This window comes from Arminella tubonensis (genome assembly GCF_003240585.1).
In the GTDB taxonomy this organism is placed as follows: domain Bacteria; phylum Pseudomonadota; class Alphaproteobacteria; order Rhizobiales; family Rhizobiaceae; genus Rhizobium; species Rhizobium tubonense.
On the sequence record NZ_PCDP01000040.1, the window covers coordinates 1 to 57,147 of the forward strand.

The window sequence follows — 57,147 nt, forward strand, 5'->3', positions numbered from 1 at the left end:
GGAGCATTTCAACATCAGTCACGTGACATTGCAGCCCGAGTTGGACGAACCCACCGCAGCTCACCTCGCGAACATGCATAGTCACTAAGGCCGCCAACCGGCGACACCATCCATTGTGGCCAGGGCTTGGACGTGCGGTGGTCGCCGCGCCATCCGATCATGACGGCGTGCGCATCCTGGAGAGGACGCGGCCCGCCCGCGTCGTCGGAGCGCATCACCCACGTCATGGACGAGGTTTCTTCAGGCGATCACCGAGGCGTCGTCCAGTCCATGATGCCGCGCCTGTTCTCGCCAGTGTGGTTCACTCGGCGGCCTCGAGCCTTTCGTCGCTCTCGGCAGCGGATGGATCGGACAGGGATGCCGACGGCAGCCGCCAGCCCTTTGCCAAGCCGTAGACCGCTGGGATGACCACGAGCGTCAGCAATGTCGATGACACCATGCCGCCGATCATCGGCACCGCAATGCGTTGCATGATCTCCGATCCCGTCCCCGTTCGCCACAGGATCGGAACAAGACCCGCCATGATGGCCACCACCGTCATCATCTTCGGCCGTACCCGCTCGACCGCCCCGACCATGATCGCCCGGTTGAGATCGGAACGGGTGAACGTCCGCCCCTCGGCCTCGCAGCGCTGCCGCTGCTCCTTCATGGCGTGGTCGAGGTAGATCAGCATGATCACCCCCGTCTCCGCCGCGACACCCGCGAGCGCGATGAAGCCGACCGCCACCGCCACCGAGGCGTTGAAGCCTAGCCACCACATTAGCCAGATGCCGCCAACCAATGCGAAGGGTAGCGACAGCATGACGATCAGGGTTTCGGTCAACGCCTTGAAGTTGAGGTAGAGCAGCAGGAAGATCAGCGCCAAGGTGAGCGGCACGACGATGGCGAGCCGGGCCTTGGCGCGTTCGAGATATTCGAACTGACCGCTCCAGGCGACCGAGTAGCCCGCTGGCATCTTGACGCTCCTGGCGACCGCCTGCTGGGCTTCCGCCACATAGCCGCCAAGATCGCGATTGGCGATGTCGACGAAGATGTAGACGGCAAGCTGCCCGTTTTCGGTGCGTATGGTCGTCGCACCGCGGCTGAGCTTGACGTCCGCGACCTCGCCAAGCGGAACCGTGCCGCCACCTGGCAGCGATATCTGTACATCCTTGGCAATGGATTGCGGATCGCTCCTGAAGGCCCTGGGATAGCGGATTGCCACGCCATACCGTTCGCGGCCTTCGACCGTCTGAGTCACGACCTCGGAGCCGAGCGCCATGCCAACGACATCCTGGACGTGATCAGATCAGCTGCAGCCACTCGTAGCTCCGCAAGTGTCGCACTTCTCGCACGTGCCGTTGCGCACCATTGTGAAGTTCTGGCACTCGCCGCACATGTTGCCGGTGTAGCCCTGCATGATCGAGCGGGCGCGGCGTTCGGATTCCAGCTTCTTCGCTTCGGTTTTGGCAGAGGCGGCATCCGCTGCGGATTTGTCGGAAAACAGCGCGTTGGCTCGTTCTTCGACGGCGATTTCCTCGATCACCTCTTCAGCGATCTCCTCGACCAATTCCTTGGCGCGCTCCTCGTAGTCCCGCTTGAAGGCGAGGACTTCCGAGGTAGAGATGACGGTGGCGGGTTCCAGTTTGCGCGCGGCACTGCCCGCAAAGGAGGTGACGACCGCGCCGCCCAGGGCCTTCGCAGGCGCTGCGGTCGCAGCGCCCTTTGGCTCGCCGCCCGAGACCAGCGTCGGCTTGTAGCCGCGCGTCAGGCCCTTGGAAACGATATCCGCCTTGCCTTCCGAAACGCCGCGGCCGAGCAGGGTATTGTTGAAGTCCGACGTGTCCACATGGGCAAGGTCGTGACGGCCGAGATAGGAGATCGCAAGCTCGCGGAACACATAGTCTAGGATCGACGTGGCGTTCTTGATCGCATCGTTGCCCTGGACGATGCCCGCAGGCTCGAACTTGGTGAAGGTAAAGGCATCGACATATTCCTCGAGCGGCACGCCATATTGCAGGCCGAGCGATACAGAGATGGCGAAGTTGTTGATCAGCGCCCGCAGCGCCGAGCCTTCCTTGTTCATGTCGAGGAAGATTTCGCCGAGGCGGCCATCGTCATATTCGCCTGTACGCAGGAACAGCGTGTGACCGCCGATCTTGGCTTTCTGGGTATAGCCCTTGCGGCGGGTCGGCAGCTTCTCCTGCTCGCGGCTGACACGCTCGATGACGCGTTCGATGATCTTCTCGGTGATCGTGACCGTCTGCGCCGCCATCGGAGCCTGGAGCAGCTCTTCCAGCGCATCCTCGTCGCCGTCATCCTCGATCAAGGAGGAGTTCAGCGGCTGGGAGAGCTTGGAACCGTCGCGATAAAGCGCATTGGCCTTGAGGCCGAGCTTCCAGGAAAGCAGGTAGGCGTTCTTGCAGTCCTCGACGGTCGCCTCGTTCTGCATGTTGATGGTCTTCGAAATCGCACCCGAAATGAAGGGCTGTGCTGCCGCCATCATGCGGATATGGCTTTCGACCGAGAGAAAGCGCTTGCCGATCTTGCCGCAGGCATTGGCGCAATCGAAGACTGCCAGGTGCTCGTCCTTCAGGAACGGCGCGCCTTCCAGCGTCATCGCACCGCAGACATGGATATTCGCAGCCTCGATGTCCTTCTTCGAGAAGCCGAGATGGTCGAGCAGGTTGAAGCTCATGTCGCCGAGCTGTTCGTCGGAGACCTTCAGCACGGTCTTCATGAAGTCTGCGCCGAGCGTCCACTGGTTGAAGACGAACTTGATGTCGAAGGCCTGCTTCAGCGCGCCGTTCAGCGCCTCGATCTTTTCGTCGGTAAAGCCCTTGGAGCGGAGCGAGCCGGGATTGACCGCCGGTGCCTGGTTCAGGTTGCCATGGCCGACGGCATAGGCTTCCATCTCCGCGATCTGGCTTTCGGAGTAGCCGAGCGTGCGGAGCGCCTCTGGAACTGCGCGGTTGATGATCTTGAAGTAGCCGCCGCCAGCGAGCTTCTTGAATTTCACCAGCGCGAAGTCAGGCTCGATGCCGGTCGTATCGCAATCCATGACCAGGCCGATCGTGCCGGTCGGCGCGATGACGGTGGCCTGCGCATTGCGGAAGCCATGCTGTTCGCCGAGCGAAAGCGCCTTGTCCCAGGCGGACTTGGCATGGGCGACCAGATCCTGGTCGGGATTTTCCGAGTGGATGAGGGCGACCGGGTTGATCGACAGCCCTTCATAGCCCTGCGTCTCGCCATGTGCGGCGCGGCGATGGTTGCGGATGACGCGTAGCATGGCGTCGCGGTTCGGGGCGAACATCGGGAACGGTCCGAGTTCCGAGGCGATCTCGGCCGATGTGGCGTAGGAGATGCCGGTCATGATCGCCGTCAGCGAGCCGGCGATGGCGCGGGCATCGTCGCTGTCATAGGGAATGCCCGTGGACATCAGCAGGCCGCCGATATTGGCATAGCCAAGCCCGATCGTGCGGTACTGGTAGGAGCGCTCGGCGATCTGCTTGGAGGGGAACTGCGCCATCATCACGGAGATTTCAAGCACGACCGTCCAGAGGCGCACGGCATGTTCGTAGTCGGCGATGTCGATGCGCTTGGTGGTGGCATCCTTGAACTGGAGAAGGTTCAGCGAGGCAAGGTTGCAGGCCGTGTCGTCGAGGAACATGTATTCCGAGCACGGGTTAGAGGCGCGGATCGGGCCTTCTGCCGGGCTGGTGTGCCAGTCGTTCATCGTCGTGTTGAAGTGAAGGCCTGGATCGGCCGATGCCCATGCGGCATAGGAAATCTGTTCCCAGAGGTCGCGGGCCTTCAGCGTCTTCATGACGCGGCCGTCCTTGCGGGCGGTCAGATTCCAGTCGCTGTCGTTCTCGACGGCGCGCAGGAACTCATCCTTGATCGAGACCGAGTTGTTGGAGTTCTGGCCGGAGACAGTCAGGTATGCTTCCGAATCCCAGTCCGTGTCGTAGGTCTTGAACTGCAGGTCCTTGTAGCCCTGGCGAGCAAACTGAATGACGCGGCCGATATAGTTTTCCGGAACCTGGTCCTTCTTTGCGGCGCGGATTTCGCGCTTCAGGGCAGGGTTCTTGTTCGGGTCGTAGCAATCGTCCCCATCCGTCGAACCGCCTTCGCAGTTGACGCAGGCCTTCATGATCGCCTTGAGGTGGCGCGAGACGACCTTCGAGCCGGTAACGAGGGCAGCGACCTTCTGCTCTTCCTTGACCTTCCAGTTGATGTAGTCCTCGATATCGGGATGGTCGATGTCGACCACGACCATCTTTGCGGCGCGGCGCGTCGTGCCGCCGGACTTGATGGCGCCGGCAGCGCGGTCGCCGATCTTGAGGAAACTCATCAGGCCGGACGAACGCCCGCCGCCCGAGAGCTTTTCGCCTTCGCCGCGCAGATAGGAGAAGTTGGAGCCGGTGCCGGAGCCGTATTTGAACAGGCGTGCTTCACGAACCCAGAGGTCCATGATGCCGCCCTCGTTGACGAGGTCGTCCTCGACCGACTGGATGAAGCAGGCATGCGGCTGCGGGTGTTCGTAGGCGGACTTGGACTTCGTCAGCTTGCCGGTGAAGGGGTCGACGTAATAGTGGCCTTGGCCGGGGCCGTCGATGCCATAGGCCCAGTGCATGCCGGTATTGAACCATTGCGGGCTGTTCGGCGCGACGCGCTGGGTGGCGAGCATGTAGGCAAGCTCGTCGCGGAAGGCGAGGGCGTCTTCTTCCGATGTGAAATAGCCGCCCTTCCAGCCCCAGTAGGTCCAGGTGCCGGCCAGGCGGTCGAAGACCTGGCGTGCGTCGATTTCCGAGCTTGTCTGTTCTTCCTTCGCCATGCCCTTGAGGGCGGCTTCATCGGGAACGGAGCGCCAGAGGAAGGAAGGAACGTCGTTTTCCTCAACCTTCTTCAGCTTGGCGGGAACGCCGGCCTTGCGGAAATACTTCTGCGCCAGGATATCGGCGGCAACCTGCGAAAACTGCGCTGGAACGTCGATGTTCTCAAGCCGGAAGACGATCGATCCATCCGGATTCTTGATCTCGCTGACGGCCTTGCGGAATTCGATCTCCGCATAGGGCGACTGGCCGGCCTTCGTAAAACGACGTTCGATGCGCATGTCCCGATACCTCTATAGTTGGTGCGCCCTGTCCCCGTGACCAAGGCGCAAAAATCCTCGTCCGGCTTCGCGGGTTTGATCGCGCAGCCAGTGTTCGTCCGCTTCGTGACAGGAGATGTCATCCGGAGATGTTCATCCTGTATCTTGTGGTGATGGTGGCTGCAAACACTAAATATAGTATTAACAGCTCATTTATGCGAGTCATATCTGTCGTTTTCGGAGGCATTTTTAAATCGCAACAATCCTCCCAAGGCGAATGCCCTTCATGGGCAAATCCCCGCGATTTCCACTCCGATTTCTGGAAGAACCGGCCTCGTAGTCTTGTCCGGTTCGGTCGCCGCCGCAACGTTGGTCTATTAACTTTGAAACACCCGATTCCGTCAAGGGCTGGTTTTAAAGACTTCGGTAACCACAATATCTTGTGGCAATGCCTGTGGAAACCGGGGAAACGCAGAAAGCCTCAAAGAGTCAATCGCTTGGCGCGAAATGCTTAAGCTCGGTGTACCCAACTGGAGGCACTTTTGCCCGGGCCGGCGCCGAAATGCGACAAGATTGTGACCGTTGCAAAAAGGTCACGCGCCGGTCATCGGAAATCGCTAAATCGCACCTGATTCGCCCTGCAGGCACTGCTGGACAAGGGAAGTCAGCGTTTCGATTTGGTGGCGGAGATCGGAGCATCACGCCAATCCATGTCGTAAGCCTTGCAGGCGGAACCACAAAAACTCTCAGCGACCCGCGTGATTCGTGTCAAACGAGCGCCCGCCATGTTTGCCAAAAGCAACCGGGGCGCAATGTCGCGCCCCGCAGCCTGAATGTCTCTGCTGGCAGATCAGCCGGCATGGCCCTTGGCGATCGGCTCCTGATAAGTGAAACCCATATCCCATGGGAAATAGATCCAGGTATCCTGGCTGACTTCCGTTACGAAGGTGTCGATGACAGGCACGCCCTTCGGCTTGGCGTAGACACAGGCGAAATGCGCCTTCGGCAGCATGGTGCGCACCTCGGCGGCCGTCTTGCCGGTATCCGTCAGGTCGTCGAGCACGAGAATACCCTGGCCTTCGTTCTCGCAAAGCTCCGGCGTGATCCCCTTCAGCAGGTTCATCTCACCCTGGTTGACGTAGTCGTGGTACGACGCGATGCACACGGTCTCGATCAGGCGGATATTGAGCTCGCGCGAGATGATGGCGGCCGGCACCAGCCCGCCACGAGTAATGCAGACGATGGCCCGGAAATCCTGCTTGAGACCCGCCAGGCGCCAGGCAAGCGCGCGGGCATCGCGGTGAAACTGATCCCAGGAAACGGGGAAGGCTTTATCGGGGAGGGACATGGCGTAGGGCTCCGCTAGAGCATGATCCCGAAAGTGCCAAGCGGTTTTCGGATAGATCATGCCAAATCAAATAGCTGGTGCAAGGCGACTATCCGAAGACAGGTCGTCTTGCCCAGGCACGGGATGACGATGCACCGGCGCGCCGGCGACCCTGAACAGACCCCCTTGCCGGCAGCGGAGCTGCCTCTAAACGCAGTTCGCGCAGCTTGAGACTGCGCGATTGGTTTCCCGTGGCGGGATGTCTGTCATTGGTCGCTGCTATTAGCTGGATTTGGGCCAAAAAGGCAAGAGCCGCTGACAGCGACCCTCGCTGTCAGCGCGACAGCAGCGTCAGGGCCGTCATCGAACGCAGCAGCGTCTTCGTCGTCCCGCCGAAAATCATCTGCCAGAGCCTGGAATGCGTATAGGCGCCCATGACGAGGAGATCGATGCTGCTGTCGGAAAGCCGGTTCTCGATGACCTGCGATGGCGATTTGTCCGCACTCTCGGCGGTGGACAGTGTTACCTTGACACCATGCCGGGCAAGTGTCGCGGCGATCTCCGCTCCTGTCGTCGACGGCGATTGCCAAGCGCTTTCAACTGGATCGACGGAGAATATCTCGACCGCGTCGGCCGCCTTCAGAAAGGCCATCGAATCGAAGGTGGCGCGCGTCGCCTCCTTGGAGCCGTTCCAGGCGATCAATACGCGCCTGATCGGTTTCGGTTGCTTGAAGATATATGGCACCATCAAGACCGGGCGCCCACTCTCGAACAGGAAGCTTTCAACGTCGACATGCGCGTCGGAGGGTCGCGCCGGGTCTGGCTGGACCGCCACGAGCAGGTCGGAGCTGCGAGCGCTGTCGAGAAGCGGTTGCGATGCGTAACCGACGGAGCTCGCAAAGCTGCGCCATTCGTAGGAAACGCCGTTACTCTCGCCCTTCGTACGGAATAATTGCTCAATGTCCGCAGCCTCGGCCCGCGCCATATCCTGCAAGGCCTGGACCGCGACCGGGTCGGGAATTTCCATCGGCGCAACTAGAGGCACAGCCGAGATGATTTCGGCATGCAGGCCGATCACATGCGCGCCGTGTTCTGCTGCCAGCGCAAAGGCAAAATCGATCGCGACACCCGCGTTTTCAGAGGTGTCGAGGATGGCGAGTATGGTCTTGTAGGACATAATTCGATCTCCCATGCGGATGAAAATTCAGCCTCTTCCCCGTGATAACAATGTTTCGAATGACTGCTATGACGTCGGATAAACTATCTGTTCAATATCACGTCTCAGCCGAATGATTCTCCTTGGTTTTCGCAATTCGGATCGCCTCGATCATGGCGCGCACCTCTTCCGCCGCGGCCTCCATTGGCGCTTGTGCCCGGGCTCGAACGACGATCTCGGTCGAAAAGGATTGGCCGACATAGCGCGGATAGGAGCCGATGCTGGTTTCCGGGTGTGATTTTTGGATCGCAGCAAGCGGCGTGCCGATGTCGCCTTCGCCGAACGGGCACGCGATGGCGGTCGACAACATGCGCGTGCCGACGCGCAGCGTCGGGATCACATTGTCGAGCATCGCCTGGAATACCTGCGGCACCCCGGCCATCACATAGACGTTGCCGATGACGAAGCCAGGTGCAGTCGAAACCGGGTTGGCGATATGCGCGGCGCCGACCGGCATGCGCGCCATGCGCTGCCGGGCCTCGGTGAATTCCATGCCGCGGCGTTGATACATTTCGCCCATCAGCTGCATCGCAAGCGCGTCGTGTTCACAAGGAACGCCGAAGGCCTTGGCAATGGCATCGGCGGTAATGTCGTCATGCGTCGGCCCAATGCCGCCGGAGGTGAAGACGTAATCATATGCGGGGCGAAGGGCATTCAACGCAGCAACGATCGCGTCTTCGTCGTCGGCGACAATCCGAACTTCCTTGAGATCGATGCCGGACATCAGCAGCAGGTCAGCGAGATGGCCGATATTCTTATCCTTCGTACGGCCTGACAATAGCTCGTCGCCGATGGCCAGCATGGCAGCGGTAACGATCGTTTCATTGGTCATGGAAATATCCGTGAATTAACTAATATTGATAGATAGGTAGCGCCATTTCGAGCGTTTGCAAACAGCGCCTCGCGGATTGTCGTTGGAGCGAATTTCGATACGCAAGTGAATTTTCGTCTACATCGGGTGAACAGTGCGTCCCGGCTGGAGGGGCTGCGCCGTCATCGTACCGCTGATACAAATCAACGCGAAATTGAACACGTCCAACAACAGGGAGACGTCAATGGCTAAGGTTCTGGTTCTCTACTACTCCGCCTACGGTCACATCGAGACAATGGCTTATGCCGTTGCAGAAGGCGCCAAGTCGGCTGGCGCTGAGGTCGTCGTCAAGCGCGTCCCGGAATTGGTTTCAGATGAAGTCGCCAAGGCTTCCTATTACAAGACGGACCAGGCCGCCCCGATCGCCACGCCGGACGAGCTGGCCGACTACGACGCGATCATCGTTGGCTCTGGCACCCGTTTCGGCACGGTCACCTCCCAGATGCGCAATTTCTGGGACCAGACCGGTGGCCTCTGGTTCGGCGGCAAGCTCGTTGGCAAGCTGGGCTCGGCCTTCACTTCGTCGGCGACCCAGCACGGCGGCCAGGAAACGACGATCCTCGGCTTCCTGCCGACCTTCCTGCACCATGGCATGGCAGTCGTCGGCCTTCCCTACGCCTTCCAGGGCCAGATGGGCACCGAAGAAGTCAAGGGCGGCTCGCCCTACGGCGCCTCGACGATCACCAACGGCGACGGCTCCCGCCAGCCATCCGAGATTGAACTCGAAGCTGCAAGATACCAGGGCGCGCACGTCGCCAAGTTGGCAGCCAAGCTCGCCTGACCCAGATATCCGGATTTAACGCATAAGAAGAGCGCAGTCTGAAAAGGCTGCGCTTTTTTGTCGATGGATCGACATAGGTGCGACGACAAGATGAGCAAAGGGCAAGGCGAAACTGTCATGCACTGAGAGATTTGGTGCGGACGACGGGGGTCGAACCCGTACAGCCAAGGCCGAGGGATTTTAAGTCCCTTGCGTCTACCAGTTTCGCCACGTCCGCATCGAGCGATTTCAGTACCTTGAGCCGTTCGATTTTGGAAGCCGTGGATCGCGCAATTTTTGTGATGGAAGCCATTCGATCAGGCGTTGGCAATCAGGCGCGCGCGGGTCCTGTAATAGAGACGGCCGATAGCTACGCCGACCAGCGCCCCAAGGGCCTTGACGATGGCGTCGTCGACGCGGGCGTGTCGGGTGGGAGAGAATTCCTGCAGGAATTCGAAACCCGCCGCGCCGATGGCGAGCAGGATAGCCACGATCTTCCAGTGTCGGGGGTAGGCCGATGCAAACAGCAGGCCGAGCACGGCATAGGCGCCGGCTCGATCGATATTGACGGAAATGATCGTATTCGGCCTGAGGTCGATCGGGGAAATCGTCACGAAAACAATATAGGCGAGAACGCACCAGGCAACGGTTCTTAGAAAAACGGATGTCATCATATCGTCATGTTAGCTGGCGGCGCCGTTGAATAAAAGTGAACTCGTCAGGCAATAGGCTACGCGAAGCGAAATTTCGCTGCCACGGTTAACGGCACCCGGAAAAGGCGAAGCCCGCCGAGCCGGAATCTTTCGGCGATAGCGAGCTTCTAACCATCATCATGATGGCTGAGCATATAGGGAATAGTACGACAGTTCCTGTCAATTCGCTTATTGCGGGATGTCCTTCATGCGACGCGCTGCCGATCGGGCAAGTGAGGCCAGACTGCAGCCAACGACAAGCAAAATCGCCCGGAAGGGTTCAAAAAACAGCGGCTGCAGCCTTTCTTTGGGCGTTGGGATTGTGCCATAGCGAAGGCCGAGGAAAAAACGGGGTCTTGAGGCCATGACGAAACAAGATGTGGATAGCGCGACCGAGGCCATGCGGGGCCTGTTCACGGTAACCCCGTTGCAGCTGAACGAGCATCTTTCCGCACGCTATGATGCCAACATCTGGCTGAAGCGCGAGGATCTGTCGCCGGTGCGCTCCTACAAGATTCGCGGCGCGTTCAATTTCTTTCGCAAGGTCATTGCCGCGGGCGGCACATCAAAGACATTCGTCTGCGCTTCGGCCGGCAATCATGCGCAGGGCTTCGCTTTCGTCTGCCGCCACTTCGGCGTGCCGGGCGTCGTCTTCATGCCGGTGACGACACCGCAGCAGAAGATCGACAAGACCCGCACCTTCGGCGGCGAATTTATCACCATCAGGCTTTTCGGCGATTTCTTCGACCAATGCTATCAGGCGGCGCGCGACTATGTGGAGGAGATCGATGGTGTCATGGTGCCTCCCTTCGATCACCCCGACATCATCGAGGGCCAGGCGACGGTCGCTGCCGAAATTCATCAGCAGTTGCCTGAGGATGTGCAACCGGATCTCGTCGTCTTGCCCGTCGGCGGCGGCGGCCTGGCGGCAGGCGTTACCGGCTATCTGGAGGGCGAGCTTCCAGATGCCGCCTTTGTCTTTGCCGAGCCGGCCGGCGCGCCGAGCCTTCGCCGAAGCATGGAGGCGGGCAGGGTGGTGACGCTGTCGAAGGTAGATAATTTCGTCGATGGAGCGGCGGTCGCGCGGATCGGCGATCTGAATTTTGCGGCGCTGAAGCGTTTTTCCGCCGAGCAGGTCATGCTGATGCCGGAAAATGCCATCTGCGTGACGATGGCAGACATGTTGAATGTCGAGGGCGTAGTGTTGGAGCCTGCGGGCGCCTTGTCGATCACCGCAATCGAGGCCATGGACCGCGAAACTGTCAGGGGCAAGACGATCGTCGCCATCGTGTCAGGCGGCAATTTCGATTTCGAGCGGCTGCCCGACGTCAAGGAGCGGGCCATGCGCTATGCCGGGCTGAAGAAATACTTCATCCTTCGGCTGGCCCAGCGCCCGGGCGCCTTGCGCGATTTCCTCAATCTTCTTGGCCCGGACGACGACATCGCCCGCTTCGAATACCTGAAGAAGAGCGCCCGCAACTTCGGTTCGATCCTGATCGGTATCGAAACCAAGAATCCCGACAGTTTCCGCCAGTTGACGGAGAACTTCGAGCGCGTCGGCCTCGGTTACGAGGACATTACCGAAAACGAGATTCTGGCAAACCTCATCATTTGATCTTTGCGAGCTATCCTGCGCATGCTAAAGGCGAAACATGGCTTCGATCATCTCAAAAATTCTTGGCGTCTTCAGCGGTAGCGGCTCCAGCGCCGGCTCTGCAAAAGCTCCCGTGGTCGCTGCCACCGAGCCGCAGCTTTATGCGGACTGCAAGATCTTCGCGACGCCTCAGCGCGAGGGCAACCAGTTTCGCCTGGCTGGCCGCATCGAAAAGCAGGTGAACGGTGAAACCTTGGTGCGCAATTTCATCCGCGCCGACGTCTTCACATCGGTCGACGACGCGGTAGAGACCACCTTCCGCAAGGCCCAGCAGATCATCGACCAGCATGGGGCATCCCTTTTCGGCGACGGCGAAAAAAGCCGCCAGGTGTAGCCAAGCCAACCTTGAAATTCCGGCGTCACCGCATTCGGCTGGTCGCGCAAGTTTGTCCGCTGGCGATCCTTGCCCAGGACAGCGATCGCTAATTTATTTTAAAGTTATACTTAATTTTAAGCGGTTGCCGCGATGATCAGGTCCGTATCGGTCCTGGGAGCCATCACGTCTCTCCGGTTAAGTAGAGCATTTTCAGAAGAGTCGACCGCTTGACGACTGGCACGTCAGACGTCGAGCATGAGAGCGGTCTGCATATTCGAGTGAATTTTCAAAGAGCCGACGCGATATGAATGAGCGTTGGAACAGGATCGGGCAATGTGATGGAAAGGGTCAATCTGGCTTTATTCGTCGTCGAAGCGGTCGCCTATTTCGCGATCATGGTGACGCTTCTGCATTTCAGCCAGCGCATCGGCCTTGGGGTTTTTCTGACCGCACTCGGCGTCATGCATTTCATGGAGACCTATCTCGCGGCAGTGTTCTATGTCGCGCTGCCCTTCGGCATCGTTTCGCCGGGTTCCTCCGTCTTCTTCGCTGGCAAGCTGATGATGATCCTGATGTTGTATCTCAAGGAGGATGCTGCGACCGTTCGTCAACCGATCTATGGCCTGTTTCTCGGCAACATACTGACGGTCAGCATTGCATGGTTCCTGCAATTCCACGTTACCGTCGAGGTGTCGCCCGGGCGCGGTGCCGATGTCGGCTTTCTCAAGGAGATGGGCTGGCTGATGGTCTGGGGCACCGCGTTGCTCTATCTCGATTCGCTCGGCATCATACTGCTCTACGAAAAGCTCGGCCGCTTCATTCAGCGCTGGGTCGTGCTGCGGTTCATGTTTTCAGGCTTTGTGCTCCTGACGTTCGACCAGGTCGGTTTCTTTGCAGCCTTGCACTATTTCCTGGGCGTACCGCTCCCTGTCTTCTGGGGCGGCTGGCTGGCGAAGATGCTGTCGGTCTGCATTTATTCGGCGCTGTTTGCCTTCTATCAGTTCGCCATTCGCCGTCACGGCGCCACTCTGGCGCAGCGATCCGTCGGCGACGTCTTCAACGACCTGACCTTCCGCGAACGTTATCACGACCTGCTGTCGCGTAGCGGTCGCGATATCCTGACCGGGGTCCTGGATCGCAGTCGCATGGAGATCGAAGGCCCTCAGCTGGTTCGCGGCGGCATGGCGAGCGGCGAGGTGGCGACTATTCTTCTCTTCGATGCCGATAATTTCAAGGACGTCAACGACCGGTTCGGCCATCTCCACGGCGACGAGGTATTGAAAGCGGTTGCCGGGCAACTGACTGCGATGCTCCGTCCGACCGACAGGCTTTTTCGCTTCGGCGGCGAGGAATTCGTTGTTCTTTCCGCCCGCACCAATCACGCGGAGGGTCTTCTGCTGGCCGAGCATCTGCGCTGGCAGGTCGCCAACACTGTCCGCAATCTCGAGGGCCATCCGATCACGGTAAGCGTTGGTGTCGCGACGACCGGCAGCGATGCCCTAAGTTTCAATGCCCTGCTGGCGGTGGCCGACGACCGGCTCTATGAGGCGAAGAGGAGTGGTCGCAATTGCGTCGTGGGCCAGAATGGTAGGGTCCAGGCTGCCTGAATGCAAAAGAGGCCGCCAATGGCGGCCTCCGAAAGCACAGCAACTACGATCAGACGGCGCGGAATATCTTCGCGCCCGATGGAGCGTTGGTTGCACCGCCGTCGACGGTGATCTCGATAGCCGTCACATTCAGCGAGTCATCCGATGCCAGATAGAGGGCAGCCTTGGCGATCTCGTCGGCTTCGCTCATACGTCCAAGCGGGCTCATGCCGCCGATCTGTGCTTCGAGCGCGCTCGCCGCATCTGGCGTCAGCGCCCTGGTGTTCCAGATCGGCGTGCGCGTGCCGCCGGGGGTCACCTGGTTGACACGGATACCGCGAGGAGCAAGCTCGGAGGCAAGGTTGCGGGTCATGGAGCGTACGGCACCCTTGGTCCCGGCATAGGCCGAATAACCAGGTATGCCGAGGACCGCATGCACGGACCCGTTCAGGATGACCGAGGCGTTGTCATTCAGGTGCGGCAAGGCAGCCTGGACGGTGAAAAACACCGAAGTGAAATTGGTGCGAACCACGGCCTCGAACTGTTCGAGCGTAGTCTTTCCGAGCGCCGTTTCGCCCGGGATGCCGGCATTGGCAAAGACGATATCGAACTTGCCGAACTCCGCGGCGGCCTTGGCAAAGGCCTCTTCCATGGCGGCAACGTCATTGACGTCGACCTGCAGCGTCAGGACGCCCTTGCCGAGCTGCTCGGCGGCGGCTGCGAGCGTCTTGGCATTGCGGCCGGTGATCACCACCTTGGCACCCTCGTTGAGGAAGAGCTGAGCGGTGGCAAGGCCAATGCCGCTGTTTCCACCTGTTATGACGGCGACTTTATTTTGCAAACGCATGTTCGTGCTCCTATTGGAAAAACGCGCGATCTGGATTATGATCGTTCGCCAAGAGGATTATGATAATAATCTACATGAGTCAAGCGTTGTCGACAGGAGAATTTCGATGGGTCACTCGCAGATGGACAAACAGCGCACGCATGAGCGTATCGTCGAGATCGCTGCCAAGCGCCTGCGCGAAGAAGGATTGGAAGGTGTCGGCGTTGCAGACCTGATGAAGGAGGCGGGGCTGACCGTCGGCGGCTTCTACAAGCACTTCGCCTCTCGCGACGAACTGGTCGCCGAAGCAATGCAGGTCGCTTTCACCTCGTGGGCAAAGAAGATGGAGGCGAGGGGGATAGAGGCCGCGGACGTCTCGCTCGAGGAATTTATGGATTCCTACCTCAGCATCGGGCACCGCGACTATCCGGGCGACGGCTGCGCATTTACCGGACTGATAGGCGATCTCGCTAGAAGCGACCCAAAGACGCGCAATATTGCCAGTCGCCAGATCGGCGAAAATATCAGGATCATGACCGGCCGCATGACTGACGCTGACGCCGATGCGGCGCGAAAAAAAGCGATCCTTGCTGTCTGCGCGATGGCGGGAGCGGTAGGCTTTGCCCGCATCGTCGACGACCAAGCGCTGTCAGAGGAGATTCTGGGCTCGGTAAAGGAAATCCTCGCGGAAATGTCCAAGGGCAAGGTTTCCTGATGGCGCAAAAAAAAGCGGCCGGTGGGGACCGGCCGCTCCATAGACCTGCACTGAACGTTTACTAGGCGGCGCGAGCCAGTTCTATCGTGCGGGCCTTGGCTGCGCCGATTGCCTTCTCGGCTGCTTCCGGACCGAAGGCGAGACCTTCGACATACACCGTCTCGACGTCGCTGATGCCGATGAAGCCGAGGACAGACTTCAGATACGGAATGGCATGGTTCAACGGAGCTGCTGGGCCGTCGGAATAGACGCCACCGGAGGCGAGAACGATATAGGCCTTCTTGCCGGTCGCAAGCCCAACTGGGCCGGTCTCGGTATATGTAAACGTACGGCCGGCGCGGGCGATGTTGTCGATCCACGTCTTCAGCGATGAATAGATGTTGAAGTTGATCAGCCCGGTGCCGATGACGAGCGTGTCTGCGGCCAGCAACTCGTCGACCAGCTGGTCGGAAACTTTTGCGGATTCGGCCTCTTCAGCCGTGCGTGCATCGGCTGGCTTGCGGATGGCGGCTGTGAAGAGATCGTCGATATGCGGCAGCGGCGAAGTGGCCAGGTTGCGATGGACGATCGTCTTGCCCGGGTTCTGCGTCTTCAGAGCGTCGGCAAGCTCCGTGGCGATCTGGGTGGAGAGCGAATCAGCGCGCGGGCTGGAGGTCAAGAGCAGGATGGATGACATAGTTTGTTCCTTATCAATGCGTTGCGACTGAAGACGAAGGGAGAATCTCCAGCTGTTCGCAACAGAGATAAGCGTGCATGACTATCGAAAAAACTGTGATAATATGGATCGGAATTATCGATGGAATGGATGGATCATGCTTCCGAACCCCACGCTGGACCAATTGCAGGTGTTCCTGGCCGTCGCCGAATCCGGCAGCTTTTCAGCGGCCTCCCGCACGCTGAACCGCGCGCAGTCGGTCATCAGCTATACAATCGCCAATCTCGAGTCACAGCTCGAGGTACCGCTTTTCGAACGCTCCGGTTCGCGCCAGCCTAAGCTGACGGAGGCGGGGACGGCGATGCTGGAGGATGCCAGACGCATCGTCTCCGACCTGGAAATCATGCGCGCGCGCGTGAAGGGATTGAAGGACGGCCTCGAAGGCGAGGTCTCGGTGGCAATCAGCGTCATGGTTCCAACCAACGCCGTCGTCCAGGTTCTCAGCGAATTCCGCGAGTGCTTTCCGTCGGTCTCCATGCGGTTGAATGTCGGCGAGCTCGGCATGGTCATGGATCTGGTCGCCAATGGCACCTCGACGATCGGCATCGGCGGCGCGATCATACAGAACTCCGATTCGTTGGTGACGGATCGGATCGGCCATTCTTTCATGATGCCGGTGGCCTCACCGAATCATCCGCTCGTTAAGCTGAAGAGACCATTGACGCTCGCCGACGTTCGCGAAGAAGTGCAGCTTGTCGTGACCGATGCGTCCGAGCGCACGAAGGGGCGGGATTTCAATGTTCTGTCTTACAAGACCTGGCGCGTCAGCGACATCGCCACCAAGCACAATCTCATCCGGGGTGGCCTTGGCTGGGGTGGGTTGCCCGCGGCGCTGATCTTTGACGACCTGCAAAGAGGCCAACTCGTTCACCTCGATCTCGAAGCGTACGAGCAGGGCCTGTATCCAATCTATGCGATCAGGAAGATCTCCAATCCGCCAGGCCCTGCCGCGACTTGGATGATCGAAGCATTTCGTTCCAGCCTGAGCCGCTGCCCAAGCCACGAGGACTTCAAGGCGCTATTGCCGCTGAACCAGTTAGATGACGCGATCGCGGCCGAATGATTGACCTCCTCCCCAGCGGGGAGAAGGTCTTCTCGTGTGCCTAAAGCACCAGGCGGAACTTGTGGAAGCCCTCGGTGCCTTCGCCGGCATCCTCGATCTTCACGGTCTTGACCTCGCTAAGGAAGTCCTTGGCCTTGGGTGCGCTTTCGAAGAGAACGGTCGTGCCGGGCATCGGCTTGAACGTCCAGTTGCCGTCCGCCGTCGGGTTGATCGTGCCTTGATCGTGGACATACCGCACGATGACGTCGCGGTTGGTATCCGGCGCCACGTAGACGACCTTGTCCGCTGCGATCTCGGGGAAATTGCCGCCGCCGCCGGCGCGATAGTTATTGCTGACGACAACGAACTTCTGAGTGTCGTCAATGGGTTTTCCGTCGAACTGCAAGTTCTGGATGCGGTGGGCATCGGCATTGGCGATCTTGCCGGTGTCGTCGAAGCGACGCGGCTGCGACAGGTCGATCTGATAGGTCACACCATCGATGACGTCGAAATTGAAGGACGGGAACGAGGCGTTCAGCAAATCCGCATCCTTGGCGCCGGGCTGTACCTGGTTGAACATCGCAGCCGACATTTCCAGCCAGTTCTTCACCTGCGCGCCGTTGATAACGACCGCCTGCACCGTGTTCGGATAGAGGTAGAGGTCGGCGACGTTCTTGATGGCGATATCGCCGGCCGGTACATCGGTATAATAATCGGCGCCGTTGCGACCGCCGCATTTGAAGGGAGCTGCAGCCGAGAGAACGGGCAGGTCCTTGTACTTCGTCTCCTTCAGCATCTCCTTGATGTACCAACTCTGCGCCTGACTGACGATCTGCACCGACGGATCGTCGGCAACGAGCGCGAAGTAGGAATAGAGCGGTGCGGAAGTCTTGCCGACCGGGGTGCGAACATAGGCAAGGGTCGCCTCGTGCTCCGTCGTGGCTGCTGCGACGATCTCCTTCTTGTCGCGGACATCGGCGATCACTTTCTTCTTGTCGTCGCGATGATAGATCGGACGCGCCTCGGAGGTGAAGTCGACGATCTTCCAGCTGTTTCCGTCCTTTTCGAGCAAGAGATCGATGAGGCCGAGATGCGACCCCCAGAAGCCCGCCATGACAGCCGGCTTGCCTTGCAGCGTACCCTTGACCGGATCCGCATTTTTGATTCCGTCCCAGCTCTTCGGACCGGGGAAAACCAGATGCTGATGGCCGGTGAAGATCGCGTCTATGCCGTCGACCCCAGCCACGTAGAGCGAGGCATTCTCCATCTTGTCCGATGGGCCGCTGCCGTCGATGCCGGAGTGCGACAGTGCGATGATGATGTCGGCGCCTTCTTCCTTCATGACAGGCACCCAGGCCTTCGCGGCCTCGACGATGTCGCGGGTTTGGGCCTTGCCCTCGAGGTTCTTGATATCCCAGAGCATGATCTGCGGCGGCACAAAGCCGATGAAGCCGATCTTGATCGGCGTGCTCTTGCCTGAACCATCCTTGATAGTCTTTTCGAGGATCAGGTAGGGTTTGAAGAACAGTTCGTCATCCTTCGGATCGGCGGCAAGCTGGCCTTTGGTCAGGTTGGCGCAGACGAAGGGGAAGTTGGCTCCGGCGAGCACCTTGAACATGAAGTCGAGGCCATAGTTGAATTCATGATTGCCGAGCGTGCCGACCTCATAGCCGAGCGTATTCATCGCCTTGATGACGGGATGGACGTCGCCGTCCTTCATGCCGTGCTGATAGGCCATGTAGTCGCCCATCGGATTTCCCTGCAGCACGTCGCCATTGTCGATCAAAAGCGAATTGGTGGCCTCGGCGCGGATGCTATCGATGATCGTGCCGGTGCGCGACAGGCCCATCGTGTCATTCGGCTTGTCGGCGTAGTAGTCATAGGGGAAGACGTTGACATGTATATCGGTCGTTTCCATCAGCCGGAGATGGGCCTGATTGCCCGCTGCCCGCGCTGAAAACGGATGCAGCAGGACCAAGGCTGCGGTCGCACCAAGCCCGCTGAGAAGCGAGCGGCGGGATATTGGAGGCAATTCCAGAAAGGACGACATGAAATACTCCTTGAACGATCATCTACCCCGGCGAAGGCGGAGACTAGGATGATTTGCCAAGGAGTGCACCACTTAAGTGACAAGGATATTGCGGCGGCAACGCCGATATCGAACAGTCGTCGCTCAACGCTTCAGAACAGGCTTCACCTCTTTGTGGAAGAAGCGGAAATAGGAGTTCACCTGCGCCGAGGCATTGGAGTTGCGGTTGAATTCGACCCCGATACGACCGTCGCGGAGCCATTTTACGGTTCCTTCCAACGACCCGAGATCCTCGCAATCAATCCGCACCTTGCTGCCGGCGGCGCCGTAAAAAGGGCCCGCAAGATCGAGTGCGATTCCGGTCGCCGAAAGATCGACAACGCGGCTGTTGGTCTCGTGGTTGAGGTATCTCACTTTTCCGAAGATACGGCAGCGCCGCCGCACCGCAGTACGGACTTTCATGCCGAGATTGTTTTGCATCGACGCCCCCCACATATCCGAATATCACTGTAACCATACAACGTAGATGTTGATTTCCTTTTATAGTCTCCGATCAATTGCTGTAGTTTCCGTTAAAGTTGCTTTTACTGGCGGCGCTACCAACAACGGGCGGCGTATCTCGACTTTCACGGCCGTGATCTTGCCACGGCGATATTTAGATCAACCGAGAATCTGATAGATATCCTTTCGATCACCGCTTGGGGCAGTTGGGAATGACGTTGGGCATCGTTTCGCTGAATGCGTGGGGCGGCAGGCTTCATGCCCCGCTGATGCGATATATCGCCGATGCAGATCCTGACATCCTATGCCTGCAAGAGGTTTCGCGCACTGCCTCGGCGCCGTCCGAATGGTTGGTGTATCGCGAACCCGGCCTCGAACTGCCCCAACGAGCCAATCTCCTTCAGGAGGTCAGCGCGGCTCTGCCCGACCACAACGCCTTTTTCTTTCCGGCGGCAAGGGGCGATCTGTTCGATGGTGACAGGCTGATTGCCTCCGAGTTCGGCTTGGCGACGTTTGTGCGCAAATCGCATCCGGTCATCGGCCAGTCGATGGACTTCGTGCATGGCGCATTTGCAGCAGACGGCTGGGGCGAGCACCCGCGGTCACGAAACGCGCACGGCGTTCGCATCTTCGACTACGAACTTGGATTTCCCGTCACCATTGTCCAGTTACACGGCCTCAGGGACCTTGCAGGCAAGGGAGATACTCCAGCGCGTATCGAGCAGGCGAACAAACTGGTTGAGCTGATCGGGCGGGTCTGGCGGAAGGGCGAGAGGCTGATCGTTTGCGGCGATTTCAATGTCCTGCCGGATAGCGTGACGTTCGAGGCATTGGGCAGGCTCGGATTGACGGACCTCGTGACGTCGCTGGGCTATACCGACACCAGAACGTCGTTCTATCGGAAGGAAGGCCGTTTCGCCGACTACATGCTGGTGACGCCGGACGTGGAGATCGCCAAATTCGAGGTCGTCGAGGAACCGGAAGTTTCCGACCATCGCGCCCTGCACCTGGAGATGCGATAGGAAATCGATGCGAACCGTCAGAGCCCGACATTTGGCCGGTCGATGATCTCGCGTAGTGCAAAGCTCGAATTGATCTTCACCACATGTGGCAGTGCTGACAGCCAGTCGCGATGGATGCGCTCATAGTCCTCCAGGTCGCGGGCGGCTACGCGCAGGATGTAGTCGTATTCGCCTGACATCAGGTAGCACACGAGCACGTTCGGACACCGCTTCACCGCGATCTCGAATTCCGACAGCGTTTTTGCGAACTGGCCGGAAAGCGAGATGTGCACGATGGCAATCATCTTGTAGTCCAGCGCCTTGTGCGACAGCCGTGCATGGTAGCCGCCGATGGTGCCGTCCTTTTCCAGGATGTCCAGCCGCCGCGAGCAGGCGGAGGGCGACAATCCGACCTTGACGGCAAGGTCCGCATTGGTAATCCGCGCATTCTGCTGAAGCGCCCGCAGAATCGCACGATCTATGGCATCCAGGTCCGACATTCGAATATCCTTCGAAGATTTGTTGCTGGACGCAATTATCTTCGAATAAATGGCAGTCCGCAATTCTTCTTTGCAAGGACATTGCAGAGAGGGAATGGTTCAATCCTCAACTATGATCCGCGAAGCGGACGGTCTGAGAGAGGAATTGAGTATGCGCGTCGGTTGCCCCAAGGAAATCAAGAACCACGAATACCGCGTCGGCCTCACGCCCGCAGCGGTTCGCGAATATGTCGCCCATGGCCACGAGGTCTGGGTGGAGACGAAGGCGGGTGCCGGCATCGGCGCAGATGACCATGCCTATGCCGCCGCTGGAGCAAAGATCGCCGCTTCGGCCAAGGACATCTTTGAGAAGTGCGACATGATCGTGAAGGTCAAGGAGCCACAGCCCTCCGAATGGGCGCAACTGCGCGAGGGTCAGATCCTCTATACATACCTGCATCTCGCGCCCGATCCGGAGCAGACAAAAGGCCTGCTTGCATCAGGCGTCACGGCTATAGCCTACGAAACGGTCACCGACGAGCGCGGCGGTCTGCCGCTGCTGGCGCCCATGTCCGAAGTTGCCGGCCGTCTGTCGATCCAGGCTGGTGCGACGGCGCTGCAGAAGGCAAACGGCGGCCTCGGGATACTCCTCGGGGGCGTACCGGGCGTACTGCCAGCCAAAGTCGCGATTATTGGCGGCGGTGTCGTCGGCTTGCATGCTGCTAAGATGGCCGCTGGTCTCGGTGCCGACGTCAGCATTCTCGACCGGTCGCTGCCGCGTCTGCGCCAGCTGGACGATATCTTCAACGGTCGGGTCCACACGCGCTATTCCAGCATCCAGGCTTTGGAAGACGAGGTCTTTGCAGCCGATCTGGTTATCGGCGCGGTCCTCATCCCCGGTGCGGCCGCGCCGAAACTCGTTACCCGCGAGATGCTGACCGGCATGAAGAAGGGCGCCGTCATCGTCGACGTTGCAATCGATCAGGGCGGCTGCTTCGAGACTTCGCATGCGACCACCCATTCCGACCCGACCTACGAGGTCGATGGTGTCGTGCACTATTGCGTTGCCAACATGCCGGGTGCCGTACCTGTCACGTCGGCGCACGCCCTCAACAATGCGACACTCCAGCATGGGCTGGCGCTCGCAGATCGCGGCTTGCGGGCAATCGCCGAGGACAAGCATCTTCGAAACGGCCTCAACGTCCACAAGGGCCGCGTCACCAACAAGGCCGTAGCTGAAGCCCTCGGCTACGAAGTCGTCGCCGCCGAAAAGATACTCAACGTAGCGTAATTCCCATCGCGCTACCTGACGAAGGCCGGCCGCATTTCCTGCGGTCGGCCTTTTCGTTGATCAGGCCTTGTCGATTCTGCATTGGTAGCAATTGTTGCGCGCTGAGCGAACGTGGACATAGGCGATGCCCTCCCGGTTCAAAAGCTCCTCCGCATAGGCAGGAATATCGGCAGTGGGCGTCACGGCGCCTGTCCCATAGACGATGCGGTTGTTGTCGCTATATCCCCGGACGATGAAATCTTTGCCGCCGGCAATCACAGGCGGCATGATCTCCTCGGCGGCGTAGCGTTGGCACGGCGTCTTGTGCAGGAAGATCGGCCCGGTCTCGGCATAGGGCTGGAGATCGGGAAACGGGCGATAGGCAAAGACCAGCAGCGGTTCGCCCGCATCAATATTCGCGAGGCAATGGCGGCAGGGATGGCCTGGCCCGTCGGAGATCATTGTCTCCGGAAGGTGGCCGTAGGAATCGGCATCGCCGTTCCAGAGAGCCTCGGCATCTGCAGTGGGCATGGCTGTGAAACTGATGTTCGACATGACAAGTCTCCTTTGAGCATGTCATGAAATGCCGCGTTTCCGAGCTTCGATCCACCCGATTCCTGCGCGCTGGCTCAGCTCCGCTTCGCTATTTCCAGCAATTCCTTGTCGCTCAGCGGTCGAACGATGCCGTGGCCCGTGGACACGGGCGAAAACCCGAACATCTGATAGAGCTGCAGGGCCCTTGGATGATCCAGCGTGTTGGTCGTCGTGACGACGCGCGTCGGATTGAGCACCCAGAGTGCGTAAAGCGCCTGCAACAGGAACCATTTGCCGATGCCTAGCCCGAGCGCATGCTCGATCAGGCCGAAATGAGTGAGCTCGATCGTATCCTCGTCCTCGCGGAAATATTCGAAGAAACCGGCCGGCGCGCCGTTGACGTAGAGAACGCTGATGTCGGTACGCTCGTCGTGGAGAATGGCGGCGAGCTTCTCGTCGCTCATGCGCAGGCGCTCGACCCATTGCCAGCGCGCGCCGACCTGGCGGTAGAGATAGCGATAAAATGGCAAGGGAATTTTCGGCGCCCGCATGATTGCCGCCTGGATGTTGACGGGAATGTTGAGGCTCGTCTTCGGCGGCGCGGTCATTTCCAGTCGGGTGATCTGCACCTTGAGCGATGTGGATGGTTTCAGGGCCATGGGCTCAATCTTTACCCGTTGCGACAGGCGTATCGGCGCGACTGCCCCATTCGGACCACGAGCCGTCGTAAAGCCTGTTGTCGGTATGCCCGAGTGATTCGAGCGCCAGCGTGATGATGGCGGCTGTAATCCCTGAGCCGCATGTGGTGACGACAGGCTTGTCGAGATCGATACCGGCGGTCTCGATCGTCTGCTTGAGCTCGGACAGCGACTTGAACTTGCCATTCGTTGAAAACACGCCCGACGGCAGGCTTCTTGCGCCGGGCATGTGGCCCGACCGCATGCCCTCGCGTGGCTCCGGTTCTGCGGCGGCAAAACGGCCGGCACTTCGGGCATCGGCAATCTGCATCGCACCGCTCGAGACGATGTCACGCATGTTTTCGAAAGCGACGACGCGTTTCGCATCGAAGTGCGGCTTGAAGACAGCAGGTGAAGGGTCGGCTGCGCCGGTCTCAACCGGGCGTCCCTCTGCCTTCCAGCCGTCTATGCCGCCGTCGAGCACCTTGACATTCTCCGCACCCATCACCCTGAACAGCCACCAGATACGCGGCGCGGAAAAGATTCCGGGGCCATCGTAAACGACGATCCGGTCGCTTTCGCTAATTCCGAGCCTGCCGACTTCCTCGGCAAAGAATTCGGGCGAGGGGACCATATGCGGCAGATTGCTCGAGTGGTCGGAAATCCTGTCGTGATTGAAGCGGACGGCGCCGGGGATATGGCCAGCGGCATATTCGGCATCGGCATCGCGCTTTTGCGCCGGTAGATAGAAGGAGGCGTCGACAACCCTAAGGTCCGCCGCGCCCAACTCCTGTTGCAGCCAATCGGCCGATACGATGAAACGGCTCTTGTCCGCGGTCATGATGTTCTCTCCGTCCTCAATCAGGCTTCGTCACCGGGCGTTCCAAAGCGGATACGAAACCGGCGGTTCTCCTTGCCCTTCTTTTCGATCTTGGCAATGTAGATAGAACCGACTTCCTGGGTCTCGGACACATGTGTGCCGCCGCAGGGCTGGCTGTCAACGGCGGAGTTTTCGCCGATGCAGACGAGGCTGACGCGGCCGAGCCCGACCGGCGGGCGCACATTCTTCGATTTGACCAGCCCCGGATTCGCGGCAAGCTCCTCGTCGGTGATCCATTGCAGGTAGACTGGATGGTTTTCGTTGACCAGCGCCATCAGCTTTGCCGTCACCTCGTCCTTGTCGATCGTCTCGGTCATGTCGAAATCGACACGACTGTCATCCTCGCTGACAGCGGCGCCGGTGATCGGATAGGGGCAGACCACCGAGAGCAGATGGCAGGCGGTATGCATCCGCATCAGTTTGTAACGTCGCACCCAGTCGATGTGCAGCACGAGCTTTTCGCCGACCGAGGGCTGCTGCTCGCCTTCAAGCGGCAGGTGAACGACAATGTCCTTCGTAGCCCCGTGCTTCGTCTGCCCGAGTGCAATCTTCGAACCATCGGAATGCTCCAGGAAGCCGGTATCGCCCGGCTGTCCGCCTGACGTGGCATAGAAGCACGTCTGGTCCAGTTCGATGCCCCCATCATCGTGGACGGCGGTGACCGTGGCTTCCGCCGTCGAGAGATAGAAATCGTCACGATAAAGGGCATTCACCGGCATGGGCGGTCACGCAATGCTTTCATAGGGAACGGAAATGTCGGAGTTCCCGACAAGCCATGCCGGAACCGGCAGGCCCTTGGACTTCAGGAAGTCCGGATTGAAGAGCTTGGATTGATACCGGTTGCCGTAGTCGCAAAGGATGGTCACGATCGTGTGGCCGGGGCCAAGGTCGTTGGCAAGGCGAACGGCACCGGCAATATTGATGCCGGTCGAGCCGCCAAGGCAAAGACCCTCGTGCTCGACGAGGTCGAAGACGTAGGGAAGCGCTTCGGCATCGCTGATCTGGTAGGAATAATCGGGCGTGAATCCTTCGAGGTTCGCGGTAATCCGCCCTTGGCCGATGCCTTCGGTGATCGACGAGCCGGACGATTTCAGCTCGCCGTTCTTGTAGAATTCATAAAGAGCCGCGCCTTCGGGATCGGCGATGCCGATATTTATGTCCTTGTTGAAGGCATGGAGACCCATTGCGGTGCCGGCCAACGTGCCGCCGGAACCAACGGAACATATGAAGCCATCGACCTTGCCGTCGGTATCGCGCCAGATCTCCTTCGCGGTCGTCTCGATATGAGCCTGGCGGTTGGCGACGTTGTCGAACTGATTCGCCCAGATCGCTCCGTTCGGGTCCGTCTTGGCAAGCTGCGCGGCGAGGCGCCCGGAGACTTTCACGTAGTTGTTCGGGTTCTTGTAGGGCGCGGCGGGAACTTCGACGAGTTCGGCGCCGAGAAGCTTCAACGCGTCCTTCTTTTCCTGGCTCTGCGTCTCGGGAATGACGATGACGGTGCGATAGCCGAGGGCCTTCGCAACCAACGTCAGGCCGATTCCGGTATTGCCGGCCGTACCCTCGACGATCACGCCGCCGGGACGCAGCAGTCCCTTCCTTTCGGCATCGCGGATAATGTAGAGCGCGGCACGATCCTTGACTGACTGTCCCGGATTGAGGAACTCAGCCTTGCCGAGAATGGTCGAGCCCGTTGCCTCGGAGGCACCCTTGAGCTTGATCAACGGCGTGTTGCCGATCGCTTCGAGGACAGTTGGGTGAACGCTCATGGAATCTGCCTTCTGTTGAACCCTAGTGTAAGAACCGCTTTTTCCCTTCACAAGCCAGGAATGACAAGAAATTCTGTTCTCCGGCGCGAACCGGGACGGTAAAATTCATTTTGTGATGGAAATATCTCGGCCGGGGCTACCGACGCCTGAGTGATCCGGCGATTGACTTTCCCCGTATGGAGGACAAAGACAGGGACGGAGCGTGTGAGCAGGCTTGACCGGCATAGATATGGTACGCGAGCAAATCGACACTGTTGACGCATTGATGGCGCATTACGTTGCAGGCTCGCTTCCAGAGCCCGCGCGAGTACTCGTCGCTGCCCATCTGGAGATGAAACCTGACAACCGCCTGATGGTGCACGATCTGGACCGGCTGGCCGGCGCGGCGCTCGAACTGGTTTCCCCCTCGGCGATATCCGACCGGGCGGGAAGGTTGTCTGCCATCTTCGGCTCTCCATCGCCTTTGCCGGATCTACCGCAGCTAAGCGAGGAAGCGAAAGGTGCTGTTCTGCCGAAGGCGGTCCGGGATTTTCTCGGTTTCGACGTAGCCGACGTTCCCTGGCGGACGAAGTTGCCCGGATTGAAGGAATATTCGCTCGGCGACATCGACGGCTGTGAAGTCAGCCTGATGTGGATTCGCGCCGGTCGCGCTCTTCCCGCCCACACGCATCGTGGCGTCGAACTGACGCTTGTGATCGACGGTGCCTATACCGACATTCGCGGTCGTTTCGGCCCCGGCGATATATCCATTGCTGACGACAGCCTCGACCATCGTCCGATCGTCGAAAAGGACGGGCCGTGTATCGCGTTTGCTGTAACCGACGCGCCCATCAAGCTGACCGGCTCGCTCACGCAGCTCATTGGCGACCTTATCGGCTGAAAGCAGCCACATTCACGTGATATTTCGCTGGGAAATAAAGCCGGAAAGAACTTCCTGGCATCTCTTGCTATTTTGTCGAACAAACCGAGGAGCAAGCTATGCGCGACTTCGTTGCCCGCCCAGAACATGGAATAGTCTGGATATCCGGTGCCAGCTCCGGCATCGGTCGAGCGTTGGCACTGAAGCTTGCGGGCGAGGGCTACAAGGTTGCCGTTACCGCCCGCAACCACGAAAAACTGCTCGAACTTCAGACGGAAGCCCACGGTTTGAGCGGGAGCATTATCGTGCTCGACGGCGATGTGACCAATGCAGAGGACATGGAACACACGGTCGCCGCCATCGAATACCAGCACGGTAATCTTGCGATGGCTGTTCTTAACGCCGGCGTCTATCTTCCGGTGGACGGCGCGCATCTGAAACATGAGGATTTTAACCAAAGTTTCGCGGTCAACCTTTCCGGCGTGGTCAACTGTCTGATACCAGCCGTTCGCCACATGAAGCTGAAAGGGCAGGGACAAATCGCCATTGTTTCCTCTGTCACCGGTTATGGAGGCTTGCCGACAAGCGCTGCCTACGGCGCAACCAAGGCGGCTTTGATCAATATGGCCGAGAGCCTGAAGTTCGATTTCGACAAGCTCGGTATCCGCATCCAGATCGTCAATCCCGGCTTCGTCGACACGGAGGCCACGCGGCAAAATCAGTTCCCGATGCCTAATCTGATTTCCCCTGAGGTAGCCGCAGACGAGATCGCCGCAGGCTTGAAATCACTGGCCTTCGAGATCAACTTCCCCAAGAGCTTCACCTACAAGCTCAAGCTCCTGCAATTGTTGCCATATGGGCTCTATTTCAAGGCGATCAACCGCTTCACCGGCTGGGGCGAGAAGCCGAAGGTATCCCATCAGCCGGCTCCGCATCCGGCTGAATAGGCGCTGGCAACCATCGATACCAAAACGTGGTTCCCTGCGGATCCCTCAGCTCAGGATTTGGCGAAGACTACCTGGCGGACGTCGATGTTGCGAGCGCGAAACCCAGCCTCGCAGTAGAACAGGTAGAATTCCCAAAGCCGCTTGAAACGATCGTCGAAACCCATCGGCCTGATGCGCTCCCACACCGACCAGAACCGCCCGCGCCAATCCGCAAGCGTCCGCGCATAGTCGAGCCCGAAGCCGAAGTCCTTGACCAGTGACAAATCGACCCTGCGGCTGAGTTCTGCCAGATGATTGCGCGTCGGCAGCATGCCGCCCGGAAATACGTATTTCTGGATGAAGTCCGGATTGGCCTTATACTGGTCGAAGGCTTCAGGTTTAATGGTGATGATCTGCAGGCCGGCCTTGCCGCCGGGTTTCAGGCATTGCTTCAGCTTCGAGAAATAGGCAGGCCAGTATTTTTCACCGACAGCCTCGAACATCTCGATCGAGATGATCCGATCGTAAAGCCCAGTCTCGTCGCGATAGTCCTGGAAGCGAAAGTCAACGCGATCGCTCAAACCGGCCTTCCTGATGCGCTCCTGCGCGAAGGCGAGCTGTTCGCGGCTGATCGTCAGACCGGTGACCCTGCAACCGATCTCGCTTGCCGCAAATTCCGCAAAACCTCCCCAGCCGCAGCCGATCTCCAGAACATGGTCGCCCGGCTTGATGCCGGTCGCTTCCGCGAGCGCCCGGTATTTGGCGTTCTGTGCAGATGCGAGGTCGTTCGCTCCGTTCGAATAAAGCGCAGATGAATAGGTCATGCTCGGATCGAGCCATTCCTTGTAGAAGTCATTGCCGAGATCGTAATGCGCCGAGATATTGCGCTTCGATCCTGATTTCGTATTGGCGCGCATCCAGTGGCGGATGCGCTCGACGAAGCGGACGATGCCGCCCGTGCCGTTGGCGTATTGGTCGGCTGCCTCCCCGTTGAGGAGGAACAATTGCAGGAACGAGACGATATCGGGGCTGTCCCAATCGCCGTCCATATATGTTTCTGCCACCCCGATCGTGCCGCTCATCAACGCGCGGTGGGCGAGGTTCCAGTTGCGCAGCGACACGGCAGCGTTCGGTCCCTGTGCCTTGCCCTTGACGAGAAGCTTGCGACCGTCGGGAAGCTTTATGGCGAGCGATCCATGCTGCATTTGGAGTAGGCCCCTTAAGGCCATTCGCGCCTTGAAGGGAAGACCTTTGACGGCGCGCGAGATGTTTTCCGCAGAGAGCGTCTCTGCGCCTTGGGCAAAAATATTCCAATCTTGCGCGTTGGTCATGGATACTCCTCCAGCAACAGGGATAGTGCCAGTAACAGGTCGGTCAAAAGTTCAAATATGCAGGCCCCGGCGTCGTCTACCCGAGCCTAGCGTTATTCAGCGGCTTCGACAATAACGGGCTCCGCCTTGTCGCTGACGGGAGCCGCAGCTGCAGGCCGGCGAATATATCTTGCTCCCTTGACCCACAGTCTCAGCGCTTCCCAATGTATGCCAGCGACGATCTTGAAGGTCAGTAGCGGAATGCGCAGTGTCAACCCGGCAAGGTTCCGGGACGACATAGCTTGCCGCCGCCCGGTGAACGTCGCCGCGAGCAATGGCCCCTCCGCGTCGGTTTCCAGTATGCGCCAGCGAATTTCATGCCCTGGTGGAAGCATCCGAAACTGATAGCGCATGCCCATTGGAATAAACGGCGAAACGTGGAAAAGCTTGCTGCAGGTCTGCCGCAAACCACTTGGCGTCATCTCGCCGTCGGTGACGGGGCAGACATAGCTGTGCCTCTCGCCGAACGTATTTCGAACCTCGTAGATCATCGCGATCAACCTGCTATCGCTGTCATAGGCGTGATAGATCGAGATCGGATTGAACACGTATCCGAGAATACGGGGATAGCAGACCAGCAGGACGCGCGCCGCGGGCACCGCAATGCCCACATTCGCAAGCAGCTTATCGACATAGGACCTGAGGGACGCGCCTTCGGCACCCGCATGGTCCTTCTCGTAAAACGCCACGAGATTAGCGCGATTGACCGAAAACAGGCGGGAAAGCCGGCCGGCCTCGCTCAATCGGTCCAGATCGATCAGCAGCGAGAAAACCTTGTACTGGAAACGGTGGCCGAACGGCTTGATGCGCTGGTGCATGACCTCGCCGACGTAAAGGCAAGCTGCGGCTTCCGGCGCTGGACCGTTCTTCTTCATGTCGGCACCGAACCGTTTTGCGAAGGCGGTCATGCGAATGCCTCCAGTTCCCGCGCGCGATGAATGACCGGCGTGGCCCACCGGCGCCAAGGGATGATGCCGCCAAGCGCTTCGGCGGCAGCCAGACCAGAGACCAAACCGTCCTCGTGAAAACCATACCTTGTCCATGCGCCTGCAAAGTAGCAGCGATCGCGTCCCTGGATCGCAGCCAGTCGTCCTTGCGCCGCCATTCCTTCCGTGTCGAACTGCGGATGGTCGTAGGAGAATTCGCCGAAGACCTTGGCGGGATCCGGCTCGCGATCCGGATTGAGCGTCACGAACAGCGGAAACTCGTTGCTGATACCCTGCAGGCGGTTCATCCAGTAGCTGACCGCGCAACCGCTCCTGCCGTCGTCGCCGCTTGAGCGAAGATAATTCCAGGATGCCCAAACCTTCTGCCGCTTCGGCATCAGGTTGAGGTCCCGGTGCAGCACGACCCGATTGGGGTTGAAGGGTACCGCGCCGAGCAGTCGTCTCTCCTCGTTCGTTGCATCCTTCAGCATCCGAGCGGTTTGATCGCTGTGCGCAGCGAAGATCACCTTGTCAAACGCCGCTTCGCAGCCATGCTCGTCCGTGACCAGCACATGACCCTCGCACCGCCGAACGGCACGAACATCGCACGAAGGCTTCAGCCTGTCCCGGAGTGGTGACAACAGCTTTTCGAGATAGTTGCGGCTGCCACCGGTGACGGTTCGCCACTGATGCTGTTTTGTGTAGATCAGTCGGTGATTGTCGAAGAAGTTGACGAAATGCTCCGCCGGAAATTCCAGCATCTTGCCCGCCGGCGTCGACCAGATGGCGGCGGCCATCGGCACGAGATAGTTGTTCGTGAATCCGGGCGAGAAACTGCGCCAATCGAGATAGTCGCCGATCGAGCGCGAAGTAAGGTGACCCGCAGCACGGTCGGTGAGGCAGGTCTTGTTGAAACGCAGGATCTCGCGGACCATCCAGAGGAAGGAAGGGCGCAACAGGTTTCGCTTCTGCGCAAACAATGTCGACAGATTGTCGCCGCTCCACTCGAGCCTGCCTCGATCGAGCGACAATGCAAAGCTCATGTCGCTTGGGTGCGTGTCGACGCCGAGTTCGGCGAACAGCGCTGTGAGGTTCGGATAATTCTGTTCGTTGTAGACGATGAAGCCCGTGTCGACCGCGATCGGCGTCCCATCATAATCGATGTCGACAGTGGCGGTATGCCCGCCGGGGACGGCATTCTTTTCGTAGAGTGTCACGTCGTGCACGGGATTGAGCGCCCAGGCCGCCGATGCGCCTGATATGCCCGAACCGATGATCGCGATCTTCATGCGAGGCTGCCTGCCGATCGCTGGATTGGGAACGAAGGCGTTCATGCGGCGTCCTTTGTGGCACTGTAGGCCTGCAGCGCGCGACTGCGCGCCTTGGCGTGGTCGACAATCGGCTGGGGATAGGTATCGCCAAGAATGACACCGGCTTCTCTCAGGACCTTCTCCGGCGCGTCGAAAGGCCGGTGGATATATCTGTCGCCGAGGTCAGCAAGCTCCGGCACGAATTCCCTGACATAGCGGCCTTCAGGATCAAATTTCTCGCCCTGCAGCACCGGATTGAAGATGCGGAAAAACGGCGAGGCGTCTGCGCCGGAACCTGCCACCCATTGCCAGCTTGCGGCATTGCTGGCGGGATCGGCATCGACGAGCGTATCGCGGAACCAGGCTTCGCCGCGTCGCCAGTCGATCAGCAAATCCTTGATCAGGAACGAGGCAACGATCATGCGGACGCGATTGTGCATCCAGCCGTGCTTCCACAATTGGCGCATGCCTGCGTCAACGATCGGATATCCAGTCTGCCCACGCGTCCAACTGGCAAAGAGTGTGCAATCAGTGCGCCACGGGAAGCCATTGAAGCGGCTGTTCCAGTTGGCGTAGGGCAAGCCGGGGAAGTGAAAGAGCAGGTGGTATGAGAACTCCCGCCAGACGAGCTCCTTGCGAAAGTGAATGACATCGTCTCTCGGTATCGTGTGCGAGAGGCCGCGTGTCGCATGCCAGATGCGGGCAGGGGAGATTTCGCCGAGCGCCAGATGCGGAGACAGCATCGAGGTCGCGGGCTTTGATGGAAAATCCCGGCCTTCCTTGTAGCCGTCCAGCGCTCGGTCGATAAAGTCCTCCAGCCGCAGCAGAGCAGCGGTCTCGCCGGGCGTCCAGATTTCATTGAACGATTTCGCCCAGTCCGGCTTCGTGGGCAGAAGCTTCCATTGGGAAAGCTCTTCCGATTTCGGCCAGGACACCGGTGAGGTAATCTTGAGCGGTGCTTTCAATGGTTCCGGGGGCTCGCCCGAATTTTCCAATGCCCGCCAGAAAGGCGTGTAGACCCGAAACGGTGTCCGGGCGCCGGTAAGAAGTCTGGTCGGCTCGTGAAGCAGCTGGCCAGCAAAGCTGCTGATGTTCAACCCCAGCTTCGACAGTTCGTCCTTGATGCGATGGTCGATCGGGATACCGACCGGATCGTAGCGTCGGTTCCAAAGGACCGTGTCGACTCCTGTCTCGCCGACGAGCCCCTTGAGCACCGAAAATGCATCGCCCGTTCTGAAGACAAGGTCGCTGCCGAGGCTCCTGAGTGAGCTCTGCAACGCGGTCAGCGAATGGTGCAGCCACCAGCTCTGCGCGGCGCCGAGTGGACCGGTGCCATGTCCATCGGGCTCCGAGATATAAAGGGGGATGATGGGCCGACCTGATCGGCAGGCCTCATGCAGGGCATGATTGTCGTCGAGCCGCAAATCCTTGCGGAACCACAAGACAACAGCGTTCTGCGTGTTCTCTGCCAATAGTAGATTCCCTTGAAACGGAATGTTCTGACCCTGTTACGGATGTACGGCGGGTTCGGATCAAAGTTTCAGGGCAAATGAAAATTCATCGTTGGGAGGCCCATAAATGCCCCTCGCAATTCGATCTCCGGCCTGAGGTTCGGGGCCTGTTGTCACCGTTCTGTAACGCAAATTCGGTAGCGCTCATTTAAATTGACAGACAGGGAAAAACGCCATGGCAGAAATCCGCATCGAGCAGGTCCGCAAGTCCTATGGGCACAACAAGGTCGTCCATGGTGTCGACCTGAATTTCCGCTCGGGCGAGTTTGTTGTGATCCTGGGGCCATCCGGTTGCGGCAAGTCGACGTTGCTGCGGATGATCGCCGGACTCGAGGACATTACCAGCGGCGAGATCGTCATCGACAGCAAGGTCGTCAATCAGCTCGAGCCGCGGGAACGCGGCTGCGCCATGGTCTTCCAGAACTACGCGCTTTATCCGCACATGGATGTTGCGGCCAACATGGGCTATGCCCTGAAGGTCGCCGGCGTGCCGCGCGAGGAGCGTGATCGCCGCATCAAGGAGACCGCCCGCATCGTCGGCCTCGAGGACTTCCTGGACCGCAAGCCGGGCCAGCTTTCGGGTGGCCAGCGCCAGCGCGTCGCCATGGGCCGCGCCATCATTCGCGAGCCGAAGGTCTTCCTGTTCGACGAGCCGCTGTCCAATCTCGATGCCAAGCTGCGCGTGCAGATGCGCGTCGAGATTCGTCGCCTGCACAAGCGCCTCTCCGCGACCTCGGTATTCGTCACCCACGACCAGGTCGAAGCCATGACCCTCGCTGACAAGCTCGTCGTTATGTACAAGGGCAATGTCGAGCAGGTCGGCACGCCGCTCGAGGTGTACAACACGCCGCGCACCCGCTTTGTCGGTTCGTTCATCGGCTCGCCGGCGATGAACTTCCTTGAAGGCACCTTTGCAGCCGACGGCACGCATTTTATCTTCGATGGCATCGCCATTGCGATCGACCCGGCGATTGGCAAGGCCAATGCAGGAAAACCGGCAGCCCTTGGCATCAGGCCCGAGCACGCCCGCATGGTTCCGAACGGCACGCCCGGCAGCATCCCCGCGACGGTCGATTTCGTCGAGGAACTCGGCGCCGGCCGGGTCATTCATTCCGATATCAACGGCTCGACCTTCGCGCTCAGCATAACGGACCATACGACAGGCGAAACCGGCCAGACGATCGCACTGCAGCTGCCGTTGGAGCACATTCACCTATTCTCCAACGAGACCGGCATCCGTCTGGATGCGACATCCGTTGCGGCGCCGGTGAGGGATCTTGTTTCGTATAGCTAGGCAGATCCTTCTGCGCCACCTGTCGCAGCCGCTGAAGTTCGCTTTGGCGGCTTTTTGCTGTTCCGGGCAATCAGCTGAGTTGCCATCATCTTGCCGACACCTCGAATGAGAAATGGCGGACCTCGCGGCCCGCCATTCGTATACACCGGACGATAGGACCGTCTCATTTCTCCGTAGCGATCAGCCCGCGCACGAACCAACGTTGCATCAGAACGACGACAATGAGCGGCGGCAGCATGACGATCAGCGTGCCGGCCATGGCAATGTTCCACTCGGGAACGCCGCCTACGTTCGGGATCAGCTGCTTGAGTTCGGTCACGGCCGTCGAGTGCGTCGGATCGGTGGTCACCAGCAGGGGCCAGAGATACTGGTTCCAGGCCCAAAGGAACATGATGGTGCCCAGAGCCGCCATATTGGTGCGCGATAGCGGCAGCAGGATATCGATGAAGAAGCGCATCGCGCCTGCGCCGTCCATACGGGCAGCCTCGGTCAGTTCGTCTGGAATGGTGAGGAAGAATTGGCGATAGAGGAAGGTCCCTGTCGCCGTTGCGACCAGTGGCAGGATGAGGCCGGGAAAGGAGTTCAGCAGCCCCAAGTTCATGGACAGCTGAATGCCGGAGACTTTCTCTATCAGCCAGGTAATCCCGGTCACGTCGAGGATTGCCTGATATGGCGTCAGCACGTTTGCCGCGACCGCATAGGTAGGAACGATACGAACTTCGAGCGGCAACATCAGCGTAATGAAGATCAACCAGAAGATGGCCTTGCGCCCGGGATAGCGGAAATAAACGATCGAGAAGGCGGTCAGCGCCGAAACGATCACCTTGCCCGCCGCAACGCCAGTGGCAAAGACCAGGCTGTTCAAGAGCTTTGGACCGAGATCGGCCAGAGTCCATGCGGTCTTGATGTTGTTCCAGAAGTCACTGCCTGGAATAAGCGGCATCGGCACCTGGTTGACGTCATGCAGATTATGCGACGAGGCGATCACCACGATCACCAGCGGTCCGACGGCAAGGAGAAAGCCGATGAACAGGATCACATGGGTCGCGAAATTCAGGATGGGAGTGCGTTCGACCATGGTCGCCTCAGTTGTAGTGGATGCGCCGCTCGATGAAGCGGAACTGGAAGATGGTCAGGATGACGATCAGGATCATCAGGATGATGCTCTGGGCAGCAGCGCCGGAATAGTCGAGACCCCGGAACCCATCAAAATAGATCTTGTAGACCATCAGATTGGTTGAATTCGCCGGGCCGCCGCTAGTCATGATGTCGACGATGCCGAAGGAATCCTGGAAGCTTTCGGTGATGTTGATGACGAGCAGGAAGAAGATCGTCGGCGTGATCAGCGGGAATTGAATATCCTTGAAGCGCCGGAGCACGCCCGAGCCGTCCATTGCCCCCGCTTCGATCAGCGAGCGCGGAATGGCCTGAAACGCAGCGAGGAAGAAAATGAAGTTGTAGCCGACATACTTCCATGAAAAGGCGATGATAATGGAAGCCATGGCGTCGGCTCCGTCGAGGCCCGGGTCCCAGATACCGGGCCACCAATGGTTGACGATGGAGATGAAGCCGGCTTCGGGCGCCAGGATGAAACGGAAAGCGAGAGCCAGCGCCGGAGCGGCAATGCCGTAGGGCCAGACCAGCACCACGCGGTAGAATTTAGATCCGGTGAGCTGGCGGTCCGTTAATGCCGCGAGCACAAGCCCGATCGTCATCGCCAGACCGGTGCTGATTGCGGCAAAGACCATGCTGCGAACGATCGAGTTCCAGTAGTCTGGGCTGGAAAGTAGCGACCGGAAATTGTCGAGCCCGACCCAGGTGTTGCCGCCACCCCAAGGCTGCTGCAGGGTCAGGGACCACCACACCGCCTGGCCGGCTGGCCAGTAGAAGAAGGTGAAGATGAGGAGGAGCTGCGGCACCGCGAACAGGATACCGATCGTTCCCTTGCTGAATGTCGTACGTTTTTCCATCGCTTCTTCCGGCGGCTGTCAGGCATCGTGCGTCTGACGAAATAACAAAGACGCCGTCCATCCGAGAGAACCCGGATGAACGGCGCGGCTTGTTTGATCGATCAGGGAAGGGTCTTGCCCTTGTAGGTCGCTTCAAAGCGATCGAGAACCTGGTTGCCATTGGCGACCAGATTGTCGATGCCCTGCTGCACAGTCACCTTGTTGGAAAAGATTGCCTGCATCTGGTTGCCGAATTCGGCGCGGATCTGCGTGAAGTTGCCGAGGCGAATGCCGCGGGTGATCGGCGTCGGCTCGGAAGCCGTCAGGCTGGCGATAGCGACTTCACGGCCCTTGTACGGTGCCTTGTCGTAGAAGCCCGTAGATTTCATGTAGTCGAAGCCCGACTTGGTGACCGGGATGTAGCCGGTGTTGGTCGACCAGAACAGGGCGGTCTTCGGATCATGCACGAAGTTCAGGAACGCGGCAGCGCCCTTGTATTCGTCGGAGGACTTGCCGGAGAGAACCCAGAGCGAGGCGCCGCCGACGAGCGAGTTCTTGCGCTCGGTGCCGGCATATGCCGGAAGTTCGGCAACATCCCAGTTCATGCCTGCCTTCTGCGTCTTGGTGACGGAGCCGTGGTCGCCGACGGAGGTCAGGATCATCTGGCAATCGCCGGAAGCAAAGGCCTGGACCATGTCCTGCCCGAGATCCTTCGACTTGATCTTGATGAGACCCTGATCGTACCAGCTCTTGAGATCAGTGACGTACTTGACGAACGACGTCTTGTTGACCGTCAGGCGGGCGTCAAGACCGTCATAGCCGTTGTTCTCGGTAGCGATGGGCTGGTTGTGGATCGCAGAAAACTGTTCCATCAGCTGCCAGCTCTCGTTGCCGCTGATGTTGATTGCCATCGGGCATTCGTAGCCGGCATCCTTGAGCGCCTTGAGGTCGGCGCCGGCGTCTTCCCAGGTCTTGGGAGCTTCGGTCTTGCCGATCTTGGCGAAGGCATCCTTGTTCCAGTAGAGCAGGGCGGTCGAGGAATTGAACGGGAAGGAGAGAAGCTCACCCTTTGACGTCGCGTAGTAGCGGCCGATGCCGGGGAAATAGTCGTTCCAGTCGATCTTGTAGCCGTTTTCGGACATCAGCTTGCCGGCCGGATAATAGGCGCCGGAGAGCATCATCGTTGCGGTGCCTGCGTCATAGACCTGGACGACCGTTGGCTGCTTGCCGGCGCGGAAGGCGGCAATCGTGTTCTGCAGCGCTGCGTCGTAGTTGCCCTGGCTGGTGCAGGTGACCTGATAGTCGGTCTGCGAGTTGTTGAAATTCGTGCAGAGCGTCTGCACAACTCGCTCGAGGTCGCCTGAAAGGCCGAACCAGAAATCGAATTTCACCGGAGCAGCGGCGGCCGGCATTGCCAGCGCAAGGCTCATCGCGGCCGCGGCAATTGCCGGCAGGCTGTGCCTGATTTTTGGCAAGCTTTTGAATACGTTAAGTTTTAGCATTTTCTGAATTCCCTCTTCAACGCACATGGCCGCAGCCTGCGCAAGCCCGTGGCAGCGGCGTTATAGACACGCTGTGTGACAGTTTTTTTGTCAGGCTCCGGCTCGGTCTCCGAAGTTGTCGGACGGCCCTGGCATGGGGGAAAGGCCCTGCCGTCACGACCGTAAACGGCTGGCTGGGTGTGATTTATTTATTTATTTGAGATATCGAGGATTTGGATGGGTTGGGGTGGAAGAGGATGCACGATTTTTTCCGCAGCAGGGCAGGTAAGCAACTCCTGGTATTGCTCGGAGTAGGCGTTTCGCTATGGACGCTGGGATTCGAGTTGCGCTTTCACGAGAACCTGCTGCATTTCATAATGGCCTTCCGCAGTGCCGACGCAATTTTTCTTGCGGTGAGGGTCGCCGGTGCAATGAGCATCGTTTATTCCGCGTTGCGGATCTACGATCTGCGCAAGGAAATGGATATTAGAAGCACCGCCGAAGCCCGCGCTGACTGGATTGCGACACATGATCAGCTGACAAAGCTTCCCAACCGCTACGCCTTTGAACGCACGAAGATTTCGGTCGGGCAAGCAGGCGAGCAGGATATCGCAACCATCACCCTTTTTTCCGTCGATCTGGATGATTTCAAGAAGGTCAACGACCTGGTCGGCCACAAGGGCGGCGACGCCTTGCTGGTCGAGGTATCGCGGCGGCTGGGCGCCTTTGCCGACCCCTCATGCGTCTATCGCTTCGGCGGCGATGAATTCATCATCATCGCAAGGGGGCTGACACTGGCAAAGGAGGATGCGTTTTCGAGGATGATCGTCCAGGCGATTACGCGACCGATCATGATCGGCAATTTTGTCGCCGAAGTCGGAGCCAGTGTGGGCTATGCGCGTCTGCCTGACCACGGGCAAACCCTTGATGATGTTGCGCATTGCTCCGATGTAGCCATGTACGAAGCAAAAAGCACGGGGCCGAACCATTCTTTCGCGTTCAATCCGGCCATGCAGCACAAGGTGACGGAGAGCGCCCGTTTCGAGGCCAAGCTCCGCTCCGCCATAGAGGCCGGTACGATCAGGCCGCACTATCAGCCGCTAATCGATCTGCGCACGGGCCATATCTGCGGTTTCGAGGCGCTCGCACGGTGGGTCGATGAGGACGGTGTAAGTGTTCCACCGCTGAATTTCATCGGTGTCGCCGAGGAAACAGGATTGATCACCGACCTCTTCAAGCAACTGCTTGCTCAGGCCTGCCGCGACGCCCGGTCATGGCCGGAGGAGCTCATTCTGTCGTTCAACGTCTCGCCGGTGCAAATGGAAGACCGGCTGCTCGCATCACGAATATTGAAGATTTTGGAGGACGCAGATCTGCCACCCCAGCGCCTTGAGATAGAGATCACCGAGAACGCCCTAATTGGCGATCCGGATATGGCAGCGCTCATTATCGAGGATCTGCATCAGGCGGGCGTCCAGATCGCACTTGACGACTTCGGTACCGGCTATTCCAGCCTCGCGCAGCTGGCACGCTACAAGTTCGACAAGATCAAGATCGACAAAAGTTTCGTGGCTACCTATGGCAGTGACGAGCGTCAGGAGAAGATCGTCCGGGCCATGCTCGGACTTGGCCGCAGCCTCAATATCAAGACAACCGCAGAGGGTATCGAGGAGCACAGCCAGCTGTCCTATCTGCTGAGCCACGGCTGCGACATCGGCCAAGGCTACCTCTTCGGCAAGGCGATGCCGGCAGAAGAGGCTTTAGGGTTCATCTACGATCGGGACGCGATCCTGTCGGCTTAATCGTCAAAGCGATCACGAAAACGTCACCGACCGCGCAGGAACCACGGCGCCCTAGCGGCGTTTTGGTGTTGTTAATTCCCATTGAGGTAGAAAAATGCGAAATTTATTGCTTGCTTCGGCCGTTGCAGTGTCAGCGGTACTTTCCTTCGGCGTATCGGCCCAGGCTGACGACATGAATGGCCACTCGATGCACCACGATCACATGCACAAGCATTGCATGATGAAGTCGGTCAAGCATCACGACCACCATGGCCATTCGGTCTGGACGAAGGAAAAAGTCTGCTACTAACGTTTGGTTGCCGACGAAACAGCCCGGTTGACGGAAGTCAGCCGGGTTTTTTGTGCTGGCTGCGTCAACGATAGCGTCTGGCCTTGCTGCGCGCCTCGCTCCCGCGTCGGCGCGGTCTTAGCTCCACTTCCAAGAAGTTAGCGCATCGCCACTTTTACCGCGCCAATCATGTTCAACGGAAGAACAGCCATAAGTAAGAGAATTGCAATGGATAATTGTGCAACTCTTGCGCTTGAAGAACCTGATCCCAGAAGCCCGATAGCGATGGCGAGATAGGTGGCATTCGGCAAACCGTAGGAGTTGATACGGATAAGGAGAAGGGCAATCACGAAATATGAGATGCCCCTTACTATGCGACCTATCCACTCAAGCCCCTTCATAAAGAGGTCGCGTACTTGTTCGTCGGTAAAGAAGTCTTCGCTCTGCATATGTTTCTCTCGGCGCTTGGCATCAGCAATAAAGCCTATAAAAATTTCAATCGCAACGGAAAATTTAATGCAAAAGAAACATTCTATGCGAGCATTTTCTTATGTTATAATTTAGATTATTGGCGTCTAAGTCAGTTGAGCGCTTCTTCGCGATGAAGATTTCAAGGCGGATGCTTGTGAAGCGCGCTGTGCCAGCGCTTGATTTTAGATAGTGCTAAGATTCGGGAGCGGAAAGCCGAAGTAGGTTTGCTCGGCTTGCATCCAGAGGACACGCTCGATTTCGTCGGTGTCGTCAAGGCGCTGCAAAGCGGTGGGGAAGGGTTGGAGGCCTCGCCCGGAATTGAACCGGGGTACGAGGATTTGCAGTCCTCTGCGTCACCACTCCGCCACGAGGCCATCCGTAGTTATAAAGGCGAGTGATAGCGGGCGTTTAGAACGGATCGAAAAGGAGTGCAAGAGGCGATGTTTCAAAAACGCTCTCGACGCGTTGAAAATGGGTCATCGTTTTAGACTCGAGGGCGGGGCGGAGGCGAAGTGTAGCCGTCCCAGTCGAGCCTGATCATTCCGATTTGCGTCGCCGCCTGGCCCACCAGACCCCGAAACGACGACGCCAGCGGCGCACGATGGGTACGTCTTGCGACAGGACCAATAGCCCGAGCGGAAACATCCAGAAGCCGAGGATGGGCAGGAAGCCCAGGAAGCCACCGAAGAGAAGCACGATCCCCGTCGACACGCGGGCGACACGCGACTTCGGAAGAGGTATCCGGACGGATCCGAAAACGAGCCTGCCATTGCGATGATCCAGGCCGAATGTCTTCGTCTTTCCGGGACTTTTCGCTTTGTCGTTGGGGAGAATTCCGGTACGGTCGGTCATCCACAGGAGATGGTGACGCGGGCGAATATTGCAAGGCGAAGACAGTTTTTTGAAAAAACCGCTTGGCAAATCGAGAAAGCATTTGTATTAGCCCACTCACGCCGCGACCAAGCGGTGTTCCCTGGTAGCTCAGCGGTAGAGCATTCGACTGTTAATCGACAGGTCGCCGGTTCGAATCCGGCCCGGGGAGCCAGTTTCTTCAGTATTGAACTGATTATATCAAAGAGGCGGATCTGCAACGATCCGCCTCTTTTTCTTTGCGCTTCTCTCAACGCTCCATGGGGCAGCGAGGCGACGTCGCCAATGAATCTGTCCGGGCACAGTTGCGATGCCTTGAAAGCTTTGGCGCAGGCGACTAAGACACGAAGCACAACAGACAACCCGCTTTCCCATGGGGCACATGACATGATGGATTTCGAAGCAGCGCGCGTGAAGATGGTGGAAAACCAGATCCGGACGACGGATGTCACCTCGCATTCGGTGCTGAACGCGTTTTTCGCCGTGCCGCGTGAGGCGTTTGTTCCTGAAAAGCTGAAGGCGCTGGCCTACGTCGACAATGATATCGAGATTTGTCCTGCGGAAGCCGGTAAGGCCGCCCGTTTCCTGATGGAGGCATCGCCGCTGGCAAAGTTGCTGCAGCTCGCAGCGATCGGCAAGCAAGACGCCGTCCTCGAAGTTGGCGCCGGTACCGGCTACACCTCGGCGCTGCTGTCTCTGCTCGCCGGCTCGGTCGTGGCGCTCGAATGCGATGAGGGCCTCGCTGCAAACGCCAAGACGACGCTCGCGGAACTTGGCTACGGCAATATCACGGTCACATCAGGCGATCTTGCCAAGGGACACGCGACCGGCGCACCCTACGACCTGATCTTCATCAACGGCTCGGTCGAGGAAGTACCTGCATCGCTTCTGGAACAGCTTCGCGACAACGGTCGTTTGGTCGCCGTCAAGGGCTATGGCAATTCAGCCCGCGCCACGGTCTTCGTTCGGGAGCACGGTGCCTTTTCGGAAAATGTCTTCTTCAATGCCTCCGTCAAGCCGCTGCCGGGCTTTTCAAAAGCGAAGGAATTCGTTTTCTGATCAGCGACTGTTGATTTGTGAAACATCATCGAAATCGGGCGCTTCTGGCGCCCGTTTCTCGTTTTGCATGAATGCTCTTTGTAGACGGCTAGACATCGGCAACAAAACTGTGCATCGCGGCATTTAGTTGATTCGCGATGATTTTTTTCCCCATGAGAGTATCCTAAGGTGGCGGTGATTCGGGTGCCGCAACATGAATTCCGGCCTCGGTTTCAGGGATAACGGGGATGAATATGGCTCAGCCAAATGTAGCGCGTGAACCGTCCATGGAAGAGATTCTTGCGTCGATCCGCAAGATCATCGAAAGTAACGAGCCCGGCGCGGGCAACGCCATATCGCCCTCGCTGCCACCCGTCTATGCAGTATCCGACGAGGATGCCGACGACATCCATCTGACTGTCGACGATGAATTGGTTGCCACTGATTTCGACGACGCCCCGCCGCGCTTTGTCGCCGCCAACTCGCAAAGTGCTGCCCGCGAGCAGGAGGCTCCGGCTCGTGCAATGTCGCTGGCCGATGTGGCAGCCCGGGTCCGCGCGGCTTCGGATCGCGGCCCGGCCCAGCCGAATATTTCACGCGATGCTCCACAGCCGCGCGAACTGCCTCCCGCCATGGCCGCCCGTCTTGCGGAGGCGCGTGAAGAGACCGTCACTCCACCGCTTCGTTCTGTCGTCACGGATTCCATGTCGGCCGATCTCGCTCCGACACCAGCCCGGCAGCCCGAGGTAGTGGTTCCCATCCGACCGGTCGAGCAGCCGCAGCAGGAAAGCCGCGACGCCGCCGAGAATGTCCATCTCGTCTCGGAGGCGGCAACCGTTGTCGAGCCGCTGACGGTCGACCCAATACCAGCGGAGCAGCAGTCCGCACCGCAGGTGCACGCCGTCCGGGAATCCGAAAACCGCTTCCTGCCGCAGCTTCAGGAAGAGATGCCGCAGGTTCTATTGTCTGAAGCAGCGGGTGAGCAGATCGCACGATCCTTCAGTGAGCTTGCTGCTGCGATTGACGGCGGCGAACGTCGCTCGCTTGATGAGATCGCCCAGGATATGTTGCGCCCGATGCTGCAGGATTGGCTGGACGATAATTTGCCGACGCTGGTCGAGCGCCTCGTCCGCGAGGAGATCGAGCGCGTCGCCCGCGGGCCGCGCCGCTGACGGGTTGGTTGCTTGTCGCCTGTCGCTTGTGCAACATGCCGCTCCGGGCGCCGGGGCGGCTTTTTTATTGACTTGCCGGCAGCCATCCTATTTACAAACTCGCATCAACGAACCCTCCAGATCCGGTCCAAAAATGCTCGAAAAGACCTACGATTCCGCCGCTGTCGAACCGAAGATCGCCCGGAAATGGGAAGAGGCGGATGCTTTTCGCGCCGGTGCGAACGCCAGGCCCGGTGCCGAGACATTCACTATCGTCATCCCACCGCCGAACGTCACCGGCTCCCTGCACATGGGCCATGCGCTCAACAACACTCTGCAGGACATCCTGGTGCGCTTTGAACGCATGCGGGGCAAGGATGTTCTCTGGCAGCCGGGGATGGACCATGCGGGGATAGCGACGCAGATGGTCGTCGAGCGTCAGCTCGCTCAAAAGAAGCTGCCTGGCCGGTGGGAAATGGGCCGCGAGGCTTTCATCGACAAGATCTGGGAGTGGAAGGAAGAATCCGGCGGCCTGATCTTCAATCAGCTGAAGCGGCTTGGGGCGTCCTGCGACTGGTCGCGCGAGCGCTTCACCATGGACGAGGGTCTGTCGGCCGCCGTTCTTGAGGTTTTCGTTTCGCTCTACAAGGAAGGCCTGATTTACAAGGATAAGCGCCTCGTCAATTGGGATCCGAAGCTGCTGACAGCGATTTCCGATATCGAGGTCGAGCAGATCGAGGTCAACGGTAATCTCTGGTATCTGCGCTACCCACTGGAGGAGGGCGTCACCTACCAGCATCCGATCGCCCTCGACGATGAAGGCAAGCCGACCGAATGGGAAACGCGCGACTATCTCGTCGTCGCGACGACGCGCCCGGAAACCATGCTGGGCGACACCGGCATCGCCGTTCATCCGAGCGACGAGCGCTACAAGTCGATCGTCGGCAAGCATGTCATCCTGCCGATCGTCGGCCGCCGTATTCCCGTTGTCGCCGACGAATATCCCGATCCGACGGCGGGCTCCGGAGCCGTCAAGATGACCCCGGCCCACGACTTCAACGACTTTGACGTCGGCAAGCGGACGGGGCTCAGGATCGTCAACGTGCTGACCACCGACGGTCGCATCACCATCAAGGACAACGAGGATTTCCTTGAGGGCCTCGACAATCCAGCGGCCCTCCACGGAGCCTGGGACGAGCTCGAGGGCAAGGACCGCTTCGAGGCGCGCAAGATCATCGTCCGCATCATGGAAGAGGCTGACCTGGTCGAGCGCATAGAGCCGCATAAGCACACTGTCCCGCACGGAGACCGCGGCGGCGTGCCGATCGAGCCGCGCCTGACCGAGCAGTGGTATGTCGACGCCAAGACGCTGGCCGAGCCGGCGATCGCCTCGGTCAGGGAAGGGCGCACCCGGCTCGTTCCGAAGAGCTGGGACAAGACCTATTACGAATGGATGGAAAACATCCAGCCCTGGTGCATTTCGCGCCAGCTGTGGTGGGGCCATCAAATCCCGGCCTGGTATGGTCCGGACGGACAGGTCTTCGTTGAGAAGACCGAGGAAGAAGCACTGCAAGCGGCCATCCAGCACTATCTGTCGCACGAAGGCCCGATGAAGGCCTATGTCGAAGACCTGCTGGAAAACTTCAGGCCGGGCGAAATCCTCACGCGCGACGAGGATGTGCTCGACACCTGGTTTTCCTCGGCGCTCTGGCCGTTCTCGACGCTCGGCTGGCCGGAGGAGACCCCGGAACTCGCTCGCTACTATCCAACCAACGTCCTGGTGACCGGCTTCGATATCATCTTCTTCTGGGTCGCCAGGATGATGATGATGGGTCTGCATTTCATGAAGGACGAAGACGGCGAGCCAGTCGAGCCGTTCAGCACGGTCTATGTCCACGCGTTGGTGCGCGACAAGAACGGGCAGAAGATGTCGAAGTCCAAGGGCAACGTCATCGATCCGCTCGAACTCATCGACCAATACGGCGCCGACTCGCTTCGCTTTACCCTGGCGATCATGGCCGCTCAGGGACGCGACGTGAAGCTCGACCCGGCGCGCATTGCCGGCTACCGCAATTTCGGCACCAAGCTCTGGAACGCCACGCGCTTTGCCGAGATGAACGGCGTCAAGAGCGATCCGCATTTCGTTCCTGAGGCGGCCGAGCTGACGATCAACCGCTGGATCCTTACGGAGCTTGCCCGCACCGAGCGCGATGTCACCGAGGCGCTCGAAGCCTACCGCTTTAACGACGCCGCCAGCGCTCTCTATCGCTTCGTCTGGAATCAGTTCTGCGATTGGTACCTGGAACTGCTGAAGCCTGTCTTTATCGGCAACGACGAGGGCGCGAAAGCCGAAGCGCAGGCCTGCAGCGCTTATGTCCTGGAGGAAATCTACAAGCTCCTGCATCCCTTCATGCCGTTCATGACCGAAGAGCTGTGGGAACATACGGCCGGCGAGGGCGCCGTGCGCGACGGGCTGATCTGCCACGCGCAATGGCCTGTCCCATCCTACGCCGATGATGTCGCCGCAGACGAAATCAACTGGCTGATCGATCTCGTTTCGGGCATCCGCTCGGTGCGCTCCGAGATGAACGTGCCGCCGTCCGCCACGGCACCTCTGGTCCTTATCGGCGCGAACAGCGTGACGCGGGAGCGACTTTATCGCCATGATGCGGCGATCAAGCGTCTGGCCCGCGTAGAGGGTATCTCACTCGCCGAGACGGCACCCAAGGGCGCGGCACAGATCGTCGTGGCGGAGGCTACGGTTTGCTTGCCACTCGGCAGCCTGATCGATCTCGATGCCGAAAAGAGCCGGCTGGAAAAAGCTACCGCCAAGACAGAATCCGAGATCGCGCGCATCGTCGGCAAGCTGTCGAACGAGAAATTCGTGGCAAACGCAAACCCCGATGTCGTTTCCGCAGAGCGCGATCGTCTCGAGGAATTGGAGAACCAGCTTTCGAGCCTGCAGGTTGCGTTGGCAAGGGTCAGCGAAGTCGGCTGATTCTGTACTATCCGCATTTGAAAAGGGCATGCCGGCGAAACCGGCATGCCCTTTTTGCTTTTCTGTGCCGATTGAACGGGAAAAGAGTCCACGAAAATCCCCGGAAGCAGTCCTCCAGCTCCGCGCATGGCCTGTAGATTACCCCTAAATAGCTAGGGGTTCTGAAAATCAAAACTGTTGTCAGATTGTAACAACAGCTGGCTAATGAAGAATGAGAATCTATTTGCGAGCCTATATCGGCATTGGAAAAGCAAAAAATGTTTAAATATCGCTACTTCTCGGCGTGCAAATCATTTTTTTACGTAAGTCGGTCACTATGTCGCACAACGACAGGGGTAGGCCTCACATTGCCAAATTGGGTGAGCGCTTTAAGACGGACCCCAAAGAATACGAAAACGGGGGAAAAGACATGGGATATCGTATCGTTTGGAGCGGCGCTTTGGCGCTTGTCACCTATTCGGTGATCACAAACGTTGCCTTCGCAGGAGGGATAGAACGCGGTGGCTACGATATTGATCGGCTGTTCGACACGTCACGCTATGTGATTGATGGCGGCGTCACCTATGTCATGCCGGACCGCAAGCTCAAGAACGTCAAGGACGTCAATCCGAAAAATGGCAACCTCAACCTGACGCGCCCAAACACCGCTGACGAAACCTCGGGCTATGCCGTTCCCTATTTCAGCGCCAAGATCGGCATCACCGACGACGTCGATTGCATGTTTGATTATTCCGAGCCGTTCGGCGCCCACTCCGATCCCGGCTTGAACTGGGCTGGCGCCAACTACGACGTCGAACAGAAGATTCGCACCCATAACTACGGCGCAACCTGCTCTTACAAGTTCGATGCCGGTCCGGGTCAGATTCGTCTCATTGGTGGCGGCTTTTTCCAGGAAGTGACCGGCTACAAGGAACAGCTCGTGACGACGCTTCCGGCGTCGCTGTCCAGCCGCTACGACGGAACGGGCACGCTCAACGTGAGCGACCAAGGCTGGGGATGGCGTGCCGGTGCTGCCTACGAGATTCCGGAATATGCATTTCGGACCAGCCTCGTCTACAACAGCCAGGTTAAATACGACAATCTTTCCGGAACGGTGGATCTGACCCAGGTTCCGCACATCGCCGGCATTCCGGCATTGTCAAACCCGGCCCTGGGTGTGGTTACGCCGGTCTATGGTTCCGCCACGGCGCCAGATTCGATCGAGTTGAAGCTGCAGACAGGCATCGCGCCGGACTGGCTTGCATTCGGGTCGGTGAAGTGGACCAACTGGAGCGTTCTGCAGAGCGTCTCCTTCTGCCCGAAATCGACCCGCGGCAAAGTAGCCTGCAAGCCGGGAAGCGCTGTCGAACTGACCTCACTCGATCTTCTCTACCGTGACGGTTGGACCATCAACGGCGGCATTGGACATAAGTTCAACGACCAATGGAGCGGTGCCGTCAGCTTGACGTGGGACGAAGGCACCAGCCAGGGTTATGGCATGCAGACGGATGTCTGGACGCTCGGCGTCGGCGTCTCCTACGCTCCAACGCAACATGTCGAGTTTACGCTCGCAGGCGCGCTGGGCATCCTCACCAGCGGCAAATCCGGGACCGTCGTGTCGAACGGCGTCACCTATGGCGACGAGGCCACCTACAGTTTCGGCAACGATCTTGTGGCCGCCGTGTCGACTTCGATGAAGGTCAAGTTCTAAGCAAACGCCGCCCTGGCAGCATTGCCCGGCGGCAACATCGTGTGCCGGTTGAAATCGTGAGCCGCGCATCCAGCGCGCTCATCGGTATACGATGCGACAGTGCCAGTTTAACTCCAGTAACGTCAGTTCGCGGGCCGCCAAATATACTGGGTTGGCCAACGCATTTTTGTGCGCGTGGCATGCTTTCTTTGTGCTGATTCAGCAACACTCTTTTGCAACCGTTTGCGCCTGATTGAGGTGCTCCTAATTTGTCCATTTCCCGCCACAAATAGAGCGCAGCGATACATCCGGGCTTGGGGCGAGCCACAGAAGAAAGTGCTTAAGACGTAAATGGGTCAGTTTTCACTTGTGCAGAATGAGCATTCCGGCGTCGGGGCGATAGTTGCCTCGCCAGTGCCGAAATATGCCTATTTGCAGGGGAAACCCAGCGGCAGGAAGACCACCTCGCCATTTTATCAGATGATCGAGATGAGCTGCGTTGGGGCGTTGGAACGCCATGACGGCTCTGCCAATGCTGGTTTGGACACAATTTCCGGCTACGCTGAAAAATGTGGCGATCGGCATTTTGCCGGCGTCGCTCGATGGACGGAAAGTGCGCGATCGATCGCCGATTTGCCCGTGGCGAGCGGTGGTGCAGGACAACAGGAACCTCTCCTCGGAGGGGTATGGGCCGGAGGCAAGGCACGAGCTCCTTCTGGTGGGGTTTGTGCCGGTTTGCCGGGCTTGGGGGAATACATCCGGAAGTGGGACGGTGCAGGGGGCATCGTGGCAAATTCGGGTGAAGCGAAAGAAATCGACTGCTATGCGTAAGTCCGAGTTCATATCAGTGAGAGTTATGCTTATGGGCCTGTCGCTTGCCGTTCTGGCAGCGGTTGCAAGCCCTGCGCGCGCATTCGACATCAATGCTGGGGTCACCAAGGAATCGGGGCCTTTCGACCTCTTCAAGTTCGGTTTCAAGGCCTACAAGAACGGCCAGAAGGAAGAGGCCGTCGAGGCCTACAAGTATGCTGCCGAAAAAGGCCATACCGGCTCGCGCTGGGCGCTTGCCAATATGTATGCCGATGGCGACGGCGTCGCCCAGAATGATTTCGAGGCGTTCAAGATTTACAGCGAGATCGCGCAACAGGGCGTGGAGCCCGGTTCCGAGGATACCGGCTTCTTCATCAACGCGCTGCTGGCTCTTGCCAGCTATTACAAGAGCGGCATTCCCAATACACCCGTCAAGACCGACCTCAGCCAGGCGCGGCAGCTCTATTTCCAGGTTGCGTCGACCTTCGGTATTCCCGAGGCGCAATTCCAGCTTGCTCAGATGATGCTGGACGGCGAGGGCGGTACGCCAAACGTGCAGCAGGCGAAGAAATGGCTGAACCAGGCCCGCAAGAGCGGCCATCCCGGTGCGATGTCCGTCTTCGGCAACATCCTCTTCCAGGAAGGGCAGTCCGTGCGTGGGCTGGCCTTCATGACGGCCGCCCTCGACAAGTGCAAGCCGAAGGACTGTCAGTGGATGCAGGACCTGCAGGAGCAGGCATTCTCGATTGCTAACGAGAGTGACCGGCGGGTAGCCGTATCCATGGCGCACCAACTCGACGTTGCCGGCGCCGAATAGTTTTTCATATGCCGCGACGCCAAATCAGTTGGCGCCTTGGGACCTATCCCGCGAAATCGAAATGCGCCACGACCGGCACGTGATCCGACGGCTTTTCCCAGGCACGGACGTGCTTCTCGACCGCCGCAGCCGTCATGCAATCGGCAGCCTCTGGCGAGAGCATCAGGTGATCGATGCGGATGCCGTTGTTTTTTGGCCAGGCTCCGGCTTGATAGTCCCAGAATGTATAGAGCTTTACGGCGTCCGATGTCGCGCGGATCGCGTCGGTCAGCCCCAGATTTTCGAGGCGTCGGAACGCCTGGCGTGTCTGCGGCAGGAACAGCGCGTCGTTCTCCCAGACTTTCGGATCGAAGCAATCGTGCGGCTCAGGAATGACATTGTAGTCGCCGGCAAGGATCAGCGGCTCTTCAAGCGCAAGCCGTCCGGCGGCAAATGTCGCCAGCCGCTCCATCCAGGCGAGTTTGTAGGTGTATTTTTCAGTGTCGATCGGATTGCCGTTCGGCAGATAAAGGCAGCAGACGCGAACCGCACGGTTGCCGGGGAGGGAGAACACCGCTTCGATGAAGCGCGATTGCTCGTCGGCCTCGTCGCCCGGCAGTCCGCGATTGACTTCGTCCGGCCGAATCTTGGACAGAATGGCAACGCCGTTGAAGCCCTTCTGGCCGTGCGTTTCGACGTGATAGCCCAGCGCCTCGATCTCAAGCCTCGGAAATCCCTCGTCGACAGTCTTGATCTCCTGCAAGCAGACAACGTCAGGATCGGAATCTTTCAGCCACTGGCAGAGGTTGTCGATACGGGCTTTGATGCCGTTGATATTCCAGGTGGCGATTTTCATGGACGAGCCGTTTCCTCTGCTTTCTCACTCTTTTATCCGCAGCCATCGACCTTGGCCACCCGCTACGCGCCAAAAGAAAACCGGCCTGACGCAACGGCGGCAGACCGGTTTGATGGGAGCAGATAAGTTCAGTCAGACGGAGAAACTCGTTCCGCATCCGCAGCTTGCGACCGCGTTCGGATTCTTGATCTGAAAGGATTGCCCCAGCAGGTTGTCGACGAAGTCGATTTCAGAGCCTGCCATGTAGATCAACGATAATTTGTCGATCAAAACCGTGGCATTTCCCTTGGCGACGATGGTGTCGTCATCCTGCGGTCCATCGGCCAGATCGAATTTGTAGGAGAACCCCGAGCAGCCACCGCCTTCAACGGCGACGCGCAGCGCACTTTTTCCCGCTTCAGCGCCGACGATCGCAGCGATTCGCTTGGCGGCGGAATCCGAAAGGGTTACGTTTGCTTCAGTCATGCTTTCCTCTTGGCCGGGGTCAAGATCCGGAGAGAACCAGTTGTGATCCGCTTTCAAACGGCTGATAAGAATAGCCTTTATCATAAATGCGAGACCGGTGACAGCAAACAGTTTCCACCTATTGGAAGGCCCTGTCTTTGCCGTTTGTTGTGAGTATAGGTATGAATGCAGAGAAGCGGCGTCAATGGGCAGGCGCCGGATGGATGGATAATGACGATCGACAGACATGCACTCGGTTTCGGATACGGTGAAAGAGCGGTCTATGCGGCAGATCCCTGGACCACCCGCGGGCGGCTCTATGCGGAATCCGACAGTCCGACGCGATCCGATTTCCAGCGCGACCGCGACCGCATTGTCCACACCACGGCATTTCGGCGGCTGAAGCACAAGACGCAGGTCTTCATCGCGCAGGACGGCGATCACTATCGGACAAGGCTTACGCACACCATCGAGGTGGCGCAGGTCGCCCGTGCGCTGGCTCGTGCCCTCAAGCTCGACGAGGATCTGGCCGAAGGCGTGGCCCTGGTCCACGACTTCGGCCATACGCCCTTCGGACATACCGGCGAGGATGCCCTGCACGAAGCGCTGCAGCCCTATGGCGGCTTCGACCACAATGCGCAGTCGCTGCGCATCGTCACCAAGCTCGAGCGCCGCTATGCCGAGTTCGATGGTCTGAACCTGACATGGGAAACCCTTGAAGGGCTGGTCAAGCACAATGGCCCGCTGCTTACGCCTGATGGTAAGGGCACGCATGGGCCGGTCGCGCAGCCGATCCTGGATTACTGCGAGATCCACGATCTCGAGATAGCAAGCTATGCCAGCCTCGAGGCTCAGGTCGCGGCGATCGCCGACGATATCGCCTACAACACCCATGACATCGACGACGGTCTGCGCTCGGGCTATCTGACGTTCGAGGTGCTCGAGGACATTCCGTTTCTGGCCGGCCTCATGGCAGAGGTGAGGGACCGGTATCCGGGGTTGGAGGCGAGCCGCTTTACTCATGAAATCATGAGGCGTCAGATCACGCGAATGGTCGAGGATGTGATTTCCGTGTCGCAGGCCGCGCTCGCGGAAGTCCGACCGGAGAGTGCGCAGGACGTTCGCAACGCCGGCCGCGTGATCGCCACTTTTTCGAAAGACATGGCCGAAACCGACAAGCAGATCAAGGCGATGCTCTTCAAGCGCATTTATCGCCATCCGGATATCATGCGCATACGGGCCGGTGCGGCGCAGATAGTGGCCGATCTCTTTCAGGCTTATATGAACGATCCGCGCCAGATGCAGAGCCACTACTGGGTGGACCATATAGCCGGCCTCGGTGATGCCGCCAAGGCGCGCCACGTCGGCGATTACCTAGCTGGAATGACCGATACATATGCCATCAGCGCCCACAAGCGGCTGTTTGACCAGACTCCTGATTTGCGATAGGCAGCGGGCGCCAGACGGACGTCCGGACGGCCAGGCCTATGCGTGGAAGATACGATGAACCTTTTCACAGACTTCGAAGATAGAATTAAGAACGCTCTTGAACAGATTGATATCATCAAGGAAAAGCGATCTGAACTCGACTTCGGGCGTGTCGGTGTAGAGCCGCCACGCGATGCTAGCCATGGCGACGTCGCCACCAATGCGGCCATGGTGCTCGCCAAGGCGGTCGGCACCAGTCCGCGCGCGCTGGCCGACATAATCAGCGTCAAGTTGAGGGAAGATCCAGACGTCGCCGAGGTTTCCGTCGCCGGTCCGGGCTTTATCAATATCCGTCTTTCCGTCGGCTATTGGCAGCGGCTACTTGCCGCGATCATAACGGGCGGCGAGGTCTTTGGTCGCTCGGAGGTTGGCGCAGGCCGCAAGGTCAATGTCGAATATGTCTCCGCCAATCCAACAGGCCCGATGCATGTCGGCCATTGCCGTGGCGCTGTGATCGGCGACACGCTGGCAAACCTGCTGCAGTTCGCCGGCTATGCGGTCACCAAGGAATACTACATCAACGATGCCGGGTCGCAGATCGACGTCCTGGCCCGTTCAGTGTTTCTTCGCTACCGCGAGGCACTCGGCGAGCAGATCGGTGAGATACCGGCCGGCCTATATCCTGGCGACTACCTGGTGCCGCTTGGCAAGGCGCTGGCCGAGGAGTTCGGCACCAAGCTCAGGGGCATGCCGGAAGCTCAATGGCTGCCTATCGTCAAGGACAAGGCGATCGACGCGATGATGGTGATGATCCGGGAGGATCTGGCTGCGCTCAACGTCCGGCATGACGTCTTTTTCTCCGAACGCACCCTGCATGACAATGGCGCGGCGCCGATCCGCACTGCGATCAACGACCTGACCTTCAAGGGATTTGTCTACAAGGGAACGCTGCCGCCACCGAAGGGGCAGTTGCCGGAGGACTGGGAAGATCGCGAGCAGACACTGTTCCGCTCGACGGAGGTTGGTGACGACATCGATCGGCCACTGATCAAGTCGGATGGATCCTATACCTATTTTGCCGCCGACGTTGCCTACTTCAAGAACAAGTACGACCGAGGCTTCAACGAGATGGTCTATGTCCTGGGCGCCGATCACGGCGGCTACGTCAAGCGGCTCGAAGCTGTGGCGCGTGGCGTCTCGGACGGGCAGGCGAAACTGACGGTGCTGTTGTGCCAGCTCGTCAAGCTCTTCCGCAACGGCGAGCCGGTGAAGATGTCGAAGCGCTCCGGCGACTTCGTGACGCTGCGCGACGTGGTCGAGGAAGTCGGCCGCGATTCCGTGCGCTTCATGATGCTCTACAGAAAGAGTTCCGAGCCACTAGACTTCGATTTCGCCAAGGTCACCGAGCAGTCGAAGGACAATCCTGTTTTCTACGTGCAATATGCCCATGCCCGTTGCATGTCGATCTTCCGGCAGGCAAGGGAAGCCTTTCCCGACCTCGATATAGCCTCGCTCGATCTGGCCAAGGCCGTCGATGGCAGGATCGTCGATCCCGCCGAACTGCAGCTCGTTGCGAAGCTTGCGGAATTCCCGCGAGTCATAGAGGCTGCAGCGCAGGCTCAGGAGCCGCATCGCATCGCTTTTTACCTGTTTGATCTGGCCAGTTCGCTGCATGGACACTGGAACAAAGGTAAAGATTTTCCGGAATTACGATTTGTTAACGATAAAAACCGAGAATTGACCATTGCCAGACTTGGGTTGGTGTACGCAGTCGCGTCGGTTTTGAAGTCAGGGCTCGGTATAACCGGGACCGCAGCACCGGATGAAATGCGATAAACGTCACCATTTACCCACATTGCGCTGGCATTAGCGTGTGTAGTTGTGGGTGGATAAGTAATGGCTGAAAAACAGTTGGCGTATCGTACAAACGGTAAGGACGAGATCTTTGCGGAAGATGATCCGCTTGCGGAACTCGCCCGTATCGTTGGCTTCGAACCTCGCTCGCCCGCGCCTGCAACTCAGCGGAATGAGCCGGCTTTCGATCTTGAGGACGAGCTCCTCCGCGAATTCGAACGCTACGACGCGCCGCGGCTCAGCCCAATCGACGATATCTCGATAGAGCCGGAAGATGAGCCGCTATATGGCGAAGCGGCATACGCCCAGCCGGGCAATGAAAACGTCCCGCGCCCCGAACCCCATCATCAGACTGAACCCGAATTCGCCGAGCTGTCACTCGAGGATGCGGCTCCTTCCGTCGAGCCAGAAATATCTGCCGAGGCTTATGAAGATGCGCCGACCAGCGAGTGGGTCGATGAGGCTCCGCTTGCGGAAACCTTTGTAGAACAGGCAACTGAGGTTGCTTCCGTCGCCGCTGAGGTTGTTGCTCCTGAACCTGCGGCACGCGATCTTGCCGACGAATTGGAGCTATCGATCGGTAACGCGCCCGTCGCTCGCGTAGCACCCCGCACGCCGCAATGGGCCGCAGCAAGCATCCGCCTTCCGCTCGCCAATTTCAACGCGCCGCGCAAGCAGGAACAGCCTGCCGAGAACGTCACGCCGGTTGAGCAAAGCCACGCCGAAACGCCGGCCGAGCCCGAGCTGGAGATAGTGCCGGCGCTGGATATCCGCTCGTCCGAATTGGAGCATGACTTCGAGCAGCCGTCAGCGCTCGGCTTTCCGGCCGAGCAGGATCGTCATGAAGATCTTGCACCGGAGCAGCACGCGTTGGCTCCGCAGGCTGTCGTTGAAGCGCCGATTTTTGATCTTGTTGCTGCTGCCGAGCATGGCGATGTGCAGGCGGATGCCGCCCTGACAGAGCCGGCTTACGAAACGCAGTCCGTTGACGACTTCGACGATCTCCTTGCAGATGTCTCGCGCTACCCCGTGCCATTGCGCGGCGAGCCGGTTGAGGCAAAGGCCGAACCGAATTTCGGTTCCATTTCCGTACAGCCTCCGATCGCGACAGCTGTTGCTGTCCCGGAACCAGTCGCAGCGCCCGTGGAGCCGCTTGCTGAAGAAGTGGAGCCGGTTACGGCAGGATCGGAGGATCCGTTCGCGGACCACGATTTCGATTTCGACTTCGCAGGCATCGAAATGGAGCTCGCCGAGCTGGATTTCACGGAGGCAAAGAAGCCGGCGCCGGAAGACGTGGTTGCTGACAGTCAGCCCCCCGCAGCCATACCGACGCCACAAAGGTCGATGGCGACCCCGTTGGCCGCGCCTCGCGCCGCGCAAGCCGTTCGTCCAGAGCTGGCAGCGCGCCCTGCATCCGCGCCGATCCTGACCTTGCCGCCCGCGCCTCCGGTTGCCGCGGCAGTCGTGGCACCCAAAGCGCCACTCCCGGCCTTCGATTCGGAGCAGCCTTTGCCGTTCGATCCGTCGGAGATCACCGAAACGGAAGATCGACTGGAAACTTTCGATGGCATGAATGTTCCCGTTTTGCCGCATGTCGAAAAAGAAGAGCCGGTCGCTGTTCCTCCGGAATATGATTTCGACATCGATGCCGAACTGGCAAACCTCTTCAATCCGCCAGCGAAGGAAGCAACGCGCCAGGCCGTCAAGTCATCGTCTGCGGGTGACGCCGCTGCCGCTGGGTCGTGGTCGCCCGATTCCTCCGCGAAGACCGCGGCCGGAAAGTCAGGCGAAGAGCTCGATGAATTCGAACGGGCGCTGGAAGAAGATTTCCGCCGCAGTTTCAGCGAGCCCCAGCAGCCGGCACCCGACAACGTTGCGCGCATGACGCTGGAATCATCCAGCGAGACGACAGATCGCCGCCGCGCCCGCTCGATGCGCGGGATCGCAGCCGCAGCCGCGGCCGTGCTTGTCCTCGGTGCTGGCGCTTATGGCGTTTACGGTTTCCTCTTCCACGGCTCCTCGCTCGGCTTGTCTTCCGGCGAGCCGCGCGTGATCACCGCCGACAAGGAGCCGATCAAGGTCGTGCCGGAGAATCCGGGCGGCAAGGTCGTTCCAAACCAGGACAAGGCCGTCTACGACCGCGTCGCCGGCGACGCAACGCAGGCGCCGAAACAGAAGCAGCTTGTCTCGTCCAATGAGCAACCTGTCGACGTGGTGCAGAAGACCCTCATTCCCGAAGCGATGTCGCCCGACGACAATGATGACGGAGCTGGCGACGGCAACGATGTCACGGCGACACCGGTTGGCGAAACCGAGGATCCACGCCTGCTGCCGGGACAGAGCAATTCGACCGATACGGCCGCCGCTGCTAGCGACCAGGAAAATGCGCCTTCGGTATCGCCGCGCAAGGTGCGCACGATGATCGTCAAGCCTGACGGTACGCTCGTTGCCCGCGACGAACCGGCCCCTGCCGTCGACAACAGCGTCAAGGCGCCGGCTCCCACGGTCGCTAAGTCGCAGCCGTCCCGGCCTGCAGCTCCGGCCGCAACCGCGGACGTGGCACCGACAGGAAAACTAGCGTCGACCGATTTGCGCGCAACGAACTCGGACAACGCACCTGCTTCCTCTGCACTTGCCGATGCTGCCGATAGCGATGCCGCGAGCGCTGAAAGCACGCCTATCCGGGTCGTGAAGACGACTAAGATCGGCGATACGGCACCTGCTGCAGCACAGGCCTCCGATACGGCTCCGGTCCCGGCCTCGCGTCCGGCGCAACCCGCCGTCGCCCCTAAGGTAGCTCCTGCACCAAAGCAGACGCAGGTTGCCGACGCGGTCGCGCCTCCAGCTGCAAAGCCGGTCGTACCGGTCGCTCCGGCGCCGAAGCAGCCCGTCGCTGCCGCTCCGGTCCAGAAGCAAGTGGCTTCGGCCGCGACCGCTGCCACGAGTGCGGGTGGCTATGTCATGCAGATCGCCTCGCTGCCCTCCGAAGAGGAAGCCAAGCGCTCTCAGGCCAACCTCATGTCTAAGTTCGGCAGCGTCATCGGCGGCCATGCGATCGAAATCAGAAAGGCCGACATTGCGGGCAAGGGCACGTACTACCGCGTCCGCGTCGCCGCAGGCTCCAAGGACGATGCG

48 protein-coding genes, 3 tRNA genes and 1 pseudogene (1 of these 52 only partly in view) are annotated in these 57,147 nt (G+C 59.2%); 23 read left to right on the top strand and 29 right to left on the bottom strand.

Annotation, left to right across the window (positions count from 1 at the left end; translation table 11 throughout):
* Positions 1-301 precede the first annotated feature (301 nt).
* From CPY51_RS20340 to CPY51_RS20360, 5 genes and pseudogenes are all read right to left on the bottom strand, one after another.
* Positions 302-1,279, bottom strand: a pseudogene (locus tag CPY51_RS20340) (efflux RND transporter permease subunit); the annotation flags it as partial.
* 9 nt (positions 1,280-1,288) lie between these two features.
* On the bottom strand, positions 1,289-5,095 hold the full coding sequence (locus tag CPY51_RS20345; protein ID WP_111162069.1) for a vitamin B12-dependent ribonucleotide reductase: 3,807 nt from the start codon (positions 5,093-5,095) through the stop codon (positions 1,289-1,291).
* A gap of 829 nt (positions 5,096-5,924) precedes the next feature.
* Positions 5,925-6,422 (bottom strand): xanthine phosphoribosyltransferase, encoded by a 498-nt coding sequence (gpt, locus tag CPY51_RS20350; protein ID WP_111162283.1) that lies wholly within the window; start codon positions 6,420-6,422, stop codon positions 5,925-5,927.
* Positions 6,423-6,735: 313 nt separating this feature from the next.
* Complete coding sequence (locus CPY51_RS20355; RefSeq protein ID WP_111162070.1) at positions 6,736-7,578, bottom strand: universal stress protein; 843 nt, start codon at positions 7,576-7,578, stop codon at positions 6,736-6,738.
* A 97-nt stretch (positions 7,579-7,675) separates the two neighbouring features.
* Positions 7,676-8,449 carry a competence/damage-inducible protein A gene (locus CPY51_RS20360; RefSeq protein WP_111162071.1) on the bottom strand — a complete coding sequence of 258 codons (774 nt, stop codon included), beginning with the start codon at positions 8,447-8,449 and terminating at the stop codon, positions 7,676-7,678.
* Positions 8,450-8,672: 223 nt separating this feature from the next.
* On the opposite strand from CPY51_RS20360, the gene wrbA reads away from it, so the two are divergent.
* On the top strand, positions 8,673-9,269 hold the full coding sequence (wrbA, locus tag CPY51_RS20365; RefSeq protein ID WP_111162072.1) for an NAD(P)H:quinone oxidoreductase type IV: 597 nt from the start codon (positions 8,673-8,675) through the stop codon (positions 9,267-9,269).
* A gap of 132 nt (positions 9,270-9,401) precedes the next feature.
* Here the strand turns inward: wrbA and CPY51_RS20370 are convergent.
* Both CPY51_RS20370 and CPY51_RS20375 read right to left on the bottom strand, forming a co-directional pair.
* Positions 9,402-9,486, bottom strand: a tRNA-Leu gene (locus CPY51_RS20370).
* Between the two features lie 79 nt (positions 9,487-9,565).
* Complete coding sequence (locus tag CPY51_RS20375) at positions 9,566-9,919, bottom strand: VanZ family protein (protein WP_244598737.1); 354 nt, start codon at positions 9,917-9,919, stop codon at positions 9,566-9,568.
* A gap of 385 nt (positions 9,920-10,304) precedes the next feature.
* Between CPY51_RS20375 and ilvA the strand changes: the two genes are divergently transcribed.
* The 3 genes from ilvA (at position 10,305) to CPY51_RS20390 (ending at position 13,517) form a co-directional block, all read left to right on the top strand.
* Positions 10,305-11,555 carry a threonine ammonia-lyase gene (ilvA, locus tag CPY51_RS20380; protein ID WP_111162074.1) on the top strand — a complete coding sequence of 417 codons (1,251 nt, stop codon included), beginning with the start codon at positions 10,305-10,307 and terminating at the stop codon, positions 11,553-11,555.
* A gap of 37 nt (positions 11,556-11,592) precedes the next feature.
* Positions 11,593-11,928: an HlyU family transcriptional regulator gene (locus tag CPY51_RS20385; RefSeq protein ID WP_111162075.1), complete on the top strand. Its 336-nt coding sequence runs from the start codon at positions 11,593-11,595 to the stop codon at positions 11,926-11,928.
* A gap of 317 nt (positions 11,929-12,245) precedes the next feature.
* Positions 12,246-13,517, top strand: coding sequence for a GGDEF domain-containing protein (locus tag CPY51_RS20390; protein WP_195909593.1), 1,272 nt, complete (start codon positions 12,246-12,248; stop codon positions 13,515-13,517).
* 49 nt (positions 13,518-13,566) lie between these two features.
* On the opposite strand, the gene CPY51_RS20395 is transcribed toward CPY51_RS20390, so the two are convergent.
* A complete protein-coding gene (locus CPY51_RS20395; RefSeq protein WP_111162077.1) occupies positions 13,567-14,343 on the bottom strand; it encodes an SDR family oxidoreductase in 777 nt (258 codons plus the stop codon).
* Between the two features lie 106 nt (positions 14,344-14,449).
* Here CPY51_RS20395 and CPY51_RS20400 point away from each other — a divergent pair, with 106 nt between their 5' ends.
* Positions 14,450-15,037: a TetR/AcrR family transcriptional regulator gene (locus CPY51_RS20400; RefSeq protein WP_111162078.1), complete on the top strand. Its 588-nt coding sequence runs from the start codon at positions 14,450-14,452 to the stop codon at positions 15,035-15,037.
* Between the two features lie 61 nt (positions 15,038-15,098).
* Here the strand turns inward: CPY51_RS20400 and CPY51_RS20405 are convergent, their stop codons facing one another.
* On the bottom strand, positions 15,099-15,713 hold the full coding sequence (locus CPY51_RS20405; RefSeq protein ID WP_111162079.1) for an FMN-dependent NADH-azoreductase: 615 nt from the start codon (positions 15,711-15,713) through the stop codon (positions 15,099-15,101).
* Positions 15,714-15,849: 136 nt separating this feature from the next.
* Here CPY51_RS20405 and CPY51_RS20410 point away from each other — a divergent pair, with 136 nt between their 5' ends.
* Positions 15,850-16,815 carry a LysR family transcriptional regulator gene (locus CPY51_RS20410; protein WP_111162284.1) on the top strand — a complete coding sequence of 322 codons (966 nt, stop codon included), beginning with the start codon at positions 15,850-15,852 and terminating at the stop codon, positions 16,813-16,815.
* A gap of 40 nt (positions 16,816-16,855) precedes the next feature.
* On the opposite strand, the gene CPY51_RS20415 is transcribed toward CPY51_RS20410, so the two are convergent.
* Both CPY51_RS20415 and CPY51_RS20420 read right to left on the bottom strand, forming a co-directional pair.
* Positions 16,856-18,844, bottom strand: a complete 1,989-nt coding sequence (locus tag CPY51_RS20415) for a bifunctional 2',3'-cyclic-nucleotide 2'-phosphodiesterase/3'-nucleotidase (protein ID WP_111162080.1) — start codon at positions 18,842-18,844, stop codon at positions 16,856-16,858.
* A gap of 123 nt (positions 18,845-18,967) precedes the next feature.
* Positions 18,968-19,303 carry a PilZ domain-containing protein gene (locus tag CPY51_RS20420; RefSeq protein WP_111162081.1) on the bottom strand — a complete coding sequence of 112 codons (336 nt, stop codon included), beginning with the start codon at positions 19,301-19,303 and terminating at the stop codon, positions 18,968-18,970.
* Between the two features lie 233 nt (positions 19,304-19,536).
* Between CPY51_RS20420 and CPY51_RS20425 the strand changes: the two genes are divergently transcribed.
* Positions 19,537-20,346: an endonuclease/exonuclease/phosphatase family protein gene (locus CPY51_RS20425; protein ID WP_195909578.1), complete on the top strand. Its 810-nt coding sequence runs from the start codon at positions 19,537-19,539 to the stop codon at positions 20,344-20,346.
* Positions 20,347-20,363: 17 nt separating this feature from the next.
* Here the strand turns inward: CPY51_RS20425 and CPY51_RS20430 are convergent, their stop codons facing one another.
* On the bottom strand, positions 20,364-20,825 hold the full coding sequence (locus tag CPY51_RS20430; RefSeq protein WP_111162082.1) for an Lrp/AsnC family transcriptional regulator: 462 nt from the start codon (positions 20,823-20,825) through the stop codon (positions 20,364-20,366).
* Between the two features lie 151 nt (positions 20,826-20,976).
* Between CPY51_RS20430 and ald the strand changes: the two genes are divergently transcribed.
* Entirely contained in the window at positions 20,977-22,095 is a 1,119-nt protein-coding gene (ald, locus tag CPY51_RS20435; protein ID WP_111162083.1) for an alanine dehydrogenase, read from the top strand.
* Positions 22,096-22,155: 60 nt separating this feature from the next.
* Here ald and CPY51_RS20440 read toward each other — a convergent pair whose 3' ends face one another.
* The 5 genes from CPY51_RS20440 to CPY51_RS20460 all read right to left on the bottom strand — a co-directional run bounded on the left by CPY51_RS20440 (position 22,156) and on the right by CPY51_RS20460 (position 25,931).
* The gene (locus tag CPY51_RS20440; protein ID WP_111162084.1) at positions 22,156-22,629 is read right to left on the bottom strand and encodes a DUF1203 domain-containing protein; all 474 of its coding nucleotides are present in this window, start codon (positions 22,627-22,629) and stop codon (positions 22,156-22,158) included.
* A gap of 74 nt (positions 22,630-22,703) precedes the next feature.
* Positions 22,704-23,267 (bottom strand): GNAT family N-acetyltransferase, encoded by a 564-nt coding sequence (locus CPY51_RS20445; protein WP_111162085.1) that lies wholly within the window; start codon positions 23,265-23,267, stop codon positions 22,704-22,706.
* 4 nt (positions 23,268-23,271) lie between these two features.
* On the bottom strand, positions 23,272-24,126 hold the full coding sequence (gene sseA / locus CPY51_RS20450) for a 3-mercaptopyruvate sulfurtransferase (protein WP_111162086.1): 855 nt from the start codon (positions 24,124-24,126) through the stop codon (positions 23,272-23,274).
* Positions 24,127-24,146: 20 nt separating this feature from the next.
* The gene (locus CPY51_RS20455) at positions 24,147-24,884 is read right to left on the bottom strand and encodes an alanyl-tRNA editing protein (RefSeq protein WP_111162087.1); all 738 of its coding nucleotides are present in this window, start codon (positions 24,882-24,884) and stop codon (positions 24,147-24,149) included.
* Positions 24,885-24,890: 6 nt separating this feature from the next.
* On the bottom strand, positions 24,891-25,931 hold the full coding sequence (locus tag CPY51_RS20460; protein WP_111162088.1) for a cysteine synthase A: 1,041 nt from the start codon (positions 25,929-25,931) through the stop codon (positions 24,891-24,893).
* Between the two features lie 214 nt (positions 25,932-26,145).
* Here CPY51_RS20460 and CPY51_RS20465 point away from each other — a divergent pair, with 214 nt between their 5' ends.
* Positions 26,146-26,811, top strand: a complete 666-nt coding sequence (locus CPY51_RS20465; RefSeq protein WP_195909579.1) for a ChrR family anti-sigma-E factor — start codon at positions 26,146-26,148, stop codon at positions 26,809-26,811.
* A 98-nt stretch (positions 26,812-26,909) separates the two neighbouring features.
* Positions 26,910-27,737 carry an SDR family NAD(P)-dependent oxidoreductase gene (locus CPY51_RS20470; RefSeq protein ID WP_111162090.1) on the top strand — a complete coding sequence of 276 codons (828 nt, stop codon included), beginning with the start codon at positions 26,910-26,912 and terminating at the stop codon, positions 27,735-27,737.
* 50 nt (positions 27,738-27,787) lie between these two features.
* On the opposite strand, the gene CPY51_RS20475 is transcribed toward CPY51_RS20470, so the two are convergent.
* The 4 genes from CPY51_RS20475 to CPY51_RS20490 form a co-directional block, all read right to left on the bottom strand.
* Positions 27,788-29,047 carry an SAM-dependent methyltransferase gene (locus CPY51_RS20475; RefSeq protein WP_111162091.1) on the bottom strand — a complete coding sequence of 420 codons (1,260 nt, stop codon included), beginning with the start codon at positions 29,045-29,047 and terminating at the stop codon, positions 27,788-27,790.
* Between the two features lie 92 nt (positions 29,048-29,139).
* Positions 29,140-29,994: a DUF1365 domain-containing protein gene (locus CPY51_RS20480; protein ID WP_244598738.1), complete on the bottom strand. Its 855-nt coding sequence runs from the start codon at positions 29,992-29,994 to the stop codon at positions 29,140-29,142.
* Positions 29,991-31,346: an NAD(P)/FAD-dependent oxidoreductase gene (locus CPY51_RS20485; protein ID WP_111162092.1), complete on the bottom strand. Its 1,356-nt coding sequence runs from the start codon at positions 31,344-31,346 to the stop codon at positions 29,991-29,993. Before CPY51_RS20485 ends, CPY51_RS20480 begins: the two co-directional genes overlap by 4 nt.
* A complete protein-coding gene (locus CPY51_RS20490; RefSeq protein WP_111162093.1) occupies positions 31,343-32,794 on the bottom strand; it encodes a cryptochrome/photolyase family protein in 1,452 nt (483 codons plus the stop codon). The genes CPY51_RS20485 and CPY51_RS20490 overlap by 4 nt, the downstream gene beginning before the upstream one ends.
* A 214-nt stretch (positions 32,795-33,008) precedes the next feature.
* Between CPY51_RS20490 and CPY51_RS20495 the strand changes: the two genes are divergently transcribed.
* Entirely contained in the window at positions 33,009-34,127 is a 1,119-nt protein-coding gene (locus CPY51_RS20495; RefSeq protein WP_111162094.1) for a sn-glycerol-3-phosphate import ATP-binding protein UgpC, read from the top strand.
* A 163-nt stretch (positions 34,128-34,290) separates the two neighbouring features.
* Here CPY51_RS20495 and CPY51_RS20500 read toward each other — a convergent pair whose 3' ends face one another.
* The 3 genes from CPY51_RS20500 to CPY51_RS20510 all read right to left on the bottom strand — a co-directional run bounded on the left by CPY51_RS20500 (position 34,291) and on the right by CPY51_RS20510 (position 37,578).
* Complete coding sequence (locus CPY51_RS20500) at positions 34,291-35,205, bottom strand: ABC transporter permease subunit (RefSeq protein WP_111162095.1); 915 nt, start codon at positions 35,203-35,205, stop codon at positions 34,291-34,293.
* A 7-nt stretch (positions 35,206-35,212) separates the two neighbouring features.
* Positions 35,213-36,097 (bottom strand): carbohydrate ABC transporter permease, encoded by an 885-nt coding sequence (locus CPY51_RS20505; RefSeq protein WP_111162096.1) that lies wholly within the window; start codon positions 36,095-36,097, stop codon positions 35,213-35,215.
* 101 nt (positions 36,098-36,198) lie between these two features.
* Positions 36,199-37,578 carry an extracellular solute-binding protein gene (locus CPY51_RS20510; protein ID WP_195909580.1) on the bottom strand — a complete coding sequence of 460 codons (1,380 nt, stop codon included), beginning with the start codon at positions 37,576-37,578 and terminating at the stop codon, positions 36,199-36,201.
* 236 nt (positions 37,579-37,814) lie between these two features.
* On the opposite strand from CPY51_RS20510, the gene CPY51_RS20515 reads away from it, so the two are divergent.
* Both CPY51_RS20515 and CPY51_RS20520 read left to right on the top strand, forming a co-directional pair.
* Positions 37,815-39,359, top strand: coding sequence for a putative bifunctional diguanylate cyclase/phosphodiesterase (locus CPY51_RS20515; RefSeq protein WP_111162097.1), 1,545 nt, complete (start codon positions 37,815-37,817; stop codon positions 39,357-39,359).
* 94 nt (positions 39,360-39,453) lie between these two features.
* Positions 39,454-39,648, top strand: coding sequence for a hypothetical protein (locus tag CPY51_RS20520; protein ID WP_111162098.1), 195 nt, complete (start codon positions 39,454-39,456; stop codon positions 39,646-39,648).
* 137 nt (positions 39,649-39,785) lie between these two features.
* On the opposite strand, the gene CPY51_RS20525 is transcribed toward CPY51_RS20520, so the two are convergent.
* The 3 genes from CPY51_RS20525 to CPY51_RS20535 all read right to left on the bottom strand — a co-directional run bounded on the left by CPY51_RS20525 (position 39,786) and on the right by CPY51_RS20535 (position 40,950).
* Entirely contained in the window at positions 39,786-40,076 is a 291-nt protein-coding gene (locus CPY51_RS20525; RefSeq protein ID WP_111162099.1) for a hypothetical protein, read from the bottom strand.
* A 322-nt stretch (positions 40,077-40,398) separates the two neighbouring features.
* Positions 40,399-40,472: transfer RNA gene (locus CPY51_RS20530), tRNA-Cys, on the bottom strand.
* A gap of 163 nt (positions 40,473-40,635) precedes the next feature.
* On the bottom strand, positions 40,636-40,950 hold the full coding sequence (locus CPY51_RS20535; RefSeq protein WP_111162100.1) for a hypothetical protein: 315 nt from the start codon (positions 40,948-40,950) through the stop codon (positions 40,636-40,638).
* A 118-nt stretch (positions 40,951-41,068) separates the two neighbouring features.
* Here CPY51_RS20535 and CPY51_RS20540 point away from each other — a divergent pair.
* The 7 genes from CPY51_RS20540 (at position 41,069) to exoR (ending at position 49,451) form a co-directional block, all read left to right on the top strand.
* Positions 41,069-41,143, top strand: a tRNA-Asn gene (locus CPY51_RS20540).
* Between the two features lie 212 nt (positions 41,144-41,355).
* Entirely contained in the window at positions 41,356-42,027 is a 672-nt protein-coding gene (locus CPY51_RS20545) for a protein-L-isoaspartate O-methyltransferase family protein (RefSeq protein ID WP_195909581.1), read from the top strand.
* A 233-nt stretch (positions 42,028-42,260) separates the two neighbouring features.
* Positions 42,261-43,178 (top strand): DUF2497 domain-containing protein, encoded by a 918-nt coding sequence (locus CPY51_RS20550; RefSeq protein WP_111162288.1) that lies wholly within the window; start codon positions 42,261-42,263, stop codon positions 43,176-43,178.
* Between the two features lie 133 nt (positions 43,179-43,311).
* Positions 43,312-46,155, top strand: coding sequence for a valine--tRNA ligase (locus tag CPY51_RS20555; protein ID WP_111162102.1), 2,844 nt, complete (start codon positions 43,312-43,314; stop codon positions 46,153-46,155).
* 409 nt (positions 46,156-46,564) lie between these two features.
* Positions 46,565-47,845: an OmpP1/FadL family transporter gene (locus CPY51_RS20560; protein ID WP_111162103.1), complete on the top strand. Its 1,281-nt coding sequence runs from the start codon at positions 46,565-46,567 to the stop codon at positions 47,843-47,845.
* A 330-nt stretch (positions 47,846-48,175) separates the two neighbouring features.
* The gene (locus CPY51_RS20565; protein ID WP_111162104.1) at positions 48,176-48,655 is read left to right on the top strand and encodes a hypothetical protein; all 480 of its coding nucleotides are present in this window, start codon (positions 48,176-48,178) and stop codon (positions 48,653-48,655) included.
* Positions 48,648-49,451, top strand: coding sequence for an exopolysaccharide production regulator ExoR (exoR, locus tag CPY51_RS20570; RefSeq protein ID WP_111162105.1), 804 nt, complete (start codon positions 48,648-48,650; stop codon positions 49,449-49,451). Before CPY51_RS20565 ends, exoR begins: the two co-directional genes overlap by 8 nt.
* A 43-nt stretch (positions 49,452-49,494) precedes the next feature.
* Here exoR and xth read toward each other — a convergent pair whose 3' ends face one another.
* A complete protein-coding gene (gene xth, locus CPY51_RS20575; RefSeq protein WP_111162106.1) occupies positions 49,495-50,286 on the bottom strand; it encodes an exodeoxyribonuclease III in 792 nt (263 codons plus the stop codon).
* Between the two features lie 132 nt (positions 50,287-50,418).
* Entirely contained in the window at positions 50,419-50,751 is a 333-nt protein-coding gene (gene erpA, locus CPY51_RS20580; RefSeq protein ID WP_111162289.1) for an iron-sulfur cluster insertion protein ErpA, read from the bottom strand.
* 210 nt (positions 50,752-50,961) lie between these two features.
* Here erpA and CPY51_RS20585 point away from each other — a divergent pair, with 210 nt between their 5' ends.
* The 3 genes in view from CPY51_RS20585 to CPY51_RS20595 are tightly spaced (at most 60 nt apart) and all read left to right on the top strand, a layout consistent with a single transcriptional unit that may run on beyond the window.
* A complete protein-coding gene (locus tag CPY51_RS20585) occupies positions 50,962-52,179 on the top strand; it encodes a deoxyguanosinetriphosphate triphosphohydrolase (RefSeq protein ID WP_111162290.1) in 1,218 nt (405 codons plus the stop codon).
* Positions 52,180-52,233: 54 nt separating this feature from the next.
* Complete coding sequence (gene argS / locus CPY51_RS20590) at positions 52,234-53,994, top strand: arginine--tRNA ligase (protein ID WP_111162107.1); 1,761 nt, start codon at positions 52,234-52,236, stop codon at positions 53,992-53,994.
* A 60-nt stretch (positions 53,995-54,054) separates the two neighbouring features.
* Positions 54,055-57,147 carry the 5' portion of an SPOR domain-containing protein gene (locus CPY51_RS20595; protein ID WP_111162108.1) on the top strand. The gene runs 57 nt beyond the window's last position, so the window shows 3,093 of its 3,150 coding nt (coding positions 1-3,093); its start codon is at positions 54,055-54,057; its stop codon lies off the right edge, out of view.

What these genes read in the sequence shown, in the direction of transcription:
- CPY51_RS20375 (WP_244598737.1), bottom strand. Translation starts at nt 9,919, where the DNA reads ATGACATCCGTTTTTCTAAGAACCGTTGCCTGGTGCGTTCTCGCCTAT.
- CPY51_RS20460 (WP_111162088.1), bottom strand. Translation starts at nt 25,931, where the DNA reads ATGAGCGTTCACCCAACTGTCCTCGAAGCGATCGGCAACACGCCGTTG.
- CPY51_RS20440 (WP_111162084.1), bottom strand. Translation starts at nt 22,629, where the DNA reads ATGTCGAACATCAGTTTCACAGCCATGCCCACTGCAGATGCCGAGGCT.
- CPY51_RS20485 (WP_111162092.1), bottom strand. Translation starts at nt 31,346, where the DNA reads ATGAACGCCTTCGTTCCCAATCCAGCGATCGGCAGGCAGCCTCGCATG.
- CPY51_RS20405 (WP_111162079.1), bottom strand. Translation starts at nt 15,713, where the DNA reads ATGTCATCCATCCTGCTCTTGACCTCCAGCCCGCGCGCTGATTCGCTC.
- CPY51_RS20385 (WP_111162075.1), top strand. Translation starts at nt 11,593, where the DNA reads ATGGCTTCGATCATCTCAAAAATTCTTGGCGTCTTCAGCGGTAGCGGC.
- CPY51_RS20500 (WP_111162095.1), bottom strand. Translation starts at nt 35,205, where the DNA reads ATGGTCGAACGCACTCCCATCCTGAATTTCGCGACCCATGTGATCCTG.
- gpt (WP_111162283.1), bottom strand. Translation starts at nt 6,422, where the DNA reads ATGTCCCTCCCCGATAAAGCCTTCCCCGTTTCCTGGGATCAGTTTCAC.
- CPY51_RS20510 (WP_195909580.1), bottom strand. Translation starts at nt 37,578, where the DNA reads ATGCTAAAACTTAACGTATTCAAAAGCTTGCCAAAAATCAGGCACAGC.
- CPY51_RS20550 (WP_111162288.1), top strand. Translation starts at nt 42,261, where the DNA reads ATGGCTCAGCCAAATGTAGCGCGTGAACCGTCCATGGAAGAGATTCTT.
- CPY51_RS20535 (WP_111162100.1), bottom strand. Translation starts at nt 40,950, where the DNA reads ATGACCGACCGTACCGGAATTCTCCCCAACGACAAAGCGAAAAGTCCC.
- CPY51_RS20480 (WP_244598738.1), bottom strand. Translation starts at nt 29,994, where the DNA reads ATGACCGCCTTCGCAAAACGGTTCGGTGCCGACATGAAGAAGAACGGT.
- CPY51_RS20565 (WP_111162104.1), top strand. Translation starts at nt 48,176, where the DNA reads ATGGGTCAGTTTTCACTTGTGCAGAATGAGCATTCCGGCGTCGGGGCG.
- CPY51_RS20395 (WP_111162077.1), bottom strand. Translation starts at nt 14,343, where the DNA reads ATGCGTTTGCAAAATAAAGTCGCCGTCATAACAGGTGGAAACAGCGGC.
- ilvA (WP_111162074.1), top strand. Translation starts at nt 10,305, where the DNA reads ATGACGAAACAAGATGTGGATAGCGCGACCGAGGCCATGCGGGGCCTG.
- exoR (WP_111162105.1), top strand. Translation starts at nt 48,648, where the DNA reads ATGCGTAAGTCCGAGTTCATATCAGTGAGAGTTATGCTTATGGGCCTG.
- sseA (WP_111162086.1), bottom strand. Translation starts at nt 24,126, where the DNA reads ATGACCGCGGACAAGAGCCGTTTCATCGTATCGGCCGATTGGCTGCAA.
- CPY51_RS20400 (WP_111162078.1), top strand. Translation starts at nt 14,450, where the DNA reads ATGGGTCACTCGCAGATGGACAAACAGCGCACGCATGAGCGTATCGTC.
- CPY51_RS20520 (WP_111162098.1), top strand. Translation starts at nt 39,454, where the DNA reads ATGCGAAATTTATTGCTTGCTTCGGCCGTTGCAGTGTCAGCGGTACTT.
- argS (WP_111162107.1), top strand. Translation starts at nt 52,234, where the DNA reads ATGAACCTTTTCACAGACTTCGAAGATAGAATTAAGAACGCTCTTGAA.
- CPY51_RS20475 (WP_111162091.1), bottom strand. Translation starts at nt 29,047, where the DNA reads ATGACCAACGCGCAAGATTGGAATATTTTTGCCCAAGGCGCAGAGACG.
- CPY51_RS20430 (WP_111162082.1), bottom strand. Translation starts at nt 20,825, where the DNA reads ATGTCGGACCTGGATGCCATAGATCGTGCGATTCTGCGGGCGCTTCAG.
- CPY51_RS20410 (WP_111162284.1), top strand. Translation starts at nt 15,850, where the DNA reads ATGCTTCCGAACCCCACGCTGGACCAATTGCAGGTGTTCCTGGCCGTC.
- wrbA (WP_111162072.1), top strand. Translation starts at nt 8,673, where the DNA reads ATGGCTAAGGTTCTGGTTCTCTACTACTCCGCCTACGGTCACATCGAG.
- CPY51_RS20515 (WP_111162097.1), top strand. Translation starts at nt 37,815, where the DNA reads ATGCACGATTTTTTCCGCAGCAGGGCAGGTAAGCAACTCCTGGTATTG.
- CPY51_RS20545 (WP_195909581.1), top strand. Translation starts at nt 41,356, where the DNA reads ATGATGGATTTCGAAGCAGCGCGCGTGAAGATGGTGGAAAACCAGATC.
- CPY51_RS20495 (WP_111162094.1), top strand. Translation starts at nt 33,009, where the DNA reads ATGGCAGAAATCCGCATCGAGCAGGTCCGCAAGTCCTATGGGCACAAC.
- CPY51_RS20425 (WP_195909578.1), top strand. Translation starts at nt 19,537, where the DNA reads ATGACGTTGGGCATCGTTTCGCTGAATGCGTGGGGCGGCAGGCTTCAT.
- ald (WP_111162083.1), top strand. Translation starts at nt 20,977, where the DNA reads ATGCGCGTCGGTTGCCCCAAGGAAATCAAGAACCACGAATACCGCGTC.
- CPY51_RS20525 (WP_111162099.1), bottom strand. Translation starts at nt 40,076, where the DNA reads ATGCAGAGCGAAGACTTCTTTACCGACGAACAAGTACGCGACCTCTTT.
- CPY51_RS20420 (WP_111162081.1), bottom strand. Translation starts at nt 19,303, where the DNA reads ATGCAAAACAATCTCGGCATGAAAGTCCGTACTGCGGTGCGGCGGCGC.
- CPY51_RS20470 (WP_111162090.1), top strand. Translation starts at nt 26,910, where the DNA reads ATGCGCGACTTCGTTGCCCGCCCAGAACATGGAATAGTCTGGATATCC.
- CPY51_RS20505 (WP_111162096.1), bottom strand. Translation starts at nt 36,097, where the DNA reads ATGGAAAAACGTACGACATTCAGCAAGGGAACGATCGGTATCCTGTTC.
- xth (WP_111162106.1), bottom strand. Translation starts at nt 50,286, where the DNA reads ATGAAAATCGCCACCTGGAATATCAACGGCATCAAAGCCCGTATCGAC.
- CPY51_RS20555 (WP_111162102.1), top strand. Translation starts at nt 43,312, where the DNA reads ATGCTCGAAAAGACCTACGATTCCGCCGCTGTCGAACCGAAGATCGCC.
- CPY51_RS20455 (WP_111162087.1), bottom strand. Translation starts at nt 24,884, where the DNA reads ATGCCGGTGAATGCCCTTTATCGTGACGATTTCTATCTCTCGACGGCG.
- CPY51_RS20345 (WP_111162069.1), bottom strand. Translation starts at nt 5,095, where the DNA reads ATGCGCATCGAACGTCGTTTTACGAAGGCCGGCCAGTCGCCCTATGCG.
- CPY51_RS20415 (WP_111162080.1), bottom strand. Translation starts at nt 18,844, where the DNA reads ATGTCGTCCTTTCTGGAATTGCCTCCAATATCCCGCCGCTCGCTTCTC.
- CPY51_RS20445 (WP_111162085.1), bottom strand. Translation starts at nt 23,267, where the DNA reads ATGGCCCTGAAACCATCCACATCGCTCAAGGTGCAGATCACCCGACTG.
- CPY51_RS20560 (WP_111162103.1), top strand. Translation starts at nt 46,565, where the DNA reads ATGGGATATCGTATCGTTTGGAGCGGCGCTTTGGCGCTTGTCACCTAT.
- CPY51_RS20355 (WP_111162070.1), bottom strand. Translation starts at nt 7,578, where the DNA reads ATGTCCTACAAGACCATACTCGCCATCCTCGACACCTCTGAAAACGCG.
- CPY51_RS20585 (WP_111162290.1), top strand. Translation starts at nt 50,962, where the DNA reads ATGACGATCGACAGACATGCACTCGGTTTCGGATACGGTGAAAGAGCG.
- CPY51_RS20360 (WP_111162071.1), bottom strand. Translation starts at nt 8,449, where the DNA reads ATGACCAATGAAACGATCGTTACCGCTGCCATGCTGGCCATCGGCGAC.
- erpA (WP_111162289.1), bottom strand. Translation starts at nt 50,751, where the DNA reads ATGACTGAAGCAAACGTAACCCTTTCGGATTCCGCCGCCAAGCGAATC.